This is a genomic window from Nonomuraea antri, assembly GCF_013283785.1.
In the GTDB taxonomy this organism is placed as follows: domain Bacteria; phylum Actinomycetota; class Actinomycetes; order Streptosporangiales; family Streptosporangiaceae; genus Nonomuraea; species Nonomuraea antri.
On record NZ_JABCPZ010000077.1, the window covers coordinates 1 to 43,110 of the forward strand.

Consider the following 43,110-nt stretch of genomic DNA (forward strand, 5'->3'; position numbering starts at 1 on the left):
GCCCCGCCCACCCCTCGTCGACTGGCTCGCGGTCACGTCGCTCATGCTGGGCATCTTCGCCATTGTCACCAGCGAAATCCTGCCCATCGGCCTGTTGACCGCCATCGGCGCCGACTTCGGGATCTCCGATGGCACCACCGGGCTGACCATGGCGCTGCCCGGCGTCGTCGCCGCGGTCGCCGCGCCCGCCGTCACGCTGACGACCGCGCGCCTGGATCGCCGCGTGATGTTGTGTGTCCTGATGGCGGTGCTGGCCGTGGCCGACGTGCTGGCCGCGGTGGCGACGTCCTACTGGGTCATGCTGATCTCCAGGGTGCTGGTCGGTCTCACCATCGGCGGCTTCTGGTCGATCGGGGCCGGGCTGGCCGGGCGTCTGGTGCCGCCGCAGGCCGTCGGAACCGCCACAGCTGTGATCTTCTCCGCCGTGCCGCTGGGCTCCGTGCTCGGCGTGCCGGCCGGTACCTTCATCGGCGACCTCGCCGGCTGGCGAACCGCCTTTCTGATGCTGGCCGTGCTGGCGATCCTGGTGCTGGCCGCGCTGCTGGTGTTGCTGCCGCCGTTGCCCGCACACCAGGTCACCAGCCCTCGCGTCCTGCTCGACCTGCTGCGCACCCGGGGTGCCGCCATCGCCCTGACGGCCACCTTCCTCATCGTGCTGGCCCACTTCGGCACCTACACGTACGTGACGCCCTTTCTCGAGGACGTCATCGGGCTGTCTCCCGCGGCTGTCAGCGCCGTGCTGCTGGCGTACGGCGTCGCCGGAATCGCGGGCAACTTCCTGGCCGGCAAGGCCGCCGCCACACGTCTGCGGGCTGCCTTCGTGGGCTGTGGTTGCCTGATCGCGGCGACCACTCTGCTGCTGCCCTCGGTGGGCGGCACGACCGTCGGCGCGGTGGTGTTGCTCGTGGGCTGGGGCCTGGCCTATGGCGGAGTGCCCGTCTGCTCGCAGTCGTCGTTCCTCGCCGCCGCGCCGCACGCGCCCGAAGCCGCCACGGTGGTCTTCACCTCCTCCTTCCAGGCGACCTTCGCACTCGGCGCGTTCCTCGGCGGACGCGTTGTGGACTCCTTCTCGGTCTCCACCGTGATGATCTGCGGCGGGCTGATCGCCCTGCTCATGGCGGTGTCCCTGTGGTCACTCGCCAAACCGCGCTGAGCTGCGGCGCCGCACTGCGCGGCCGTCGGGAGCCACGGTCAATGACGCGGAGGAGCCTCGGGGGCGATCAGGGTGCTGCCTGGTGGGCAAGGACGGACGCCTCCGCTATGGTGCGCGTCTGCCGGATTCCGGCGCGGTTCGCATCGCGGCCGCATCGCTCACCGCGCTCGGCACGGCCGCGCTCGGCCGGCCGTCGTTCGCCTGCTCCGTGCCGCAGTACGCGGGGCTGGTGCTGGTCTGTGCCGTGAGCGGTCTGGCTGGAGCGGTGGTCTCGGCCCGGAAGGCGCGGCGGGGTTGCTTCGGCCCGGTGACTGACTTCGAAGGTCGTGGGGTGTGGAGGTACTGGCGGCGGAAGTGCTTCTGGGGCATCCGGTTCGTGGCGGGTGGAATCTGCACCGGATCCGCACCGGCATTGCGCATCGCCCGCATATGCGTCTGCTTTGATGACGCGGTGTCGGAGCGGAGAACGCCACAAGTGCGCGAGATCTACTGGATGTTCGGATGCGGGCTCTCCGTGATCATCGCCCTTGCGTGCGCGACGTTCGGGACCATTTTCGATATTCAGCTGGTGGCTGCTGCGAAGCTTTACTGCGAGGGTGACTTGAGCGCCGGCGAAAAATTCGCAGGTAACTTCTGGTCGCTGAGTCGGTTCGTGATCTTTCCGGTCGTCTCGGTGCTGTCGGCGCTGGTCGCGCAGTCGTTCCAGTTGTTGAACCGGCTGCCCTGGTTGGCCGGGCGGTTGTGGTCGGGGACTGTGTTGCTCGCTCTCACCGTTGTCGGCTCCATTGCCGGACCTGTGGCGATGACTTTGTACGATCTGGCCGCCGAAGGCACCCCGGCCGGTTGCGTTCTGCCGTGGTGGCCCTCGTGGCTTCCCTCATAGACGGCGATCATTGGCTCATGTCGAGGATCGAGTTCTCGTACGGGGTCCCGAGGCATGGATGGGCTGTGGTCACCATCGGCCATGAAGGGCGCGAGGCTCGGATGGTCGTGTCCTATGTGACCGATGCTCTCGGCGACCTCTTGTACGGCCTGGTGCGCGTCACGCAAGGGGACGACATCCGCTTTTCCTGGAATGGCGAGCCCACGGAGTATCGATGGGTGTTCACGCACGAGGACGGTGCGGTACGGCTGCGTATCCTCCGATTCCGCGACGGGCTCCGGCCGGAACCGGACGACGCGGGGCACGCGGTGTTCACCCTCTTGAGCGAGGTGAGGCCGTTGGTGCGGGCGGTGGTCCGATCGGTCAGGCGATTGCTCTTCGAGATGGGAGAAGAGGAGTACGCGCGGCAGTGGAGAGACCACGCGTTTCCACTGCGTGAGCTGAACGTCCTCGAATCCTGGCTGAAGAGTCCCCGTTGAAGAGTCCCGGTTGAAGAATCCCGTCTGAAGAATTCTGCCGCGGTGACCGGGTCATCGCGGTTCGGTCAGGAGGAGGCGTAGCTCCTCGTCGAGGATGGCGCGGATGCTCTCGGCCGTGAAGTTCTCCGGATAGGTCGCCGTCTGAAGGGTCAGACCGTCGATGACGAGGTGCAGGCGCATCGCCTGCCGTTCCAGGTCGGCGTCCGCGAGTTCCTGGTCGAGGCGGTCGGGAAGTGGCAGGTCGTGGCAGGAGGCGACGGCGAGGCGGCAGATGTGGCGCTCGCCCGCCCAGGCGGTGGTGCGTAGTTCGGCCAGCGATTCGTCCACATGTGAGCGCACCAGGCACGCCAGCCAGACCTCGACCTCCACCCGGCGGTTCTCGTCCAGCGGGAGGAACTCTTCGAGCAGGGCTCGCGCGCGCTGCGGCCCCGGCAGGTCGGCGTGCAGGAGCGCGGTGACGCGTTCCGTGACGTTCCTGCCGATGGCGTGCGCGGCGAAGGCGAGCAGGTCGCGCTGGCTGTCGAAGTAGTGACGCAGCCCGCCGACCGAGACGCCCGCCGCCTCGGCAACCTTGCGGACCGTGGCGCCCTCGATCCCGTCCCTGCTGATGACCTCCCAGACGGCGCGGACGAGTTCCTCTCGACGCCGCTCGTGGTCGACGACCTTCGGCATGTCGTTCATTACAGCACGCTCGTACGGTTTCCTTTACAGTACAAGTGTGCGGAATACTGTGGAGCTGCCTCGGGTGCTGGGTGTGAGTGTGTTGCTCGTGGGGCTGGTCGTCATCGGCGGGTCGGTGCTCTGGTCGGTTCTGAGCGGTTCCGGGGAGGTTCGGTACTCGGCCGACCACGCCGGCACCGTGCCGCTGTGGCAGCGCTGGATCCCTGCCCTGGCGGGGATCGCGCTCGTCCGGCTGGTGCCGCCCGTCGCCGTGGGCCAGGCGCCCGTATCGGACGCCGGTCCGCCGTCGGGGCGGTGGCCGCAGCTGCAGGCGGGGGTTCTGCTGGGCTGCGCGGTGCTGTTCGCCGTGGCGCTGCGGCTCGTGGTGGACGCCGGCGGCGCCGTCGAACCGGCACATACGCTGCTCAAGGCCGTCCTGCTGCTCGCCGTCCCGATGGTGCTGTTTCTGTGGACCCGCTCCAGTACGGACGTTCCGCGGCCGGCCCGAGCCGGTCGGCGCGGATTCGGGCCGGTGATTCCGGTGGCGGCCTGGTTCTTACTCGCGCAGGTGAGCCGTCCGCCGGTCGACCGGCCGGCCGAACTCGACCTTGTCACGCTGCTGGGCACGCTCGCCGTGGTGTTCGCCGTCAACGCCCTGCTCGAAGAGGTCTTCTACCGGCGCTGGCTGCAGACTCGCTGGGAGCACCTTCTCGGCCGCTGGCCGGCCATCGTGCTGGCCACACTGCTGTTCGCCGCCTGGCACGTCGCCATCATGGGTACCGGTCAGCTGCTCACCGACCTGGCCGGCGTCTTCGCGAGCCACGGAGCGTACGGGTTGTTCCTCGGCTACCTGTGGAGCCGGTATCGGCTGATGTGGCCCATTCTCGCCGTCCACGGGGCGATCAACACCGCACCGGCGCTGCTGTAATGATCGGGGCCATGGCCTACAACGTCGCGGTGCTCGCGTCACAGCCGGCTCCAACCTCGGCACGCGGCACGGCAGCCCGCGAGCGCCTTCTCCGTCGCCCTCGTGATCAGCAACAACGGCGGGTCCGGGCCCTGGCCCACGCTCGCGAGCAGGGCATTCCCAGCGCGCACCTGTCCGGACGCAGCCACCCCGACCCGGACGACCTCGACCAGGCCATGCTCGCGGCCCTCGACCGCCATCACGCCGATCTCGTCGTGACCGCCGGGTACCTGAAGAAGATCGGCCCCGCGGTGCTGGACGCCTACGCCGGCCGCATCATCAACGTCCATCCCGCGCTCCTGCCCCGGCACGGCGGTCAGGGCATGTACGGGCGGCGAGTCCACGAGAGCGTCCTGGCCGGCGGAGACAGCGTCTCGGGAGCCACCGTCCACCTGGTGACGGCCGACTATGACGAAGGGCCCGCCATCGCCAGGCGGCAGGTGCCGGTCCTGTCCGGGGACGATCCGGACACGCTGGCGGCTCGGGTGCTCCAGGCGGAACACCTCCTGCTGCCCGCGGTGGTCCAGGCGCTGGCCCTCGGCATCGCGCCGAAGCCCTCAGCGCAGCGTCCGACCGCCGGTCTCACCTGACCGGCATTCGCCCGGGCCGGCCCATCGGCGTCACGGCCGGGAGCTCGCCCGACAGGTACGGCTCCAGGCCCCAGTTCTCCGTCGGACCGGTCATCGGGGTCGTTCGACGCGGCCCTCGTGCCAGATCGGCTCGTCGCTCTCGTACACGTCCCCGTCCGCGCCGAAGATCAGGAACCGGTCGAAGTCGGCGGCGAACCAGCGGTCGTGCGTGACGGCGAGCACGGTGCCGGAGAAGGAGGCCAGGCCCTGCTGGAGGGCTTCGGCGCTGGCCAGGTCGAGGTTGTCGGTGGGCTCGTCGAGCAGCAGCAGCGTGGCGCCGGACAGTTCGAGCAGCAGGATCTGCAGCCGGGCCTGCTGGCCGCCCGACAGGGTCTCGAACCGCTGGCCGCCGGCGGGGGCGAGTTCGTAGCGGGCCAGGGCGGTCATCGCCTCGTTCAGTGTGTGGGCGTGTCCGGTCATGACCAGCTCGGCGGGGGTGTGCCCGTGCAGGTCGGGCCGGGCGTGGGTCTGGACGAACCGGCCGGGCCGCACCCGTGACCCCAGGCGTACCGTACCGGTGTGCGGCACCGCGGGCACCGTGCCGTCCGCGGCCTGCTCCAGCAGGTGCAGGAACGTGGACTTGCCCGAGCCGTTGGAGCCGAGCACCCCGATGCGCTCGCCGTACCAGATCTCGGCGTCGAACGGCCGCATCAAGCCGGTGAGCTCCAGGTTCTCGCAGACGACGGCACGCTTGCCGGTACGGCCCCGCGCAGCCTGATCCGGACGTTCTGCGCCTTGGGCGGACGTTGCGGCGGCCCGGCCTCCTCGAAACGGCTCAGCCGGGTGCGGGCGGCCCGGTAGGACGAGGCCAGCGCGTCGTTGTTGGCCGCGGTCTGCCGCAGCGTGTGCACCAGCCGCCGCAGCCTGGCATGCTCCTCGTCCCAGCGGCGCAGCCGCTCGGCCAAGCGGCTGATGCGTTCCTCGCGTCCCTTGGCGTACGTGGCGAAGCCGCCGCCGTGGATCCAGACGCCGCGGTCCTCCACGGTCACGATCCGGTCGGCGACCTCGGCCAGCAGCCGGCGATCGTGGGAGACCAGCAGCACGGTCTTGTCCGTGGCGCGCAGCCGGTCCTCCAGCCACTGTTTGCCGGGGACGTCCAGGTAGTTGTCCGGTTCGTCCAGCAGCAGGACCTGGTCCGGGCCGCGCAGCAGGGCTTCGAGCACGAGGCGTTTCTGCTCGCCGCCGGACAGCGTGGTCACCGGGCGGTCCCTGATCGCGTCGTAGGACAGGCCCATGGACGCGGTGGCGCAGACGTCCCAGACGACCTCCATGTCGTAGCCGCCGGCGTCGGCGTAGTCGGCGACGGCCTGGGCGTAGGCCAGCTGGGTCGCCTCGTCGTCGCGGGCCGCGATCGCCGACTCCGCGTCTGCCAGGGTCTCGGCGGCGGCGCGGACCTGGGCGGGGGCCACCGACAGCAGCAGGTCGTGCACGCTGCGACCGTCGCGTACGTCGCCGATGAACTGCCGCATTACCCCCAGGCCGCCGGAAGAGACCACGCGGCCGTCGTCCGGACGCAGGTCCCCGGCGACCAGCCGGAGCAGGGTGGTCTTGCCCGCGCCGTTCGGCCCCACCAGCGCGGCCTTGACGCCGTCGCCGACCCGGAAGGACACCTCGTGCAGGAGCAGGCGCCCGTCGGGCAGCAGGTAGGTCAGCCGGTCCACCTCGACATGTCCTGCCACGACACCTCACCTCGATCGTTGTTCGAGTGACCGGATCAATGGTCCGGTTTCTCGATCCTCATACTAGACTCGGGTCCGTGGACAAGAGCAAGGGCGGGCGTAGTGCCAGCACGCCAGGGGACGTGTGGCTGCGACCCTCGACCGGGCGGGGCCGCGACGCCGCGCCGCTCAGCCGGGACCGGATCGTCGAGGAGGCGATCGCGCTGCTCGACGCCGAAGGCGCGGACCGGCTGACCATGCGTCGCCTGGCCGAACGGCTCGGCACCGGCTCCACCACGCTGTACTGGCACGTCAAGACCAAGGACGACGTGCTCGACCTCGCCCTCGACTCGATCTTCGGCGAGGTCGAGATCCCGCGCGGGGGCGATCGCGGGTGGCGGGCGGACATCACCGCGCTGATCGACGGGTGGCGGGCCGTCCTGCTGCGGCATCCCTGGTCGGCGGCGCTGCTCGGGCGTCCGATGCTGGGGCCCAACGTGCTGGCCCGCAGCGAGTTCCTGTACGCCACGCTGCTGGCGGCCGGCGTCACGGAACCGCAGCTCACCGCCGCGGCGTACGGGCTGTCCAACTACGTCATCGGCGCCGGGCTCATGCAGGCCACCTGGCCGGACGGCGGAGAGCAGGACGTGCGGCGGCCGGCGGGCGAACACCTGCTGGCCAACCGGGAGCGCTACCCGGCGCTGGCCACGCACGGCCCGCTCGTGGTGGCAGGAGACTGGGACACCAGCTTCGCGATCGGCCTGACCTGGCTGCTCGACGGCATCCAGGCCCACACCACCGCCCCCCCGGAATGACGGTGGCGTCAGCAGTTGACGGTGGCGGTGTTCCGCGGCCGGCCGGAGACCGGGTCCAGGGTGATGGGGAACGTCTGCCCGTCGGTCGTCCGGATCTCCAGCGTGTGCGGGCCAGTCCAGGTGACCGAGTCGTAGCCGTCACCGGGGACGTCGTCGTTGAAACAGCCCAGGTCCCACTCCTTGGTGAACAGCCCGGCATCCCTGCGGAGGCTGAGCCACGTCACCAGGTCCGGGCCGAGGCCCGCCAGCGACTCCTGGAGCCGGATCCGGTAGGAGCCCGGTCCGTCGACGAACCCGGCCTCGTCCCTGGAGCCGAACATCGCGAAGAACATCCCCGCCAGCACGACGGCGCACAGGCCCAGCCCGGCGACGACGGAGATCAGCACGCCCAGCCACCGCGGCCGTAGCCGGAGCGCGGCCCAGATAGCCAGGGCGCAGGCCAGCGCGCCGAACGCGAACGGGTGATTCAGGTGATCGTTCAGGAGCAGCAGGTCGGACTCCTGGAAGTAGGCCAGGACGGCGAGTCCGCCGGCGCAGAGCGCGGCGACCGGCAGCACGAGTGAGCGGGGAGACATCGCGGGTCCGTCCTCTGGGCGGGGGGCTTCGCGATCATGACACCACAGCAGTGGGTGACATGCCCGCCTGATGCACGGAATCTCCATGAAACCCGCACAACGCGTGGTTTGCGTTCGAGCGCGCTCAAAGCCATAGCTTTCCCGGCATGAGCACTCCTGACCTGAACACTCCTGACCCGAGCAGCCCCGACACCAGCATTTCCGACACGAGCCTGCCCGACACGAGCCTGTCCGGCACGACGGCACGGACCTGGATCATCACCGGCGCGTCCCGCGGATTCGGCCGGGCCCTGGCGGAGGCGGCGCTGGCGGCGGGCGACCGCGTCGTGGCCGCCGTACGCCGCCCGGAGACCGTGGCCGACCTGGAATCCCAGCACCCGGACCGCTGCCTGATCGTCGCCTACGACGTCCGGGACGTCGCCGCCGCCCCGGGACTCGTCCAGGACGCGCTCGACCGGTTCGGCCGGATCGACGTCCTCGTGAACAACGCGGGCCGGGCCGTGGTCGGCGCGGTCGAGGAGGTCGGCGACGCGCACCTGCGCGAGCTGATGGACCTGCACCTGTTCGGCCCCGCCGCGCTCGTCCGCGCGGCGCTGCCCGCGATGCGCGCCCAGGGCGCCGGGACGATCGTGCAGATGAGCAGCCAGGGCGGACGCATGTCGTTCCCCGGCGTGTCGACGTACTCCGCGTCGAAGTTCGCCCTCGAAGGCTGGTCGGAGGCCCTGGCCGGGGAGGTCGCGCCGTTCGGGATCCGGGTGATGATCGTCGAGCCCAGCCGGTTCCGTACCGGGTTCAACGCCGCCGAGGTGCTGGAGTTCGCGGAGACGTCCGAGATCTACCGTGAAGTGCTCGCCGGCGTCCGCGCGGACATGGCGGGGACGGACGGCAGGCAGGAAGGCGACCCGGTGCGCGCGGCCGAGATCATCGTGTCGCTCGCGCACGCCGACGCGGTGCCGCTGCGGCTGCCGCTCGGACGCGAGGCGGTCGAGCGCATCTCGGGCGTCTACCGGCGCGGCCTGGCCGAGGTCGAGCAGTGGGCCGAGCTCGCGCGCGGCGCCGACTTCGCGGGTGTGCCCGCGTCGAACCGGCCGATCTAGGCTGGTGGCCATGGCCACCGACGATCTGATGACCAGGGCGCTCGACGCGCTCGGCGCCCACGGCCGGCCGTCGGTCGAGGTGATCCACCGCCTCGCCGACCTGGCCGGCCTGCCGGAGACGATGACGATCGCCGAGGTCGCCGAGCTGCTCGACATCTCCCCGCACACGCTGCGCTACTACGAGCGGGCCGAGCTGGTCGACGTCGCCCGCGACGGTCAGGGCCACCGGGTCTACGACGTCGAAGCGGTCCGGCGGCTGGTGTTCCTCACCCGGATGCGGCTGTCCGGCATGACGATGCGCGACCTGCGGCACTACATCGCGCTCGTCGACGCGGGGGAGCAGACCGTGCCCGAGCGGCTCGACCTGCTGCTACGGCACCGGGACGACGTCCGCCGCCGGATCCGTGAGCTGACGCTCTCCCTCACGGCGATCGAGTACAAGATCGACACCTATGGGGGCGCGACCGGTCCGGACGTGGACGACCTCGGCATCGAGTGACATGACGGGCACGTCCGCCTTCCCGGTGATCCGGTTGCTCTGCCTACTGGCCTGACGTGCGGCGGGGTTCGGCGATCACGGCGCGGAGGAGGCCGGGGAAGGCCTCGTCCAGGTCGTCGCGGCGCAAGTCGTTCATGCGGGACGTTCCCACGTAGTACTGCCGGATCAGGCCCGCCTCGCGCAGCACGTTGAAGTGGTGAGTGGCGGTGGACTTGCTGACCGGCAGCTCGATCGTGCCGCAGCTCAGCGCCTGCCCGGCGGCGTACAGCTCGCTGACGATCTGCCGGCGCACCGGGTCGACCAGGGCTTCGAGCACCTGCTGCAGGCTGATCTCGCGGATGTCCGGGTGCGGCGGGACGCGGTCGGCGCGTCGGGTGGTCGTCATCACCCGCATCCTACCTTTAATGTACGATCACCATCGAAGTTCGACGGCGATCGTACTTGCCTGCGGAAGGAATTGATGCGTGATGACCAGGACGGTGCGGTTCCACCAGTTCGGCGGCCCGGACGTGTTGCGGATCGAGGACGTGCCGATCGGCGCGCCAGGCCCGGGCGAACTGCTGGTCAGAGTGGACGCGATCGGGCTCAACCGGGCCGAGACACTGTTCCGCGGCGGGCACTACATCGAGCCGGTCAAGGAGTTCCCGGCCCGGCTCGGGGCCGAGGCGGCGGGCGTGGTGGAGTCGGTGGGCGCGGGCGTGACGGGGTTCGAGCCGGGCCGGCCGGTCAGCGTGGTGCCCGCGTTCTCGATGAACGACTACGGCGTCTACGCCGAGCGGGCGATCGTGCCCGCCGCCGCGGTCGTGGCGCGTCCCGACGGGCTGGACGCGGTCGGCGGCGCGGCGGTGTGGATGCCCTACCTGACCGCGTACGGCGCGCTGGTGGAGGTCGGCGGGATGCGGGCCGGTGACACGGTGGTGCTGACGGCGGCGTCGAGCAGCGTCGGGCTGGCCGCGATCAGGGTCGCGAACCAGGTCGGGGCCAGGCCGATCGCGACCACCCGGACGCCGGCCAAGCGGGACCGGCTGCGCGCGGCTGGCGCGGCCGAGGTGATCGTCACCGGCGAGGAGGACGTCGTCACCCGGGTACGCGACCTGACCGGCGGACGGGGCGCCGAGTTCGTGTTCGACGCGGTCGCCGGACCTGGCGTGGTGGACCTGGCCAGGGTGGTCGCGCCGGGCGGCACGCTGATCGAGTACGGGATGCTGAGCGGTGAGACGACCCCCTATCCGGGGTTCCAGCTCGGCATGCCGGCGCTGAACATGCGTACCTACACCGTCCACGAGACGACCGCCGACCCCGAGCGGCTGCGCCGGGCGGTGGCGTTCGTCGCGTCCGGGCTGCGGAGTGGCGCGTTCGAGCCGGTCGTGGACCGCGTCTTCAGCCTGGACGAGATCGTCGCGGCGCACCGCTACCTGGAGGCGGGCGACCAGGTCGGCAAGATCGTTGTGACGGTCGGGCACTGAAGAGATGATTCCCTAGAGATTCCCAAGTGGTTCGCAAGCACCTGCTGCGATCTTGAAGGAGCACAACCACTTCGGAAAGGTTCCATCTGAAATGAACGACTTCCTGAACGCCCGCCAGCTCGACGACAGCGAGCTCGCCGCCGTGACCGGTGGGCTTCCCGCCAACTACGACTGGGCCAACTACGACTGGCGTGACGCCGTCATCGAGGCTCTGCCGTAACCAGCGGTCGTACCGAATAGTGATGACGTGGGGGCTGCCGGCGCGGTGGCCCCCACCGTACGTTCCACAGGGAATCCGTACGTTCCACAGGGAAGACGATCGTGTGCGTCCCTCCGCCCGGAATCGAACCGGGATGCCGGGCTTCGGAGGCCCGGCCGCAGCTCCACTGACACGAAGGGCCGTCGCGCCGGGCGGGCAATCAAATGGCGCGGGGCGGTGGCCTCAGCAGGATTCGAACCTGCACATGACCCGGTTTCGTAGACCGGCGCTCTCTCCATTGAGCTATGAGGCCTCGCGCGTCCGACGGTGGTGGCGGGGGCGCGCGGTGCGGAGGGGGCGGGGGTCGAACCCGCACGCGCCCGAAGGCGCCGACGGTTTTCGGGACCGCGGCCGCCGCCATCTGTCGGCTGGCCCCTCCACGGGCCCTGTCACCAGGGCCGTCGTACCGCTCCAGAGATTCGAACTCTGACTGTCCGCGCGCTGAACGCGGCGCCTCCTGCCAATTGGGCTAGAGCGGTGAGTTCCCGCGGCTCGCGGTCAGCAGGGCTTTGGTGGACGGTGCCCGTGATGACCATCGCGCGCGCCGTCCGGTCGTTCCGTACGACGAGCCGCGGGAAACCTGATGTACGTACGTCCGGCGGGATTCGAACCCGCACCGTACGGCTCCTTAGGCCGGTGCCTCTGCCATTGGGCTACGGACGCATTGTCTTCCGCTGTGGAGTTTTCAAATGGCATGGGCGGCAGGAGTTGAACCTGCATTCGATCGGTTTTGGAGACCGATTGCCTATCCGCTGGCTCGCCCATAAGGGGACGCGGAAACGAAAGAAGCCGCCTGGGCAGCGCCCGGCGGCTTCTACAGGGAGAGGTCCCTTTGCTGGGATTACCTCTTCGCCTGCCAGGGCCGGACATTCACGCTGAGCAACGGCGACCGCCATGAGTGGCGTCGCAGTCGCAGTGCCGAAATGGCTTCGCGCGTCATGTCCTTCCCCTTTGCTCGCGTTCGTGGTCTCGGACCGGTGCGGCCCGAACGATTCATACGCTAACCCGGGCGTGCGCGGGGTCGCCAGTCATTTATCGCGGTGTATCCATGGCGAAAGAGGTTGATGGAGTGAGTACTCACTCCATACACTCTCAGGCATGACTACCAACGAAGGCCGGCGGCGAGCGCCGGCGATGAGCCCGGACGATCGCCGGGCGATGATCGTGAAGGCGGCGTTGCCGCTGGTCGTCGAGTACGGAACCTCCGTCACGACGGCACAGGTCGCCAGGGCGGCCGGGATCGGGGAAGGCACCCTGTTCCGGGCGTTCGGCGACAAGGACGCGTTACTGGCCGCCTGCATGGCCGAGGCCGCCCGGCCCGACGACGCGCTGGCCCACGTCGCGGCCATCTCCCTGGACCAGCCGCTGCGTGAGCGGCTGGTGGAGGCGGTCGAGACCATGCAGGCGCACCTGGCGAGGATGGGCGCCGTCGCCGGGGCCCTGACCACCTCGGGCGGGCTACGCCACACGGACCGCCTCCGCCTGGAGCACCGCCGCCGTTCAGCGGACCGACCCAGCCCGGAGGACCGGCTCCGACCGGAGGACACACCCCAGCCCGCCGACCAGAAAGCCACCGATGATGACGCCGGCGTCGAAAGGCCAGGGGTCGACAGGCATGGCGCCGACGGGCGAGGGGCCGATGGGCAGAGGGCCGCGGGGCAGGCGACGGCCAGGGAGGCGTCCATGGCGGCCTCCCGCGACGTCCTGGCGGGGCTGTTCGAGCCCGACCGCGCCGAACTGAAGCTAGACCCGCACCGCCTGGCCACCGCCTTCCAGTTCCTCGTCATGGCCACCGGCCGCGACCCCGACCCGATCACCCCGGCCGAACTGGTCGACCTGTTCCTGCACGGCGCCACCCAGCACCCTGGGTAAAGCGGCCGCGGCCGAACGTCGGTGGCTGTCGCTACGGTCTTCGCCATGGCGAACGAGGCATGGGAGACCGTCCGCGACGCGCTGGAGAAGGAAGACGCCCCCGTCGTAGCCGCCCTCCTCGGCGGCTACGACCCGGCCCAGCGCCAGGAGGTGGCCCGCGAGCTGCCCCGATACCTGCGCGCCCGGCGATACGGCTACGGCGGCTGGATCGAGGCCATGCGGGTGGCGGGCGCGGCCGCGATCGGCGGGGCCGCGGCGGTGGCCGCCTGGCTGCATCGCCAGGAGTTCCAGAGCTGGGACGAAAGGGATGACGTCTCCCTGATCGCCGAGGCCATCGCGGACCGGCCCGAGCGGTGGCGGTCCGACCTGGCCGTCCGGCTCGCCCGGCGATCGACCGGCCCGAGACCGGAGGGCGACAGAGACACCCGGCTCGCACTCGAACTGCTCCGAAGTACCGGGGCCGAGCCGCCCGATCACGACCTGTTCACCGTCGCCTGGGCCGTGCTCGCCGCCCGTGACCCCGCGGAAGCGCCGCTGCGTGCCGTGATGCTGCCCCGGATCTTCGAGGCGGACGGCGTCGGACGGGCGCTGCGCGACGAGCACGCATGGCCGGTCAGGTTGGCCGGGGAAGGGCCGCGCGAGCTGCTGCTCGACGGGTGTCTCGGCCGGTTCCTGCGCGGCGGCTCCGCCGGTGACCTGCGGTTGTTCGTCCGGCTGCATCAGGCGCTCGAACCGGCTCCCGCGGAGGTGTCCGCCCGCCGCCGCGACTACCTGCGGCTGCTGCCCGCCGCACCCGCCAACGTGGCGGACCTGGCGGTCGCCTGCCTGCGCCGGCTCGGCCCGCTGGAGCCGCCGGACGCGCGGGAGGCCGTTGAAGGGCTGCTGTTCCGCCGGGAGGGACGATTCGTGCGAGCCGGCCTCACCTGGCTCGACCACCTGGCGACCAGCCCGGCTCACTCCGAAGCGGCCAGCCCAGCGGTCCACCTGGTGCCCGCCACCGACCTTCCGGCACGTTCCGGTTCCGGGCGGGAACGGGCGGGCGCGGGGGATCTCGATGACTTCGCAGCGGGTGTGGCGGCCGCGTTCGTGTGCGCAGCCTCGGATGCGCGCGAACGTGCCGCGCGTCTCGTGGTCAAGCACGCCACCCGCTTCACCCCGGCCGCCCTGGAGACCATCGCCGACGCGGCGTCCCTCCTGCCGCCCGGCGAGGGCGCCGAGCTGAGCACGGTGCTCGCCCGCACCCCATTACCAGGCATCGAGGAGGAGGACGGGCCTGCATTCCGTCCGCGGGCGCTGCCGGTGCTCGTCGAGCCGTCCCGGGTGCTCCCGCCCCAGCTGACCCCGTCTTGGCTGCTCCGGAGGCTGTCGGCGCACGACTGGTACCTGGCCGAGCGCTGGCTGAACGCGTTCGTCCGGCTGGCCGCGACCGACCGCGCCGGCCTGGCCGCCGCGCTGGCGCCGGCCGCTGCCGCGTTCAGTACCTCCCGCTACTGGTGGCACCCGTGGTGGGACGTCAACGAGTGGGTCGGCGCGATGGCCGTCGAACTGGCCGAGCCCGGCACGGAGGCCCGGGCGGGCAAGCGCGGCGCGCTCGGCATGCCCACTCCGAAGGATCGCGTGCCGGGCTTCGACCAGGGCGCGGTGAGCAAGATCGTGCCGCTGGCCAGGTTCGCCGAGGTGCACCAGGCGTTGATCGACGGCACGCTGCCGCCGTACCTGCTGGCCACGCCCACGCACGTGACCGGCCGACTCGACGCGGACGAGCTGCTGGAACGGCTGGCGGGCTATCAGCGGGCCGGCGTGCGTGCGCTGCCGCTGGACCTGGAGCAGGCGCTGCTCCGCCTGCCACGCGACATCTCCCCCGAGGCGAGGGAGCGCCTGCGTGAGTCGGTGGGGCAGGAGGCGGTGGCCGCCCTGGCGGCCGATCCAAGCGTCCGGCTGGTGTGGGATCACAGCGACCCGGACGACGTCCGCGTCAGGCCGGAGATCGACGCGGCGCCCACCGGACTGTCCCTGCTGGACGCGGTCATCGCCACCCGCGCACGCGACGAGGGCTGCGCCGCCCTGCTGGCGGTGGTCCCCTCGCGCCGGGAGCTGGCCGCGGCGCACAGCGTGCACTCGGTCGTGTCCTACTCCGCACGCCAGGTGCCCAGGACGGCGGACCTGACCGCCCTGGCCACCGCGCAGGGTCCGGGTGGCGAGGGCGTGGCGATGCTGCTGGCGTACCGGATCTGGCAGCGGCGGGACGACGACGAGGTGATGGCGCCGCTGCTGTGGCTGGCGGCCGCCGGCGAGCTGCCGGCCGAGGAGGTGGGCAGGCAGCTCTCCAGGCTGCTGCGGCACGGCCGCGAGACCCCGACCGAGGTGCTGCCCCTGCTCAGGGAGGCCGCCCAGCAGGGCGCGTACGAGGCGGTGTGGGGGATCGTGGCCGGGTTGATCGAGGAGTACCTGCCGGGGCCGGGCGAGCGGGTGAACACGGCGCACGTCCGGCTGGTGTCGTTCGCCGTCGATGCGGCCGGGTGGGCCGGGGCGCGCGGTGAGTTGCCGCGCGTCGCCGAGCTGGCCGGCCGCACCCGCACCAGCCACCTGGTACGCCAGGCCCGCCGCCTGCACGCCCAGCTCACCCGACAGACCCCCGGCCGCACCACGTAATCAGACCGGTGGCGAAAAAACTCCGCCCGACAGGGAATGGACCGCCCCAAGACGTGGTTAGATACCTCGTGGCCGGTGTGTCATGTGTCCCCCGGGCCTAACCATCGCCTTCGCGGAATACCGTTCGGCTGGAGCCGCGTTGTGCATTTCGCCGTGAGGCGACCTGCACACCGGTACTCAACGTCAGAGCGCCCGCCCCTCTCGGGGGGCGGGCGTTCTGGTGTAGGGGTCGGTGACGCCGCCCGGGCAGTCGAAGGTGTCCCTGTCGCAGCCGGTCAGCTTGGCCCCGGCCTGGTAGGCGCTCTGCAGGAAGTCGAGCACGGTCGCCACGGGCCGCTCGCTCGCCCGTACGTCGTCGTAGCGCAGCACGGCCAGGTGGCTGCCTCGCGCCGGCAGCCACTGCGCCTGCTCCGGCCGCAGCGGCTCCTTGTCCAGCCCCTCGGGCTCGGGCGCGGTGTAGGAGTAGAAGGCCGGCCACGGCCGTTCCTGGTCGCCGAACCAGAACCCGGCGCTGATGACCTCCCAGCTGTAGGCCTCCCTGGTCACCGGGTCGGCCTCGGGCGAGGCGCCGACCACGCGGCCGGTGAAGCGGGTGACAGCGATGTCCATGGTGTGCCAGAAGTGGTGCACCGGGCTGATCTTGCCGGCGTAGTTCTGGGCGAACCTGTCGAGCACCTGCGCCACCTGCGCCAGGATCCGCCAGTACCGGTTGATCAGGATCGGGTCGTAGGCGGCGTGGTCGGTGTCCTCGGCGAACGGGGTCTCGTCGCCCAGGTCGTACGGCACCGCCCAGATGTCGGGACGGATGCCGAACCCCGACAACGTCTCCATCAGCGTGGCGTAGAAGCCCGCCACGGACTTGCCGACCAGGCTGAACTCGGCGCTGCGGCCGTCGAGCAGGTCCACCACCAGCCGGTGCCGGACCAGGTCGAAGTCGATGCAGAACACCGGCATCTCGCCGAGCCCGCCCATCGGCCGGGTGGTCAGCCCCCGCCCGGTCAGATGGAACGGCACGTGCCACCAGTGGTTGCGCCGGTTGCTGTCGCCCATCCGGATCTTGCCGACGATCTGGGCGAAGCGGTGAAAGGTCTCTTTGGTCGCGGCCCACTCGTCGAGTGGCATGGCCGGGAACAGCTCCATGGCCACTCATCGTAACAACCCGCTACGAAAGGTGAGCGACCAGCTCCCATGGGTCATGTGCGGAGAAGACCGACACCCCGTGGTCGTGTGCGAGCGAGCGCAGCCGGGCCCGGCTGTCCAGACGGAGCTCGGGGGAGACCTGGGCGGATTGTTGCACCACATCCATCATCGGGTGCGGCCGCGGCGCGTCGCGGTCGAGCTCGGCGTGGTGGAAGTACGCGTCGCCGGCGTGCAGCAGCCACCGGCCGTCGTGCTCGACCGCGACGCCGGCGTGGCCCGCGCTGTGCCCGCCGAGCGGCACGAGCAGGATCTGCTCCGCGAGCCCGGTCAGCGGCCGGACGTCTGGCACGCCGAACCAGGTCGTCCCCGAGCCCTGGTAGGTGACCCAGCGGGGTGTGTGGGCCCAGTGCCCGGGCCGGTAGCGCCGGTTCGGCGCCTGCGTCAGCGCCGCCTCCAGCTCCGCCGCCATCACGTGCACGTCGGCCCGCGGGAAGTCCGGCAGCCCGCCGCTGTGGTCCACGTCCAGGTGGGTGAGCACGATGTGCCGGACGTCGGCCGGGTCGAATCCCAGCGCCGCGACCTGGCGCACCGCCGTCTCCGCCGGGGACAGCACCGGCTCGACGAGTTCGGCCCATTCGCGTTCGAGCAGTTCGCCCGGCCTGGCGACGTCGTCCAGGCCCAGCCCGGACTCCACCAGGACCAGCCCGTCGGCAGGCGTCTCGATCAGCAGGGCATGGCAGACGGCGCGGGCGGGGGCGCCGCCGTCGATGGAGTCGATCTCGCGCATCGAGCCGAGATTCAGGTGGTGAATTCGCATGCCGTCTAGACTGCGACTTGAAGCGCGGTTCAAGTCAAGCGGAAGGAGCCAGGCCCCCGTGGACGACCTGTTGCTCGACATCGGCGAGGTGGCCAGGCGGAGCGGCCTGGCCGCGTCCGCGCTGCGTTTCTACGAGCGCAAGGGCCTGATCGAGGCCGAGGGGCGCAACGGGTTGCGCCGCGCGTACCGGCCGGAGACGCTGGAGCGCCTGGCGCTGATCGCCTGCGCCCGCGACGCCGGGTTCACGCTGGCCGAGATCGCCGCGTTCCTGCGCGCCAAGCCGTCGGACGCCCGGCTGCGCGCCCGGCTGGCCGCCAAGGAACGCGAGGTGAGCGCCCGGGTCGACCAGCTCACCCGGCTGCGCGACAGCCTGCGGCACGCCGCAGGCTGCACGCACGACCCGCTCGTCGAGTGCCCCGAGTTCAAGCAGGGGCTGAGACAGGGCTGACGAGACCGGGTCAGGCCGAGCTGACGTATTTCCGCGGACGCAGGGCATGGGCACGCAACGCCGCCAGCGCGGCGAGCCGGCCAGGCAGGGCCATCCGTACCGCCAGGTCGTCGCTGAAGGCCAGGCCGAGCGCGGTGAGCTGGGAGACCAGGTCGCTCACCGGCCCCGTCACGTCGTCGAGGCTCGTGGTCGGGTGCCAGCCCTCGCCGCCCACCACGTCGGCCACCCGCTCGCGCAGCTCGGCCGGCGACATGAGCGTGCCGTCGGCCAGCAGCATGAGCGCCGCCTCCCTGGCAGACACCTCGAACTCGTGGTCTCCCCTGGCCAGCAGCAGTTTGGTGACCGCGTCCCACATGATCTCGGGCGAGTTGAGCAGGCGCAGGCCGTAGTCGGTGATGGACAGTTTGGCGCCGGTGCGGCAGATCGCGCCGAGCTCGCGCTCGGCCAGCTCGCGCAGCCGGAGCGCGGCCGGTGACGGCGCCAGGCGCAGCGGCAGGCTGCCTTCCGAGGCGGCCAGGCTGAGCAGGCCGTGCAGGGCGGGCAGGGGTTGCGGGGTGACGGGCGCGTGCAGGCGCACCTCGAACGGCTGCGCCAGCTCCCGCCTGGCCGGGCCGCGGCCCAGCACCCAGCGGTTGAGCCGTTCGCCGTGTACGCGGTTCAGCCAGCTGTCGCCGCCCAGGTCGGCGCGGGGCTCGGTGAGCCAGCGGCGGGTCAGCGCGGCCCGGTCCACGCTCTCGCCGGAGACGATGGCCAGCTCCAGGGCCGCCGAGCAGGCCACGTGCGCGCCCAGCTCCTCCGGCCCCATGATCATGCTCCACTGCAGTTCCGGCACGTCGGGCGGGAGCACGCCCGTGGCTTCGAGCGCCTGCTGGTAGGCGCTGGTGCCCGCGTCTTCCCCTTCGCGGGCGTAGGTACGCAGGATCTGGACGGTGGTGGGCGATTCGCAGAGCGCCGCGTAGCGCTCCATGCCGCCGAGGTGCAGCAGCCGGCCGAGCGAGCGCGCCAGGCGCTCGTCGTCGCCGCCGACCTTGAGTGGCAGCGTGTACCAGAGGAACTCGCAGACGTCGAGCTGGGTCACCGTTTCCAACGGCTCTCCACCCGTGAGCCATTCGACGGCGGTTCTGGCCTCTTCGGCCAGTTCAGGCTGAGAGCGCTCCAACTCGGCGAGGAGGGCGGTGACGTCCGGTGCACTCATGCCTCGAAGTTTGCCGTATCGACCCCGGGCCTGACGATGACCGAATCCGGTGCGTATTGGGTCCTGCACAGCGACTACCCTATGAAACCATTCTTTAGCGCACGGTATCCGGGTCAGATCCACCGTTCTTTGAAGAGCATACGTGCCTTCCACTCGGTGTACGGGATCAGCTCACCGGTGAGAATCGGGTGCAACCACCAGAAGTTGATGAGCACGAGCAGAGCGAACGCTCCGACGGCGGCCGCGCCCACGATGCGCCTGGTCGGGGCCGCCCCGGTGGCCGTCTGGCCGGCCGGCCCGATCAGCAGCCCGGCACAGAGCGTGATGGCCAGGATCATGAACGGCACCATCGGGATCGCGTAGAACAGGAACATCGTCCGGTTCTCCACGATGGCGAAGAAGAACCACGGCAGCCAGCCCACCGCGTACGACCACAACACCGCCCCGGCCCGCCAGTCGCGCGTGGCCACGTACCAGGCGATGAGCGCCACCAGCGCGGCCAGCGCGCCGAACCAGATCACCGGCGTGCCCACGCCGAGCACCGCCTGCGAGCAGTCCTGTCCGCCGCACGCGCCCGGCTTGCCCTCGTAGAAGAACGCCACCGGACGCAGCAGCATCGGCCACTGCCAAGGCTCCGACATGTACGGATGCGTGCTGTCGAGCTGGTTGTGGAAGCTGGACACCTGCATCTGGTAGTCGACCCAGGAGCGGAACGAGTCGAACAGGAAGAAGAACGGGTTGCCCGCCGAGGTGGCCCGGTCCCAGTTTCGCCCGTAGCCGCCGGCCGTGGCGAACCAGCCGAACCAGGTCAGCATGTACGTCACGAACGGCACGATCGCGAAGGCCGCGAACGCCTGCGGCAGGTCCTTCCTGAACGCGCCCACGTACGGGTGCCGCAGCCCCACCGCCCGCCTGGCGCCGAAGTCCCACAGGATGGACAGGATGGCGAAGGCCACCGCGAACGCCAGCCCCGACCACTTGACCGACATCGACAGGGCCAGGCAGGCGCCCGCCGCGATCCGCCACGGCCGCGGGCCGAGCCCGGGGCCGTACGGCGACAGCGCGCCGTTCTCGTACCAGGTGACCAGCCGCTCCCTGGCCTGGTCGCGGTCGACCACCAGGCAGGCGAAGGCGGCCAGGATCCAGAACATCAGGAAGATGTCGAGCAGCGCCGCGCGCGAGAGCACGAAGTGCAGGCCATCGAGCGCCAGCAGCAGGCCGGCGAAGCAGCCGAGCAGCGTCGAGCGGGTCATCCGGCGGGCCAACCTGGCCAGGATGAGGATCGACAGCGTGCCCACCACGGCCGCGGCGAACCGCCAGCCGAACGGGTTCAGCCCGAAGATCGCCTCGCCCGCGCCGATCATCCACTTGCCCAGTGGCGGGTGCACCACGTACGAGGCGCACTTGTCGGCGGTCTCGCACGCCTGGAAGATGTCGGTGCGCCCGGCCATGATCGCCTTGTCGGCGTCCTTGATCGTGATGCGCTCGACCAGCCAGTTGATCAGCGAGTAGCCGTCCTTGGCGTAGTACGTCTCGTCGAACACCACGGCCTTGGGATGGCCCAGGTTCACGAAACGCAGGATGCCGCCGAACAGGGCCACGGCCAGCGGCCCGAGCCAACCCCACAGCAGGCTTCCGCGCATGGGTGGCATGACCCGATCGCGGACGGACCTGGCCAGGGTGCTGGGCTTCTCGTCGACCGCCGAATCGTCGAAGGCCTGGTACGGGGAGTCGGTCACCGCCATTCGGCCATCGTACGGGCCCCAAGGCGATAGGTAGGCAGAAACACGGTCTAATGGGGCCGCCCTGACACAATGGCCGGGTGACTGTAGAGGGCAGGTTGGTGCTGGCAGGGGCGCCCATAGGCCAGGCGGGTGACGTCTCGCCGCGGCTGCGCGAGGTGCTGGAGAGCGCCGACGTCGTGGCCGCCGAGGACACCAGGCGGCTGCGCAGGCTCGCCACCGAGCTCGGGGTGGAGATCGGCGGCCGGGTGGTGTCGTACTACGACGCCAACGAGGCGGGCCGGGCCCAGGAGCTGGTCGAGACGCTGAAACAGGGCCGCACGGTGGTGGTCATCACCGACGCGGGCATGCCGGGCGTCTCCGATCCCGGCTACCGGCTGACGCATCTGGCGGTCGAGGCGGGCATCAGGGTGACCGCGCTGCCGGGGCCGAGCGCCGTCACCACCGCGCTGGCCGTGTCGGGGCTGGCCAGCGACAGGTTCTGCTTCGAGGGGTTCCCGCCGCGCAAGGGCGGCGACCGGGCCCGCCGCCTGGCCACGCTGTCCGCCGAGGAACGCACGATGGTCTTCTTCGAGGCGCCGCACCGGCTGGCCGACTCGCTGGCGGCGATGGCCGAGGCTTTCGGCGCCGACCGTCCTGCGGCGGTGTGCCGCGAGCTCACCAAGACCTACGAGGAGGTGCGCCGCGGCGGGCTCGGCGAGCTGGCCGAGTGGGCGGCGGGCGGCGTCAAGGGCGAGATCACCGTGGTGGTCGCCGGGCACGTGCCCGGCGACAGCGAGCCCGACCTGGACGAACTGGTCGCCGAGGTGGACCGCAGGGTGGCCGAGGGCACGCAGCGCAAGACCGCCGTGGCGGAGGTGGCCAAGGCGGCCGGGATACCGAAACGCGAGCTGTACGACTTGGTTCACAGGAGATCCGCCACGCCGTAGTGTGCGGCAGGTGAGCAACTGGGGGTTGTTATCACAACGGCTGGTCCCGCCCATGCGCGAAAGCGCCAGGGCCGGCTGGGTCTGGCCGCTGCTGATCGCGCTCTTCGGCGGTCTCCTGCGTTTCATCAGGCTCGGCGAGCCCAAGGCCGTGGTGTTCGACGAGACGTACTACGCCAAGGACGCCTACTCCCTCATCACCCGCGGCGTGGAACGCGCCATGCTCGGCGATTCGGAGAACCCGATCGCCGACACCCGTCTGCTCAGCGGCGATCTCGACATCTTCAAGCAGTGCTCGCGACTCGACGAGTGCGCGTTGTTCGTGGCGCATCCGCCGCTGGGCAAGTGGATGATCGGCGCCGGCGAGGCGATCTTCGGCATGACCCCGTTCGGCTGGCGCTTCGCCGCGGCCGTGGTGGGCACGCTGTCGATCCTCATTCTGGCCCGCGTGGCCAGGCGCATGACCAGGTCCACGCTGCTGGGCTGCCTGGCCGGGCTGCTGCTGGCGCTCGACGGCCTGCACCTGGTGCTCTCGCGCACCGCGCTGCTCGACGTCTTCCTGATGTTCTGGGTGCTGGCCGGCTTCGCCTGCCTGGTGGCCGACCGCGACCACGCGCGCTCCCGGCTGGCCGCGCGGTACGTGAGCGCGCCCGTTTTGCCCATGGGCCCACGGCTGGGGCCCCGGCCGTGGCGGATCGCGGCGGGCGTGTGCCTGGGCGCGGCCTGCGCGGTGAAATGGTCGGGGCTGCCCTTCCTGGTGGCGTTCGCGGTGCTGAGCGTGGCATGGGACCTGGGCGCCAGGCGGGCCGCCGGCCTGCGTGAGCCGCGCCGTGGCGCACTCGCCCACGACCTGCCCGGCGCCTTCGGCGCGCTGGCGCTGGTGCCGGCGGCGACGTTCATGGCCACCTGGGCGGGCTGGTTCGCGAGCGCCGGCGGGTGGGGGCGCAACTGGGAGCGCGCCACGTCGTCAGGGCCCGGCTACTTCGTGTTCGACTCGCTGCGGTCGTGGGTGAGCTACCAGTTCGAGGTGTTCCGCTTCCACGCCGGGCTGCACGAATACCACCCGTACATGTCGGAGCCGTGGGAGTGGCCGCTGCTGCTGCGGCCGGTCTCCTTCCACTACCCGCCGAACCTGCCGGCGTCGGCGTGCGGCGCGGACAAATGCTCACAGGCCGTGCTCGGCGTGGGCACCCCCGCGCTCTGGTACGGCGCCGTGCTCGCGCTGCTCGGCCTCATCGCCTGGTACGTGGCCCGCCGCGACTGGCGGGCCGGGGCGGTGCTGCTGACCTGCGCGGCCGGCTGGCTGCCCTGGTTCTACTACGCGCTCACCCAGAACCGGACCATGTACCTGTTCTACATGATCCCGCTGGTGCCGTTCCTGGTGCTGGCCGTCGTGCTCATGGCCGGGCTGGCGCTGGGCCGGCAGGACGCCCCGCCGGTCCGGCGCGCGGCCGGCGCCGCCACCGTGGGGGCGTTCGCCCTGGTCGTGCTGATCAACTTCGGCTGGCTCTACCCGGTGCTGACGGCCGAGACGCTCACCCAGCAACAGTGGTGGGCTCGGATGCTGATGTCTTCTTGGGTGACACCCGCGCCCAAGTGACGTCCCGCTTGAGCGTGATCGCCGCCGCCACGCAGGCCAGCGGGACGGCCGGCAGCACGTAGCGGTAGTCGAACTCGGCCGTCGCCGCCGGCGCCAGCAGCAGCCCGACCGCGCCCAGCCAGGGCAGCAGCGCCGGGCCGCCGAACTCCCGCCAGCGCCGTACGACGCCGTACAGGCCGATCAGCATGATCACGCCGAGCAGGATGCCGCGCAGGAAGAAGATGTCCTGGTAGACGCTCATGATGCTGGCCCAGGGCTCGACGATGCGTGTCTCCGGCGGGCCCTGCTCGTAGGCGAAGGCGTCGGTGTCGGTGCGGCCGCCGCCGAACGCCGGCCACTTGGGCAGGCGCTTGTTCTGGCCGGCGTCGTCGACGTCGTAGTACGGCTTGAACTCGTACATCAGGAACGTCGGCTCGTCGGGGAAGCGCGGCCGGCCCCAGTGGAAGGCGCGGAAGAAGTCGCGTACGACGACGCCCAGGTAGTCGCCGGGCTGCGAGGTGATCGCCCGCATGGCGAACGCGCTGGCCGCCTCGTTGGTGATCTCGTCGAACTTCTTGCCGGTGCCCCAGCGGTGCAGCACCTCGCCGGTGCCCTCGCCGCCGCCGCCCTGGCCCCACAGGTACCACTGCGCGAACGCCTTGCGCTCGTGCACCGGCTCCTTGATGCACAGCAGCGCCAGCTCGACGTCCTTGTACGGGTCGATCTTCATCTTGGCGCAGTCGGCGAAGATCGCGGTGCGCATGTACAGGATGAGGCCGTCGCTGTTGGTCATCGCGAATTTGCCGAAGTTCGTGGAGAACCATCCCATGTAGGCGCTCACCGGGATCGCGCACGTGACGACCATGGCCACGATCGGCCGCCAGCCGGTGCGCTTGATCACCAGGTAGACCACGACCAGCATGAGGATCGGCAGCCCGATCGACCGGGTCAGCCAGGTCAGCGCCAGCAGGAAGCCGACCACCGCGCCGACTTTCCACGACATTTCCTGTTTCCACAGCACCAGCGTGATGACGCCCACCACGAGCAGGGTGAACATGGTGTCCGACATGACCAGCTGTTCGAGCTGAATCTGGTAAGCGTCGAACAACACCGGCGCCGCCGCCAGTGTCGCGCCCCACTTCGGCAGCGCGAACTTTTTACGCAGCAGTGCGTAGATGAGCGCGGCCGTGGCCAGGCCCATCAGGTGCTGGGTCAGGACCACCAGGGTGAAGCTGTGGAACGGCTTGAGCAGCAGCAGCCAGAACCCGTAGCCGTCGGGCCTGATCGGGTGCGGCCTGGGGTGCAACGCCACCGAGACGTACTCGTAGGAGTCGTTGAACCACATCGCCGGGCCGTAGCCGAGCATGGCGAAGAGCCGCAGCACCGCGCCTGCCGCGAACGCCGCGGCGAACACCCGATGACGGCTGAGGAAAGCCCGTGCGCGGGCCATTCGACCTGGGGTGGAGTGGTCCACGTGAGTAATCTCCGCGACGCTCACCATGCTGTAAAGAATGCCAGTGGTTTTTCGCTCTTGACCCGACCATCCTCTCGCACAGGGCATGATGGTTCACTGGAAGAGCCTTAACTGAAGGGTTGAGACGTGGAACTGACGGTGGTCATGCCCTGCCTCAACGAGGCAGAGACCGTGGAAGTCTGTGTGCGCAAAGCGCTGGCGTGCATGGAGGAGCACGGCATCGAGGGCGAAGTCCTGATCGCCGACAACGGCAGCACGGACGGCTCTCAGCAGCTCGCCCGCGACGCCGGGGCCAGGGTCGTCCACGTCGACGAGAAGGGCTACGGCAACGCCCTCATGGGCGGCATCAGGGCCGCCCGCGGCAAGTACGTCATCATGGGCGACGCCGACGACTCCTACGACTTCACCTCGTTGCTGCCGTTCGTCGAGCAACTGCGCGACGGCGCAGACCTGGTGATGGGCAACCGCTTCAAGGGCGGCATCGCGCCCGGGGCCATGCCCCCGCTGCACAAGTACCTGGGCAACCCGGTGTTGTCGTTCATTGGCCGGCTCTTCTTCCCTTCGGCCATCGGCGACTTCCACTGCGGTCTGCGCGGCTTCAGGCGCGACTCGATCCTGAACCTCGGCCTGCAGACCGGGGGCATGGAGTTCGCCTCCGAGATGGTCGTCCGCTCCACCCTGTCCGGCCTCGACGTGCGTGAGGTGCCCACCACGCTCTCGCCCGACGGCCGCTCCCGCCCGCCGCACCTGCGCTCCTGGCGCGACGGCTGGCGCCACCTGCGCTTCCTGCTGCTCTACAGCCCGAAGTGGCTGTTCTTCTACCCCGGCCTGCTGCTGATGATCGTCGGCCTGGTCGCGGGCACCGCGCTGACGTTCGGCCCGGTGGAGATCGGCAGGCTCGCCTTCGACGTCGACACCCTGGTCGGCGCGTCGGCCGCGGTGGTGATCGGCTTCCAGGCGGCCCTGTTCGCCCTGTTCACCAAGGTCTACGCGGCGGAAGAGGGCTTCCTGCCCGAGTCGCCACGCATCCGCAGGCTCATCGACCTCGTGACGCTGGAGAAGGGCCTGGTCGCCGGTGGCCTGCTGGCCCTGGCCGGTCTGGTCGGCCTGGTCATGTCGCTGGTGCACTGGCAGGTGCGCAGCTTCGGTGAGCTCGACCCGCGCGAGTCGCTGCGCATCGTGGTGCCCGCGGCCACCGCGCTCATCATGAGCTTCCAGACCATCTTCGCCACGCTGTTCATCAGCATCCTGGGCATCAGGCGGACGAAGGAGAGCTCGATCGACGTCGCGGCCAAGGCCGCCGAGGAGGCCGCGGAGGCGGTCTCGCTCGAACGCTCCCGCTGAGCGTCCACGCACCAAGGCCGGGCCCGCTTCGGGCCCGACTTTTCTTTTCCCCGTCCGGGAGGCGCGCGGTCTGCGCGGAGATCGACGGGCTGTTCGTCGGCCTGCATCGCTGGGGCCCGGGACCGACACTGGACGATCTCGTCGAGCAGTTCGAGGGGCACGGCATCGACGTGGAGCTGCGGTGAAAGGAAGCTGAAAAAGGGAAACGGCCGTTTCCAGACAAATGGTGATCTTAACGGTTAGCCTGTCTCCGCCCTACCAGCGATCGCATGGATGAACCCGAGGAGTTCCCATGAGATACGGCACCCGCGGCACCTTGATCGGCCTGATCGCCTCACTCACCCTCACCCTCGCCCTGACGGCCTGTTCCGGCGGCGGCGGAGACCGGAACACCTCGGCCGGGGGCTCGGAGAAGACGACCATCAGCGTCGGCATGCTCCCCGTGCCCGACGCGGCCCCGCTGTACATCGCCATCAACAAGGGCTACTTCGCCGCCGAAGGTCTCACCGTGAAGCCGGAGCTCATGGCGCAGGGCACCGCCGCGGCCCTGACCAAGCAGGCCGGGGGCGGGCTGGACGTCATCCTGGGCAACTACATGTCGGTCTTCACCGCCCAGGAGAAGGGCGTCGGCACGTTCACGTTCATCGCCGACTGCTACCAGGCCGGCGCGGACGGCTTCAACCTCATGGTGAAAAGCGATTCCCCGCTGAAATCGCCCGCGGAGCTCAAAGGCAGGACGATCGCGCTCAACTCCATCGGCAACATCGGCGATCTGGCCGTCATCTCCACCATCAAGGGCCACGGCCTGACTCGCGACGACGTGACCTTCGTGGAGATCCCGTTCCCGGAGATGGCCAAGGCGCTGGCGGAGAAGCGCGTCGACGCGGCCTGGCTGGCCGAGCCCTTCATCACGTACGCGGAGAAGCAGAACGCCGCCAGGACGCTCGCCGACACCATGACGGGCCCGACCAAGGACTTCCCGGTGGCCGGCTGGAGTGTCACCGCCGAGTTCGCCAAGGCCAACCCGGGCACCGTGGCCGCGTTCCAGCGGGCCATCGGCAAGGCGCAGGCCGAGGCGGCCGGCGACCGCGACGAGGTCACCAAGGTCGTGCCCACCTACACCAAGATCGACGCGCAGAGCGCGGCCGCGATCTCGCTGGGCACCTTCCCCACCGCCAAGCTGGACGGCGCCCGCCTGCAACGGGTGGCCGACCTCATGCGGGAACTCGGCTTCCTCACGGCCGGGCTCGACGCGAAGACCATGGTCGCCGGACAGACTCGGTGACCGCCGGGCGGCGGCTGCGCGGCGCCGCCGGCGTCGCGATCTTCCTGCTGCTGGCCGAACTGGCCACCCGCACCGGGCTGGTCGGACTGCCGCCCGCCTCGCGGGTGCTCGCCGGGGTGCCCGGCGTGGTGTCCGACCCGGAGTTCCTGGCCGACGTCCTGGCGACCATGCTCGCCTGGGCGCTCGGCCTGGCGCTGGCCGTCGCGGTCGCGGTGCCCGCCGGGCTGCTGCTCGGCGTGGTCGCGCCGGTGGAGTGGGCGTTCCGCCCGGTGATCGAGTTCCTGCGGCCCATCCCTTCGGTGGCGCTGATCCCGCTGGTGCTGCTGGTCTTCGCAGACGACCTGCGCACCAAGGTGGCGATCATCGTCTACGCGTGCTCGTGGCCGCTGCTCATCAACACCATGTACGGCGTGCGCGACGTCGACCCGCTGGCCAAGGAGACGCTGCGGGCCTTCGGCTTCGGCCGGGCGGCGGTGCTGCGCCTGGTGTCGCTGCCCAGCGCGGCGCCGTTCATCGCGACCGGGGTGCGACTGTCCGCCTCGATCGCCCTGGTGCTCGCCATCAGCGCGGAACTGCTGGCCGGCGGCAGCAACGGCATCGGCGTGTACACGATCAGGACGGGCACCGCCGCCGACCACGTGACCCCGACCCTGGCCGCGGTGCTGCTGACCGGGCTGATCGGGCTGCTCGTCAACACCGTGCTCGTCCGGCTGGAGCGCAGGCTCTTCCACTGGCGCGAGGAGCCGGCATGAGGTGGTGGCTGGGGATCGCCGTCACGCTGGCGGTGCTGATCGGCTGGCAGAGGGCCACGACCTGGATGACGGCGAACCGGGTCACCGGCTGGGCCTTCTTCCCGCCGCCGCTCGACGCCGCGCGCACGATGCGCGAGCTGTGGTTCTCCGGGCCGCCCTGGCGGCTGTTCCTCACCGACAGGGCGCTGGCGGACCTGCTGCCCAGCCTCGTCCGCCTGTTCACCGGCTGGGGCGCGGCCTGCGCCGCAGGCGTCGCGCTCGGCGTGGCGCTCGGCCGGTCGCCGGTCTTGCGCCAGTACGTCGACCCGCTGCTGCAACTCGGCCGGGCGATCCCACCGCCGATGCTCATCTCGGTGTTCATCGCGCTGTTCCAGTTCGGGACGCAGATGCAACTGGCCACCATCGTGTTCGGGGTCGTCTGGCCCGTGCTGCTCAACTCCACCGAGGGCGCCAGGTCGGTGGACCAGCAGTTCCTCGACTCGGCGACGGTGTTCGGGCTGAGCAGGACGCAGCGGGTGACCCGCGTCATCCTGCCCGCCGCCGCCCCCAAGATCGCCGCCGGGCTGCGGCTGAGCCTGTCGCTGGCCCTGGTCCTCATGGTCATCTCGGAGATGGTCGGCAGCACCGACGGGATCGGCCGTCACCTGCTCGTCAGCCAGCGCCGATTCGAGCTGCCCGAGATGTGGGCCGGGATCCTCCTGCTGGGCATTCTGGGCATTGTGCTGAATCTCGGCTTCCTGGCGGTCGAGCGCCGCGTGCTGGCCTGGCACCGCCGCTCCCGCCACCTGAACTGACCCCCGATCGAGCGAGGCGAAAGGAGCGTTCTCATGACGGACGACCCCTCGGCACCCGTCCTGGAGCTCATCCGCGGCGTGTGGCGCTTCAGCGCGCTGCACGTGCTGGCCAGGCTCGGCGTGGCGGAGGCGCTGCGTGGCGGCCCGCTGACCGCCACGCAGATCGCCGGCCGCTGCGACGCCCGCCCCGAACTGCTGGCCAGGGTGCTGCGCGCGGCGGCCGGGTTCGGGCTGCTGAGATCGGTTGCGCCGGGCACGTACGAGCTGACCGAGGCCGGCGAGGTGCTGCTGCCCGACCACCCGCGCTCGCTGCACGCCGGCGTGCTCACCACGGCCGACCCGGCGCTGATGTACTCCCTGCTGACCCTGCCGGAGACCGTCGCCACCGGTCGGCGGCCCTTCGTGGCCAGGTACGGCCCGCTCTACCGGCACCTGGCCACCGACAAGGAGCTGGGGGAGCTGTTCGACGCGTACATGGACCTCAGGTCGCGGACGTTCGCCCGGGCGCTGGCAGAGACCTACGACTTCTCCCAGGCCCGCAGCGTCGTGGACGTGGGCGGCGGCAAGGGCCACATCCTGGCCACCGTGCTCAGGACCCACCCGCACCTGAGCGGCACGGTCTTCGAGCTCGCCCACCTGGCCCCCGCCGCCCGGGCCTGCCTGGCAGAACGCGGCGTCGCCGACCGCGCCGACGTCGTCACCGGCGACTTCTTCGCGAGCGTGCCGGTCAAGGCCGATGTCTACCTGCTGTCCAACGTCCTGCACAACTGGGACGACGCCGAGGCGGCCCGCATCATCGGCAACGTGCTCACCGCCATGCCGCCCCGGGGCAGGATCTTGTTCCTGGACATGATCCTGCCCGACGACGACAGCCCGCACCTGGGGAAAGACCTGGACATGCGGATGCTGGGCGTGTTCGGCAGCGGCGGCGAACGCACCCGCGCGGAGTACACGCGGCTGCTGGAACGCGCCGGGCTCAGCGTCGCCGGGATCACCGAACTGGCCGCGTCCACGAGTCTGATCGAGGCGATGCGCGCGGAGTGAGGTATTCGGTTCTTGGTGCGCTCGGGCGCACCGTAGGCTTGGGAGCATGTCCCAGCACATCTTGACCGCCGTCGCGTGGCCCTACGCTAACGGCCCCCGCCACATCGGGCACGTATCCGGATTCGGCGTGCCGTCCGACGTCTTCAGCCGCTACCAGCGGATGGCGGGCAACAAGGTGCTGATGGTGTCAGGCACCGACGAGCACGGCACGCCCATCCAGGTGCAGGCCGACAAGGAGGGCGTGACGGCCAGGGAGCTGGCCGACCGCTACAACCGGGTGATCGCCGAAGACCTCACCGGCCTCGGGCTGTCCTACGACCTGTTCACCAGGACCACCACGAAGAACCACTACGCCGTCGCGCAGGAGATCTTCAAGGGCCTCCACGACAACGGCTACATCTTCCCCAAGACCACCATGGGCGCCATTTCGCCCTCCACCGGCCGTACCCTGCCCGATCGCTACGTCGAGGGCACCTGCCCCATCTGCGGCTACGACGGCGCGCGCGGCGACCAGTGCGACAACTGCGGCAACCAGCTCGACCCGATCCAGCTGATCAACCCCAAGAGCCGCATCAACGGCGAGACCCCGGTCTTCGTCGAGACCGAGCACTTCATGCTCGACCTGCCCGCCTTCGCCGAGGTGCTGGGCACCTACCTGCAGGCCAAGCAGGGCGAGTGGCGGCCCAACGTGCTGAAGTTCGCCCTCAACCTGCTCGGCGACCTGCAGCCGCGGGCGATCAGCCGCGACCTCGACTGGGGCGTGCCGATCCCGCTGGAGGGCTGGCGCGACCAGTCGAACAAGCGTCTCTACGTGTGGTTCGACGCGGTGATCGGCTACCTGTCGGCGTCCATCGAGTGGGCCAGGCGCTCCGGTGACCCCGACGCCTGGCGTCAGTGGTGGCAGAACCCCGACGCCAAGGGCTACTACTTCATGGGCAAGGACAACATCGTCTTCCACGCCGAGATCTGGCCGGCGATGTTGTTCGGCTACAACGGCCAGGGCGCGCGCGGCGGGTCGGCCGGGTCGCTGGGCGCGATGAACGTGCCGTCCGAGGTGGTTTCGAGCGAGTTCCTGACGATGGAGGGCAAGAAGTTCTCCTCCTCCAGGCAGGTCGTGATCTACGTACGCGACTTCCTGGCCCGCTACGACGCCGACGCGCTGCGCTACTACATCGCCGTGGCCGGCCCGGAGAACCAGGACACCGACTTCACCTGGCAGGAGTTCGTCAACCGCAACAACGGCGAACTGGTCGCGGCCTGGGGCAACCTGGTCAACCGGTCGATCTCGATGGCCGCCAAGAACTTCGGCGTCATCCCCGAGGCCGGCGACCTGACCGACGCCGACCGGGCGCTGCTGGAGCGTTCGCGCAACGCGTTCGCGCCCGTCGGCGAGGAGCTCAAGCGCTCCAGGTTCAAGAACGCCATCACCGACGCCTTCGACGTCGTCCGCGAGGCCAACAAATACCTGGCCGAGCAGGAGCCGTGGAAGCTCAAGGACGACCCGGAGCGCCAGAAGTCCATCCTGCACGTCGCGCTGCAGGTGGTCGACGACGCCAAGACGATGCTCACGCCGTTCCTGCCCGCCTCGTCCAACAAGGTGCACGCCATGCTGGGCGGCCAGGGCGTCTGGTCGGGCATGCCGGAGATCCGCGAGGTCGACGAGGACGGCGGCGCGCCGTACCCGGTGATCACCGGCGACTACGACGGCGCGGCCCGCTGGGAGCACCGGGCGATCAAGCCGGGCACCCCGCTCGCGCCGCCGGTGCCGCTGTTCAAGAAGCTCGACCCGAAGGTCGTCGACGAGGAGCTGGCCCGGCTGGGCGAGTGACCTCGTAGTCGCGCAGGCTGATGGCGGAGGCGGTCTTCCTGACCGACTTCGCCATCAGGCCCTTCCACGGGAGATACGGCAGCACCTTGTAGTTCTGGTTCATGAACCAGGCCATGAACCGGTTCTCCGGCACCATCCACTTGCTCACCCCGACCGCGGACCGCTGGCAGCCTTCCGCGTATTCGCGCACAGCCTGCTCGTAACGGGCGAAGGCCACGCGATGGTCGCCCCCGGCGTCGGCGAGCTCGCCGGCCAGCACGTACGCGCCGACCATGGCCAGCCCGGTGCCCATGCCCGACAACGGCGACGGGCAGGCGGCGGCGTCGCCGAGCAGCGCCACCCGGCCGCGTGACCAGGAGTCCAGGCGCACCTGGCTGATGGAGTCGAAGTAGAAGTCGTCGGCCTGCCGCATCTCCTTGAGCAGCCTGGGCGCCTGCCAGCCGACGCCGGCGTACGCCTCGGCCAGCAGCCGCTGCTGCTGCCCGACGTCGTGCCTGTCGTAGTCCAGCGCCGGCGAGCCGAACCAGAACACCGCCTTGGCCTCGGTGTTCTGCCTGGCGCTGTAGAGCGCGACGAGCTTGCCGGGGGTGTTGTACGCCTGTCCGCTGTGGTCGAGCCCGAGGAAGTTCGAGGTGGTGAACACCGCGCAGTGCAGGCCGAGATAGGTGGAGAAGTCGGACTCGGGGCCGAACGCGAGTGATCGCACGGTCGAGTGCAGGCCGTCGGCGCCGATCACCAGGTCGAACCGGCGCGGCGCGGCCCGCTCGAAGCGCACCAGCACGCCGGCCGCGTCCTGGCTCAGCTCGGTGACGGAGTCGCCGAACATGTACTCGGTCCGGTCGGCGGTGGCCTGGTGGAGGATGCGGACCAGGTCGCCGCGGAGGATCTCCACGTCACCGGCGAACAGGTCCTGCGGCATCGCGGCCAGCTTCTTGCCCGCCTCGTTGACGTTCCACATGGCGCCCATGTGCGTCTGCGCCTGCTCGACGTCGCGCAGGACGCCCATCTTGCGCAGCACGCTCAGGTGCGCCTCGCCGCGGAAATCGACCGCGTAGCCGCCGTCGCGCAGGGCGGGCGCCCGCTCGACGATCGTGGTGCGGAAGCCGTACCGGTTGAGCCAGTAGGCGAGTGCGGGGCCGGCCACGCCGCCGCCGGAGATCAGAATGTCCATGTCCGTCAGCCTGCCCGGGCCCGCTCACCGCGACCTCACCGCAGCCTCACCGTCGGCACACCGGGGGGTCACGGCTCCGGGGTTCACGGCTCCAGGGTGCCGGCGAAGGTCGCGATCGAGCCGAGCGGCGAGGCGTCGAGCACCGTGTCCGGCACGCCCACCAGCCGCAGCGCCTCCCTGCGGGTCAGCCGCGCGCCTCCCTGCCGGGCCCGCGCGTACGCCTGCTCGCCGAGCGACTCGCGCGTCCTGGCCGCCACCGTGGCCACCTCGGGCTCGGCGCCCGCCTCCGCGCCACGCATCGCGACGGCCGCGCCCAGCAGCGCCGCCGCCTGCGACCAGTCGCCGGTCTCCGCCGCGATCCCGGCCAGCGCCTCGATCGCCTTGGCGCTCTCCGCCAGCGCCCCCGCCATCACGGCCACCTCGACCGCCTGCCCGAACGCCGACTCCGCGGCCGCCACGTCGCCCTCGGCCAGCTCCAGCCTGCCCAGCCCGACCAGCAACCTGGTCACGCTGCCCGAGCTCCGCACCCAGCCCAGGTCGGTGTCACGCAGCGCCCGCTCGTACAGCTCCCTGGCCCGGGCCAGATCGCCCGCCGCGAGCGCCACGTCGCCGAGCCCGCGCAGCGCCGTGGCCACGTACATCGGCAGCCCCGTACGCCGCCCCAGCTCGGCGGCCCGCTCGTAGTCGGCGCGCGCGCCGGCCGGATCGGTCCTGACGCGGTAGTCGCCCCGGTTGCAGAGCAGGTCCGCCAGGTCCTCGGCGGCGCCCAGCCGCTCGGCCAGCGCCAGCGCCTCCTCGGTGCGGGCCAGCGCGGTGGCGGTGTCGCCCCGGCTGCCGGCCAGCCAGGCCAGCCCGTCGAGCGCCAGCGCGGCGCCCCAGCGGTCGCCGAGCGTGCGGAACGCGTCGAGCGCCGCCGACAGATCCGCCTCCGCGCGGGCCGGCTCGCCCGCGGCCATCTGCGGGTAGGCCCAGATCAACCGGCCCATCGCGTGTTCCCACGGTTCGGCGCTGCGCAGCGAACGCTTGATCACGTACATCGTCAGCTCGGGATCCTGCGTGCCCGCGACGATCAGCGGCCAGAGGTAGGCCACCAGCGGATGCCGCCGCTCCGGCGGTCCCTTCCTGATCATGCGGCGCGCGACGGCCGCGCGCCGCCGCCACTCCGGCCGTTCCGCCCCGACCCCGGCTGTGGCCAGCAGGCACAGGATGTACGCGTCGCCCAGCGCCACGTCGGGATCGTCGCCGGCCGCGTCGAGCAGCGCGCGGGCGGCCTCGGCGTACGTGCCGCGCATGCCCCGCATCCACAGGTACGACGACTGCGCCGCCAGCAGCCGCATGCCCAGCGGCACGTCCCCGGAGTCGACCGCCCGGCGCAGCGCCGCCCGCAGGTTGTCGTGGTCGGCGGACAGCCGCTCCAGCCAGCCGAGCTGCCCCGCCCCGCGCAGGTGCGGGTCGGCCCGCTCGGCGAACTCCAGAAAGTACGCCGCGTGCGCCTGCCGCAGTGCCGGTGTCTCGTCGCCGAGCCGTTCGGCGCAGAACGAGCGGATCGTCTCCAGCATCCGGTAGCGGCCGTCGGCCACGTCCAGCAGGGACTTGTCGGCCAGCGAGTCGAGCAGGTCCTCGGCGTCGGGCAGCCCGCACACCCGGGCGGCGGCGGCCGGGGTGGCGCCGCCGGAGAACACGCTCAGCCGGGCGGCCATCGTCCGCTCCCGCTCGGTGAGCAGGTCCCAGCTCCAGGCGACCACCGCGCGCAGGGTGCGGTGGCGGGCGTCCGCGGTGCGGCTGCCGCGCGACAGGAGCCGGAAGAGGTCCTGGTCGGCGAGGCGTTCTGCGAGCTCGCCCGCCTCGTGGGTACGCATGCGGGCCGCGGCCAGCTCGATGGCCAGGGGCAGGCCGTCGAGTACGCCGCAGATCCGCTCGACCGCCTCGCCGGGGGCGAAGTCCGGACGTACCGCCCTGGCCCGTTCGGAGAACAGCCGGACGGCTTCCGCCGGGGCGAGCGGGCGTACCGGCCAGAGGTGTTCGGGGGTGATGCCCAGCGGCTCGCGGCTGGTGGCCAGGATGCGCAGCCCGGGGCAGGCGGACAGCAGCCGCTCGGCCAGCGTGGCGGCCTCCTGGACGACATGCTCGCAGTTGTCGAGCACCAGCAGGAACGGGCGGTCGGCGAGCGCGCCGACCAGCCTCGCGGGCAGCGCGGCCGGGGGGCCGTCCGTGGGGCCGTTCGTGGGGCCCGGGTCGGGTATGGGGGCGGCTGACGGGCCGGTCAGCAGGCCGCTCTCGCGGATGCCGAGCGCGCCGAGCACGGCCTGCAGCAGTTCGGTGTCACCGGTCACCGGCGCCAGCTCCACCAGCGCCACCTCGGCGGGCCGGTGGGCGGCTGCCGCTTCTCCGGCGACTTCTTCGGCGACTTCTTCGGCGACTTCTGCCGTGGGTGCCTTTGCGGTGGCTTCTGCTGCCGGAGCCTCTGCGGCGACCTCGACGGCCAGCCGGGTCTTGCCCACGCCGCCCGGCCCGAGCAGCGTCACCAGCCGGGCGGACCCGAGCAGCGCCCGCACCTCCGCCACGTCACGCTCCCGCCCGACGAAGCTGGTCAGCCGCCCGGGCAGCGGAGCCGACGGCGCGTCACCGGCCGGCCCGCCCCGGCCGCCCGCCGGCGGCTCGGGCTCGCTGCGCAGCAGGCTCCGGTGCAGGTCGGCCAGCTCCTTGGACGGGTCGGCGCCCAGTTCGTCCGCCAGCAGCCGCCTGGTCTCCTCGAACAGCACCAGCGCCTCGGCCTGCCTGCCCTCGGCGCGCAGTGCCCGCATGAGCTGGCCGCGCAGCCGCTCACGCAGCGGGTGGGCGTCGATCAGCGACGTCAGCTCGGGGATGACCGCGCGGTGCGCGCCGCGCCGCAGGTCGGCTTCGAGCCGGTCCTCCAGTGCGGCGAGCCTGCGGTCCTCGAGTGAGACGGCGTGGGCGTCGTCCAGGTCGGCCAGCGCCGGGCCACGCCAGAGCGCCAGCGCCGCGCGCAGCAGCGTGGCGGCCCGTTCCGCGTCGCCGCCGTCGAGCGCCTGCCGCCCGGACTCGGCCAGCCGGAGGAACCGGTGCGCGTCCACGTCGCCGGGATCGACGGGCAGCAGGTAGCCCGCCGCCGCCCGTTCGATCGCGATCCCCGCGCTGCGCAGCCTGGACACCTGGGAGTGCAGCGCGTGGCGGGCGTCGGCGGGCGGGCGGTCGCCGTACAGGACGTCGATGAGGCGCTCGTGCGTGACGACCTCGCCCGGACGCAGGAGCAGGAGCGCCAGCAGCGACCGCCTGGCCGGGCCGCCCAGCGGCACCTCGGCGCCGTCCGGCCGCCACGCGCGGGTGGTGCCGAGAATGCCGAAGCGCATGGAGGCTACTTTAGAGTGCGTGAGCAAGCTTCCCGCCGCGCCCGAGCCCCTTTCCGCACCGGTGTTCGACAGTCACTGTCATCTCGACATCATGGTCGGCAACCGGCAGGCGTCCTCAGGTGATCCCGTGGCTCAGGCCGCGCAGTCGGCGTCCGCGACCCTGCACGGCATCCTGGACGACGCCCGCGCCGTCGGCGTCACCAGGCTCGTCACGGTCGGGTACGACCTGGCGTCCTCGCGCTGGAACGCCGACGCGGCCGTCGCGACCGAGGGGATCTACGCCGCCGTGGCGATCCATCCGAACGCGGCGCACGAGGCCACCCCCGAGGTGCTGGCCGAGATCGAGTCGCTGGCCGGGCGGCCCGAGGTGCGCGCGGTCGGCGAGACCGGGCTCGACTACTTCCGCGACTGGGCCACCCACCGCGACCAGCACGCGAGCTTCCGCGCGCACATCGAGATCGCCAAGCGGACCGGGAAGGCGCTGGTGATCCACGACCGCGACGCGCACGACGACGTGCTGAGGGTGCTGGCCGAGGAAGGCGCGCCGCCGGTGGTGGTGTTCCACAGCTTCTCCGGTGACGCCGAGATGGCGAAAAAGTGCGTCGATGCCGGATATTTCATGTCGTTCTCCGGGCCCGTGACCTACAAGAACGCCGGCTACCTCCGCGAGGCCGCCGAGGTGGCCCCGCCCGAGCTGATGCTGGTCGAGACCGACGCCCCGTACCTGCCGCCGGTGCCGCACCGGGGCAAACCCAATGCTCCCTACCTGATTCCGCTCACACTGCGCTGCCTGGCGGAGGTCAAAAAGGTCGATCCGGACCTGCTGTGCGAGGCGATCAGCGCCAACGGAGTCACGGTCTTCGGCGAGTGGTGACCATCTTTTTGTGAACCGGTAGAGGGAAGCCCGCGGGCGCCGCTAGCGTTCGGGCCGTTCAGGCCCGCTACTCGCTACCTGTGAGGTGGTCCGTTGCGTGGGAAGAGGCGTGCTCCGCGTCCCCAGATCCCGTGGCGCTCGCCGTGGACGCCCCTGGTGTGCCTGGTCGGCACGTTCGCGGTCGGCGGGCTCGTGGCCGTGTCGCTGCTGGCCAAGGAGGTCGTCGTGGTCGTCGACGGCCAGCCGCGGACCGTGCGCGGCTTCGCCGCCTCGGTGCGCGAACTGCTCGACGACGCCGGGGTCGAGCTCGGGCGCGGCGACGTCGTACGCCCCGCCGTCACGGCCGGACTCGACGACGGCGACACGGTCGAGGTGCGCCGCGCCCGTCCGCTCACCCTGACCCTCGACGGCCGCACCACCGAACACGTGGTCACCGCCACGAACGTGAGCGACGCCCTGGCCGAGCTCGACCTCGACGCGGCGGCCGGCCGGCTCTCCGCGCCGCCCGAGCGCGCGGTGCCGCTGTCCGGGATGTCGCTGACCATGGTCACCGAGCGCAAGGTGTACGTGATCGCCGGCCGTACCAGGGTGTCGGCCAGGACCACGGCCAGGACGGTCCGCGAGGTCCTGCGGCAGAAGCGGGTGCGGCTGGGCCAAGGCCACCGGGTGCGGCCCGGGCTGGACAGCTTCCCGCAGGAGGGCACCGTGATCACCGTCCTGCCGCCGCGCACCGTGGCCGTGCCGGCGGACGTGCTGCGGCTCAACTGGTCCGAGCTGGCCCAGTGCGAGTCGCACGGCGACCCTGGGGCGTTCACGCCGGAGGGGCCGCACTACGGGATGTACCAGCTCAGCCTGCCGATGTGGCAGGCCGTGGGTGGTAGCGGGGTGCCCAGCGAGTGGCCGGAGGACGAGCAGACGTATCGGGCGCAACTGCTGTACCAGCGGGTGGGTGGTCGCTGGGAGGACCAGTGGCCGAACTGTGGCTCCCGCCTGTTCACCCGGCCGGTGGCGGTGCTGGCGGGGTAGACCGGCGGCTACCGTCGTGTTGGTCGGTTTGATGGTGAGGCTGGTCAGCCTGATGGTGAGACTGGTCAGCCTGGGTGGCGACGGTGGTCAGCCTGACAGTGAGACGCCGAAGTCGGCGCCCTTGGCGGGTTGGAGTGGCTGGATCTGGTCGGCGTTCCGCGCGGCCACCCCCACCTTGCCGTACGGCCGCGCGTCCGGCTGGCCCACGTACAGCTTGTTCCCGCTGAACGCCACCGACCACCCGAACAGCCCGCCCGCGTCGGCCAGCGTCCGGTCCTCGGCCGGGTTGCGCCACGAGATCACCCGCACCCCGCCACCGTACGGCGCGCCGATCGCCAGCCGCCCGTCCGCCGACGCGGCCAGCGAGAAGCCGAACGCGCTCCTCCCGGCCTGCGTCACCTTCCTGACCTGCCGTTTGCCCGCGTCGAGCAGTTGCACGTACCCCGGTCCCGGTGCGCTCACCGCGTAACCCGAGCCGTCGGCGTAGGCGACCGCGTAGCCGTACTTGTCGCCCTGGGCGTCGGTGGGGGAGTCGAGCTTCAGGCTGACCAGTTCGGGGGCGAACGCGTCGTCGATGAACACCACCGAGCCCGAGTCCAGCTTGCCCGCCTCCACCTGGCGTCCGGCGCCGTCGTCGTTCTCGTACGGCACGCCGACCACCAGCCCGTTACGCGGCCCGAAGGCCAGTGACCAGCCGAACTGGTCGCCGACCTCGCTGTTGCCGCGGACGTCCGAGGTCTCCTGGCTGATCCTGCGCACGGGCCCGTCGCCCTTGCGTACGTACGCCGCGCCCGCGTCCACGACCTGGCCGTCGTCCTCGTACGGCGCGCCGATCGCGACCAGGTTCCCGCGGGCCGCCAGCGACCAGCCGAAATGCGCGAAACGTTGCGGCTGAGGCGCGGTGAGCAGCAGCGGCGACCTGCCCGTGCCGCCGCCGAAGACGATGTAGACGGCTCCGGCGTCCTGCGCGTCGTCCACGTCCGTGTACGGCGCGCCGATCACCAGGTCGGCGCACGCGTCGCCGTCGACCTTGGCCAGCCGCACCGACCAGCCGAAACCGTCACCACGGGCCGGCCCAGACACGGCGACGGGGACGACCTTGCCGCCCGACAACACGTGGACCGCGCCCTTCTGGCCGTCGCCGAAGGGGTCGCCGACGGCCACGTCGTCCTGACCGTCACCGTCGAAGTCGGACGCCGCCCCGGTGCACGCCGCCCCTGCGCCTCCCGTTGCGGCCACGGCCGGTGCGGCGAGCGCGGGGACGGGCGGTGCGGCGAGCACTTGGACGGCCGGTGCGGCGAGCACTTCGACGGCCGGTGCGCCGAGCGCGAGCAGCAGTGCCGCGAGGGCCGGCCGGATCATCACAGCGCCACCTCGATCTGCCTGCCACCCTGGAACATGGTCGCCGTGAGCTTCACCGGCTTGCGATACAACGGCATGTCGAACACGAACGCGCTGTCGACCCGGCCACCCGGCAGAATCGCCGGCGGCATGACGACCGGACTGGGATCGGCCTCCGCACCCTGGTCGTCGAGCAGCGTGACCACCGGGTCGGTGAGCTCGCGCCGCTGGCCGCTGGGGTTGATCAGCGTCCAGCGGACCACGCAGAGCTGCCCCTTGGTCTGGGTCTTGCCCTCGAACTCCTTCAGCCCGCACTCGGGCGCGTCCGCGATGACGACGGTCGGATCGTCGAAGGCGTCACCGAGCGCGAACCTGCGTCCCACGTCGCTGGTCGCCGCGGGACCCGCGGCCGACCTGGACGGGGTGTCGGGCCCGCGCGCCGTGTCGCGCCCGGTGCTCGCGATCAGCACGGCGGCCGTCACCGCGATGGCCAGCACGGCCGCGGCGGCGGCGATGAGCCAGCGGGTGCCGCGCGTCCTGGAGCCGCCCAGAGTGAGATCGTCGGCGGGGACCGGTGGCGTGGTCGGAAGATCGGTGTGCGGCGGCTGGGTCTGAGGGTTCTGCGCCGAGGGCGGCAGCGGGCTGGTGTGCTGGGACTCCTGATCGACGGACTGCCGTAACGACGCGGCCTGCTGATGCGGTGCGGCCTGGTGATGCGGTGCGTGGCTCTGCTGGTGCGGCGAGGCGGTCTGCGGGAAGGTCGCGTCGCGCTGGGGGAAGGCCGCGTCGCGCTGCGGGAAGGCGACGTCGGACTGCTGCTGGAAGGCGACGTCGGGCTGCTGCGGTAAGGCGGCGGCGGCCAGTTCCTCCCTGGCCTCCTGCTCCTCCCGCCGCGCCCGCTCCTCGATCCGCGCCCGCTCTTCGGGAGACGGCGACTCGACGGACGTGGAACCGGCGGTCGCAGACCTCGCCCCCTCACGGGCCGGACGCTCAGAGACCGGATGCGCGGCCGCCTGAGCCTCGGACACCGAGGAACCAGCGACCTGAGCCCCGGACAGCTGGGCCCCGGATGCTTGAGCCCCGGACGCCTGGCTCCCGGACCCGGGCCCGGACGGCTGAGGCCCGGACGCGGGCTGGGACAGAGTGTCGCTGGGCGGCGGCGTCGTGTACGTCGCCGTGATGTCAGGTTCGTCCACCACGTTCTGCGGCGGCTGCCAGCCAGTGAGCATCTCGGTGGCGACCAGCGTGGGCGGATCGGCCGCGGCCGTCGCGGGCGTGCTCCCGCCGACCAGGGCGATCAGCAGATCCTGAGCCGTGGGACGCAGGGCGGGATCCATGTCGGTGGCGCGCCGTACGAGATCGTTGAGCGGCGCCGGCAGCGCACCCAGGTCGGGCGGGCTGTTCAGGACGCGGGTGGCGAGCGTGATGGGGTCGCCGCGGCCGAACGGGTGGCGTCCGTTGCCCGCGTACGCCATCAGGCAGCCCCAGGCGAAGATGTCCGCGGCGGGCGAGATGCTCTGGCCGCGTACCTGCTCGGGCGCCCACCAGCCCGGGCTGCCCAGCAGCTCACCGGACAGCGTGAAGCCCGTCTCCCGGTCGAGCGCCCGCGCGATGCCGAAGTCGATCACCCGCGGCCCGGACAGGGAGAGGATGACGTTGGCCGGCTTGAGATCCCGGTGCACCAGCCCGGCCACGTGGATCGCGGCCAGCGCGGCCGCCACCCCCAGGGCCACACCGTGCAGCGGGCCGGGATCGAGCTGCCCGAACTTCGCGATCTGATCGGACAACGGGGTGCCCGCGATGTACTCGGTCACCATGTAGGGCCGTCCGTCGCGGGTGTTGCCGTTGTCCAGGACCTGGGCCGTGCAGAACGAGGCGACCCGGCGGGCGTTGTCGACCTCGCCGTGGAATCGCGCCGCGAACCCCTCCTGATTCGCGAACTCCGCCTTCACCACCTTGACCGCCACGAACCGCCCCGTCGGCGCCTTGGCCAGGAAGACGGTCCCCATCCCGCCTTCGCCCAGTCGCCCCAGCAGCCGGTACGGGCCGATTTCCCGCAGGTCCGTCGGGCGAAGCGGAGCAGCGCCCGTTGGTTCCATGAGGGCCGTCCCTTCCTCGTGCACACCATCCTCCCCTCCGATGGGCCCCGTCCGCCATCTCAGGTTCTTCGATGCGGGAGACTGGTTGGATGATGAGCCTGTTGGGCCCTGCAGAAATACGTATTTTGGCGGACAAGCTAGATCTTCGCCCGACAAAAAAACTTGGCCAGAACTTCGTGATCGACGGCGGGACCGTCCGGCGCATCGTCCGCGTGGCCGATCTGGCCCCCGACGACGTCGTCATCGAAGTGGGGCCGGGGCTCGGCTCGCTCACGCTCGCCCTGCTGCCCGCCGCCGCGCACGTGGTGGCGGTCGAGATCGATCCGGTGCTGGCCGGTCAGCTGCCCGTCACGGTCGCCGGACGCGGCCTGTCCGACCGGCTCACCGTCGTCAACGCCGACGCCATGAAGGTGACACTCGACGACCTCGGCGGCCACACCCCCACCGCCCTGGTGGCCAACCTGCCGTACAACGTGGCCGTCCCGGTGGTGCTCCACCTCCTGCAAACACTGCCCTCGCTACGCAAGGGCCTGGTCATGGTCCAGTTGGAGGTCGCCGACCGCCTCGCCGCCGCTCCCGGCTCGAAGGTGTACGGGGTGCCGTCCGTGAAGGCGGCCTGGTACGCGGACGTCAGAAGAGCCGGCCCGGTCGGCCGCACGGTCTTCTGGCCGGTCCCCAACGTCGATTCCGGCCTGGTCTCGCTGATCCGCCGCGACCCGCCGGAGACGACGGCGTCCAGGCAGGAGGTCTTCGCCGTGGTCGACGCCGCCTTCGCCCAACGCCGCAAGACCCTGCGCGCCGCACTGTCGTCCTGGGCGGGCAGCGCCGCACAGGCGGAGCAGGCGCTGAGGGCGGCGGGGGTGGACCCGTCGGCACGGGGAGAACAACTGGACGTGACGGCCTTCGCCCGCATAGCCGAACACAAGCCCTAACCCCCTCAACCACCGACCACCAGACCTGACGCCGGGTTGGGGACGCCGGGTTGGGGACGCCGGGTCCAGGAGCCCGCATCCCCAGGTCATGTGAGACTCACACGTCCACAAGCCAAGCCATGTGCCCACGGCCAGCACGCGTCCACAAGCCAAGCCATGTGCCCACCGCCCGCACGCGTCCACAGGCATGTGCAACGCCCGCACCCACCAGCCGTTTGTCCACAGGCAGACGCGCAACCTCCCCGCCTTTCCACAGAACCCCGC

The 43,110-nt window shown here is 71.1% G+C and carries 36 protein-coding genes, 5 tRNA genes and 1 pseudogene; 24 read left to right on the forward strand and 18 right to left on the reverse strand.

Going from position 1 to position 43,110, the window contains the following annotated elements:
- The 3 genes from HII36_RS24590 to HII36_RS24600 all read left to right on the forward strand — a co-directional run.
- The coding region (locus tag HII36_RS24590) for an MFS transporter (RefSeq protein ID WP_217369908.1) at window positions 1–1,153 on the forward strand (1,153 nt) is incomplete at its 5' end.
- A gap of 82 nt (window positions 1,154–1,235) precedes the next feature.
- On the forward strand, window positions 1,236–2,036 hold the full coding sequence (locus tag HII36_RS24595; RefSeq protein ID WP_173525598.1) for a hypothetical protein: 801 nt from the start codon (window positions 1,236–1,238) through the stop codon (window positions 2,034–2,036).
- A gap of 65 nt (window positions 2,037–2,101) precedes the next feature.
- Window positions 2,102–2,515 (forward strand): hypothetical protein, encoded by a 414-nt coding sequence (locus tag HII36_RS24600; RefSeq protein WP_173525599.1) that lies wholly within the window; start codon window positions 2,102–2,104, stop codon window positions 2,513–2,515.
- Window positions 2,516–2,566: 51 nt separating this feature from the next.
- On the opposite strand, the gene HII36_RS24605 is transcribed toward HII36_RS24600, so the two are convergent.
- Window positions 2,567–3,196, reverse strand: a complete 630-nt coding sequence (locus tag HII36_RS24605) for a TetR/AcrR family transcriptional regulator (protein ID WP_217369909.1) — start codon at window positions 3,194–3,196, stop codon at window positions 2,567–2,569.
- Window positions 3,197–3,269: 73 nt separating this feature from the next.
- On the opposite strand from HII36_RS24605, the gene HII36_RS24610 reads away from it, so the two are divergent.
- Together HII36_RS24610 and HII36_RS24615 are read left to right on the forward strand one after the other, a co-directional pair.
- Window positions 3,270–4,103 (forward strand): CPBP family intramembrane glutamic endopeptidase, encoded by an 834-nt coding sequence (locus tag HII36_RS24610; protein ID WP_328807861.1) that lies wholly within the window; start codon window positions 3,270–3,272, stop codon window positions 4,101–4,103.
- 11 nt (window positions 4,104–4,114) lie between these two features.
- Complete coding sequence (locus HII36_RS24615; RefSeq protein ID WP_217369910.1) at window positions 4,115–4,732, forward strand: formyltransferase family protein; 618 nt, start codon at window positions 4,115–4,117, stop codon at window positions 4,730–4,732.
- A gap of 90 nt (window positions 4,733–4,822) precedes the next feature.
- On the opposite strand, the pseudogene HII36_RS24620 reads toward HII36_RS24615, so the two are convergent.
- Window positions 4,823–6,450: pseudogene (locus HII36_RS24620) on the reverse strand (ABC-F family ATP-binding cassette domain-containing protein).
- Window positions 6,451–6,527: 77 nt separating this feature from the next.
- Between HII36_RS24620 and HII36_RS24625 the strand changes: the two are divergent.
- A complete protein-coding gene (locus HII36_RS24625) occupies window positions 6,528–7,244 on the forward strand; it encodes a TetR/AcrR family transcriptional regulator (protein ID WP_328807862.1) in 717 nt (238 codons plus the stop codon).
- Between the two features lie 8 nt (window positions 7,245–7,252).
- Here the strand turns inward: HII36_RS24625 and HII36_RS24630 are convergent, their stop codons facing one another.
- Window positions 7,253–7,819, reverse strand: coding sequence for a hypothetical protein (locus HII36_RS24630; protein WP_173525602.1), 567 nt, complete (start codon window positions 7,817–7,819; stop codon window positions 7,253–7,255).
- 146 nt (window positions 7,820–7,965) lie between these two features.
- On the opposite strand from HII36_RS24630, the gene HII36_RS24635 reads away from it, so the two are divergent.
- Window positions 7,966–8,916 carry an SDR family NAD(P)-dependent oxidoreductase gene (locus tag HII36_RS24635; RefSeq protein ID WP_173525603.1) on the forward strand — a complete coding sequence of 317 codons (951 nt, stop codon included), beginning with the start codon at window positions 7,966–7,968 and terminating at the stop codon, window positions 8,914–8,916.
- A 10-nt stretch (window positions 8,917–8,926) separates the two neighbouring features.
- Window positions 8,927–9,415 carry a MerR family transcriptional regulator gene (locus HII36_RS24640; RefSeq protein WP_173525604.1) on the forward strand — a complete coding sequence of 163 codons (489 nt, stop codon included), beginning with the start codon at window positions 8,927–8,929 and terminating at the stop codon, window positions 9,413–9,415.
- 43 nt (window positions 9,416–9,458) lie between these two features.
- On the opposite strand, the gene HII36_RS24645 is transcribed toward HII36_RS24640, so the two are convergent.
- The gene (locus HII36_RS24645; protein WP_173525605.1) at window positions 9,459–9,800 is read right to left on the reverse strand and encodes an ArsR/SmtB family transcription factor; all 342 of its coding nucleotides are present in this window, start codon (window positions 9,798–9,800) and stop codon (window positions 9,459–9,461) included.
- An 82-nt stretch (window positions 9,801–9,882) separates the two neighbouring features.
- Here HII36_RS24645 and HII36_RS24650 point away from each other — a divergent pair, with 82 nt between their 5' ends.
- Window positions 9,883–10,881: a zinc-dependent alcohol dehydrogenase family protein gene (locus HII36_RS24650; protein ID WP_173525606.1), complete on the forward strand. Its 999-nt coding sequence runs from the start codon at window positions 9,883–9,885 to the stop codon at window positions 10,879–10,881.
- Between the two features lie 91 nt (window positions 10,882–10,972).
- On the forward strand, window positions 10,973–11,101 hold the full coding sequence (locus HII36_RS58015; RefSeq protein ID WP_268959600.1) for a hypothetical protein: 129 nt from the start codon (window positions 10,973–10,975) through the stop codon (window positions 11,099–11,101).
- A 217-nt stretch (window positions 11,102–11,318) separates the two neighbouring features.
- Here the strand turns inward: HII36_RS58015 and HII36_RS24655 are convergent.
- The 5 genes from HII36_RS24655 to HII36_RS24675 all read right to left on the reverse strand — a co-directional run bounded on the left by HII36_RS24655 (window position 11,319) and on the right by HII36_RS24675 (window position 11,905).
- Window positions 11,319–11,393: transfer RNA gene (locus HII36_RS24655), tRNA-Arg, on the reverse strand.
- Between the two features lie 36 nt (window positions 11,394–11,429).
- Window positions 11,430–11,519, reverse strand: a tRNA-Ser gene (locus HII36_RS24660).
- A 25-nt stretch (window positions 11,520–11,544) separates the two neighbouring features.
- Window positions 11,545–11,619: transfer RNA gene (locus HII36_RS24665), tRNA-Leu, on the reverse strand.
- 111 nt (window positions 11,620–11,730) lie between these two features.
- A tRNA-Leu gene (locus HII36_RS24670) sits at window positions 11,731–11,803 on the reverse strand.
- A 27-nt stretch (window positions 11,804–11,830) separates the two neighbouring features.
- A tRNA-Trp gene (locus HII36_RS24675) sits at window positions 11,831–11,905 on the reverse strand.
- A 333-nt stretch (window positions 11,906–12,238) separates the two neighbouring features.
- Between HII36_RS24675 and HII36_RS24680 the strand changes: the two genes are divergently transcribed.
- Together HII36_RS24680 and HII36_RS24685 are read left to right on the forward strand one after the other, a co-directional pair.
- Window positions 12,239–13,012, forward strand: coding sequence for a TetR/AcrR family transcriptional regulator (locus HII36_RS24680; protein ID WP_236003832.1), 774 nt, complete (start codon window positions 12,239–12,241; stop codon window positions 13,010–13,012).
- Window positions 13,013–13,057: 45 nt separating this feature from the next.
- Window positions 13,058–15,664 (forward strand): DUF7824 domain-containing protein, encoded by a 2,607-nt coding sequence (locus HII36_RS24685; protein WP_173525607.1) that lies wholly within the window; start codon window positions 13,058–13,060, stop codon window positions 15,662–15,664.
- Between the two features lie 183 nt (window positions 15,665–15,847).
- Here HII36_RS24685 and HII36_RS24690 read toward each other — a convergent pair whose 3' ends face one another.
- Window positions 15,848–16,804, reverse strand: coding sequence for a DUF5996 family protein (locus tag HII36_RS24690; protein ID WP_173525608.1), 957 nt, complete (start codon window positions 16,802–16,804; stop codon window positions 15,848–15,850).
- A 22-nt stretch (window positions 16,805–16,826) separates the two neighbouring features.
- Window positions 16,827–17,621 (reverse strand): MBL fold metallo-hydrolase, encoded by a 795-nt coding sequence (locus tag HII36_RS24695; RefSeq protein WP_173525609.1) that lies wholly within the window; start codon window positions 17,619–17,621, stop codon window positions 16,827–16,829.
- Between the two features lie 58 nt (window positions 17,622–17,679).
- Between HII36_RS24695 and HII36_RS24700 the strand changes: the two genes are divergently transcribed.
- Window positions 17,680–18,069: a MerR family transcriptional regulator gene (locus HII36_RS24700; RefSeq protein ID WP_328807863.1), complete on the forward strand. Its 390-nt coding sequence runs from the start codon at window positions 17,680–17,682 to the stop codon at window positions 18,067–18,069.
- A 10-nt stretch (window positions 18,070–18,079) separates the two neighbouring features.
- On the opposite strand, the gene HII36_RS24705 is transcribed toward HII36_RS24700, so the two are convergent.
- Window positions 18,080–19,264: a hypothetical protein gene (locus tag HII36_RS24705; protein WP_173525611.1), complete on the reverse strand. Its 1,185-nt coding sequence runs from the start codon at window positions 19,262–19,264 to the stop codon at window positions 18,080–18,082.
- Between the two features lie 113 nt (window positions 19,265–19,377).
- On the reverse strand, window positions 19,378–21,009 hold the full coding sequence (locus HII36_RS24710; protein WP_173525612.1) for a dolichyl-phosphate-mannose--protein mannosyltransferase: 1,632 nt from the start codon (window positions 21,007–21,009) through the stop codon (window positions 19,378–19,380).
- A 77-nt stretch (window positions 21,010–21,086) separates the two neighbouring features.
- Here HII36_RS24710 and rsmI point away from each other — a divergent pair, with 77 nt between their 5' ends.
- Together rsmI and HII36_RS24720 are read left to right on the forward strand one after the other, a co-directional pair.
- The gene (gene rsmI, locus HII36_RS24715; RefSeq protein ID WP_328807864.1) at window positions 21,087–21,935 is read left to right on the forward strand and encodes a 16S rRNA (cytidine(1402)-2'-O)-methyltransferase; all 849 of its coding nucleotides are present in this window, start codon (window positions 21,087–21,089) and stop codon (window positions 21,933–21,935) included.
- Window positions 21,936–21,945: 10 nt separating this feature from the next.
- Window positions 21,946–23,532, forward strand: coding sequence for a dolichyl-phosphate-mannose--protein mannosyltransferase (locus tag HII36_RS24720; protein ID WP_328807865.1), 1,587 nt, complete (start codon window positions 21,946–21,948; stop codon window positions 23,530–23,532).
- On the opposite strand, the gene HII36_RS24725 is transcribed toward HII36_RS24720, so the two are convergent.
- Entirely contained in the window at window positions 23,468–24,961 is a 1,494-nt protein-coding gene (locus HII36_RS24725; protein WP_236003833.1) for a hypothetical protein, read from the reverse strand. The two genes, HII36_RS24720 and HII36_RS24725, sit on opposite strands and share 65 nt — an antisense overlap.
- Before the next feature lie 150 nt (window positions 24,962–25,111).
- On the opposite strand from HII36_RS24725, the gene HII36_RS24730 reads away from it, so the two are divergent.
- The 6 genes from HII36_RS24730 to metG all read left to right on the forward strand — a co-directional run bounded on the left by HII36_RS24730 (window position 25,112) and on the right by metG (window position 32,032).
- A complete protein-coding gene (locus HII36_RS24730; RefSeq protein ID WP_173525613.1) occupies window positions 25,112–26,329 on the forward strand; it encodes a glycosyltransferase family 2 protein in 1,218 nt (405 codons plus the stop codon).
- 292 nt (window positions 26,330–26,621) lie between these two features.
- Window positions 26,622–27,614, forward strand: coding sequence for an ABC transporter substrate-binding protein (locus HII36_RS24735; RefSeq protein WP_173525614.1), 993 nt, complete (start codon window positions 26,622–26,624; stop codon window positions 27,612–27,614).
- Complete coding sequence (locus tag HII36_RS24740) at window positions 27,611–28,366, forward strand: ABC transporter permease (RefSeq protein ID WP_173525615.1); 756 nt, start codon at window positions 27,611–27,613, stop codon at window positions 28,364–28,366. The genes HII36_RS24735 and HII36_RS24740 overlap by 4 nt, the downstream gene beginning before the upstream one ends.
- On the forward strand, window positions 28,363–29,160 hold the full coding sequence (locus HII36_RS24745) for an ABC transporter permease (RefSeq protein ID WP_173525616.1): 798 nt from the start codon (window positions 28,363–28,365) through the stop codon (window positions 29,158–29,160). The genes HII36_RS24740 and HII36_RS24745 overlap by 4 nt, the downstream gene beginning before the upstream one ends.
- Window positions 29,161–29,193: 33 nt before the next feature.
- Complete coding sequence (locus tag HII36_RS24750) at window positions 29,194–30,204, forward strand: methyltransferase (RefSeq protein WP_173525617.1); 1,011 nt, start codon at window positions 29,194–29,196, stop codon at window positions 30,202–30,204.
- 46 nt (window positions 30,205–30,250) lie between these two features.
- Complete coding sequence (gene metG, locus HII36_RS24755; protein WP_173525618.1) at window positions 30,251–32,032, forward strand: methionine--tRNA ligase; 1,782 nt, start codon at window positions 30,251–30,253, stop codon at window positions 32,030–32,032.
- Here metG and HII36_RS24760 read toward each other — a convergent pair.
- Together HII36_RS24760 and HII36_RS24765 are read right to left on the reverse strand one after the other, a co-directional pair.
- Complete coding sequence (locus tag HII36_RS24760) at window positions 31,977–33,203, reverse strand: FAD-dependent monooxygenase (protein ID WP_217369912.1); 1,227 nt, start codon at window positions 33,201–33,203, stop codon at window positions 31,977–31,979. The genes metG and HII36_RS24760 overlap by 56 nt on opposite strands.
- Window positions 33,204–33,286: 83 nt before the next feature.
- Entirely contained in the window at window positions 33,287–36,574 is a 3,288-nt protein-coding gene (locus HII36_RS24765; protein WP_173525619.1) for a BTAD domain-containing putative transcriptional regulator, read from the reverse strand.
- Between HII36_RS24765 and HII36_RS24770 the strand changes: the two genes are divergently transcribed.
- Window positions 36,573–37,448: a TatD family hydrolase gene (locus HII36_RS24770; RefSeq protein WP_173525620.1), complete on the forward strand. Its 876-nt coding sequence runs from the start codon at window positions 36,573–36,575 to the stop codon at window positions 37,446–37,448. The genes HII36_RS24765 and HII36_RS24770 overlap by 2 nt on opposite strands.
- 93 nt (window positions 37,449–37,541) lie before the next feature.
- Window positions 37,542–38,474, forward strand: coding sequence for a resuscitation-promoting factor (locus HII36_RS24775; RefSeq protein ID WP_173525621.1), 933 nt, complete (start codon window positions 37,542–37,544; stop codon window positions 38,472–38,474).
- A gap of 87 nt (window positions 38,475–38,561) precedes the next feature.
- Here HII36_RS24775 and HII36_RS24780 read toward each other — a convergent pair whose 3' ends face one another.
- Window positions 38,562–39,836 (reverse strand): FG-GAP repeat protein, encoded by a 1,275-nt coding sequence (locus tag HII36_RS24780; RefSeq protein ID WP_173525622.1) that lies wholly within the window; start codon window positions 39,834–39,836, stop codon window positions 38,562–38,564.
- Window positions 39,836–41,914 (reverse strand): serine/threonine-protein kinase, encoded by a 2,079-nt coding sequence (locus HII36_RS55860; RefSeq protein ID WP_217369914.1) that lies wholly within the window; start codon window positions 41,912–41,914, stop codon window positions 39,836–39,838. The genes HII36_RS24780 and HII36_RS55860 overlap by 1 nt, the downstream gene beginning before the upstream one ends.
- 71 nt (window positions 41,915–41,985) lie before the next feature.
- Here HII36_RS55860 and rsmA point away from each other — a divergent pair, with 71 nt between their 5' ends.
- A complete protein-coding gene (rsmA, locus tag HII36_RS24790) occupies window positions 41,986–42,846 on the forward strand; it encodes a 16S rRNA (adenine(1518)-N(6)/adenine(1519)-N(6))-dimethyltransferase RsmA (protein ID WP_173525623.1) in 861 nt (286 codons plus the stop codon).
- Window positions 42,847–43,110: the final 264 nt, after the last annotated feature.

What these genes read in the sequence shown, in the direction of transcription:
- HII36_RS58015 (WP_268959600.1), top strand. Translation starts at nt 10,973, where the DNA reads ATGAACGACTTCCTGAACGCCCGCCAGCTCGACGACAGCGAGCTCGCC.
- HII36_RS55860 (WP_217369914.1), bottom strand. Translation starts at nt 41,914, where the DNA reads ATGGAACCAACGGGCGCTGCTCCGCTTCGCCCGACGGACCTGCGGGAA.
- HII36_RS24695 (WP_173525609.1), bottom strand. Translation starts at nt 17,621, where the DNA reads ATGCGAATTCACCACCTGAATCTCGGCTCGATGCGCGAGATCGACTCC.
- HII36_RS24750 (WP_173525617.1), top strand. Translation starts at nt 29,194, where the DNA reads ATGACGGACGACCCCTCGGCACCCGTCCTGGAGCTCATCCGCGGCGTG.
- HII36_RS24685 (WP_173525607.1), top strand. Translation starts at nt 13,058, where the DNA reads ATGGCGAACGAGGCATGGGAGACCGTCCGCGACGCGCTGGAGAAGGAA.
- HII36_RS24635 (WP_173525603.1), top strand. Translation starts at nt 7,966, where the DNA reads ATGAGCACTCCTGACCTGAACACTCCTGACCCGAGCAGCCCCGACACC.
- metG (WP_173525618.1), top strand. Translation starts at nt 30,251, where the DNA reads ATGTCCCAGCACATCTTGACCGCCGTCGCGTGGCCCTACGCTAACGGC.
- HII36_RS24605 (WP_217369909.1), bottom strand. Translation starts at nt 3,196, where the DNA reads ATGAACGACATGCCGAAGGTCGTCGACCACGAGCGGCGTCGAGAGGAA.
- HII36_RS24725 (WP_236003833.1), bottom strand. Translation starts at nt 24,961, where the DNA reads ATGGCCCGCGCACGGGCTTTCCTCAGCCGTCATCGGGTGTTCGCCGCG.
- HII36_RS24615 (WP_217369910.1), top strand. Translation starts at nt 4,115, where the DNA reads ATGGCCTACAACGTCGCGGTGCTCGCGTCACAGCCGGCTCCAACCTCG.
- HII36_RS24645 (WP_173525605.1), bottom strand. Translation starts at nt 9,800, where the DNA reads ATGACGACCACCCGACGCGCCGACCGCGTCCCGCCGCACCCGGACATC.
- HII36_RS24690 (WP_173525608.1), bottom strand. Translation starts at nt 16,804, where the DNA reads ATGGAGCTGTTCCCGGCCATGCCACTCGACGAGTGGGCCGCGACCAAA.
- HII36_RS24780 (WP_173525622.1), bottom strand. Translation starts at nt 39,836, where the DNA reads ATGATCCGGCCGGCCCTCGCGGCACTGCTGCTCGCGCTCGGCGCACCG.
- HII36_RS24765 (WP_173525619.1), bottom strand. Translation starts at nt 36,574, where the DNA reads ATGCGCTTCGGCATTCTCGGCACCACCCGCGCGTGGCGGCCGGACGGC.
- HII36_RS24630 (WP_173525602.1), bottom strand. Translation starts at nt 7,819, where the DNA reads ATGTCTCCCCGCTCACTCGTGCTGCCGGTCGCCGCGCTCTGCGCCGGC.
- HII36_RS24735 (WP_173525614.1), top strand. Translation starts at nt 26,622, where the DNA reads ATGAGATACGGCACCCGCGGCACCTTGATCGGCCTGATCGCCTCACTC.
- HII36_RS24760 (WP_217369912.1), bottom strand. Translation starts at nt 33,203, where the DNA reads ATGGACATTCTGATCTCCGGCGGCGGCGTGGCCGGCCCCGCACTCGCC.
- HII36_RS24710 (WP_173525612.1), bottom strand. Translation starts at nt 21,009, where the DNA reads ATGGCGGTGACCGACTCCCCGTACCAGGCCTTCGACGATTCGGCGGTC.
- HII36_RS24640 (WP_173525604.1), top strand. Translation starts at nt 8,927, where the DNA reads ATGGCCACCGACGATCTGATGACCAGGGCGCTCGACGCGCTCGGCGCC.
- HII36_RS24705 (WP_173525611.1), bottom strand. Translation starts at nt 19,264, where the DNA reads ATGAGTGCACCGGACGTCACCGCCCTCCTCGCCGAGTTGGAGCGCTCT.
- HII36_RS24770 (WP_173525620.1), top strand. Translation starts at nt 36,573, where the DNA reads ATGGAGGCTACTTTAGAGTGCGTGAGCAAGCTTCCCGCCGCGCCCGAG.
- HII36_RS24680 (WP_236003832.1), top strand. Translation starts at nt 12,239, where the DNA reads ATGACTACCAACGAAGGCCGGCGGCGAGCGCCGGCGATGAGCCCGGAC.
- HII36_RS24650 (WP_173525606.1), top strand. Translation starts at nt 9,883, where the DNA reads ATGACCAGGACGGTGCGGTTCCACCAGTTCGGCGGCCCGGACGTGTTG.
- HII36_RS24745 (WP_173525616.1), top strand. Translation starts at nt 28,363, where the DNA reads ATGAGGTGGTGGCTGGGGATCGCCGTCACGCTGGCGGTGCTGATCGGC.
- rsmA (WP_173525623.1), top strand. Translation starts at nt 41,986, where the DNA reads ATGCGGGAGACTGGTTGGATGATGAGCCTGTTGGGCCCTGCAGAAATA.